General features: G+C 57.8%; 45 protein-coding genes, 2 tRNA genes and 1 pseudogene (1 of these 48 running past the window's edge). 46 read left to right on the forward strand and 2 right to left on the reverse strand.

Annotation, left to right across the window (positions count from 1 at the left end):
• Positions 1 to 126: 126 nt before the first annotated feature.
• The 13 genes and pseudogenes from ACTQXI_RS03470 to ACTQXI_RS03530 form a co-directional block, all read left to right on the forward strand.
• Positions 127 to 1,029 (forward strand): annotated as a pseudogene (locus tag ACTQXI_RS03470) (acyltransferase family protein); the annotation flags it as partial.
• Between the two features lie 100 nt (positions 1,030 to 1,129).
• Positions 1,130 to 2,152, forward strand: coding sequence for a glycosyltransferase family 2 protein (locus ACTQXI_RS03475; protein WP_441048659.1), 1,023 nt, complete (start codon positions 1,130 to 1,132; stop codon positions 2,150 to 2,152).
• A 5-nt stretch (positions 2,153 to 2,157) separates the two neighbouring features.
• Positions 2,158 to 3,105: a glycosyltransferase family 2 protein gene (locus tag ACTQXI_RS03480; protein ID WP_441048660.1), complete on the forward strand. Its 948-nt coding sequence runs from the start codon at positions 2,158 to 2,160 to the stop codon at positions 3,103 to 3,105.
• Positions 3,106 to 3,909: a hypothetical protein gene (locus ACTQXI_RS03485; RefSeq protein WP_441048661.1), complete on the forward strand. Its 804-nt coding sequence runs from the start codon at positions 3,106 to 3,108 to the stop codon at positions 3,907 to 3,909.
• A gap of 99 nt (positions 3,910 to 4,008) precedes the next feature.
• Positions 4,009 to 5,247 carry an O-antigen ligase family protein gene (locus ACTQXI_RS03490; protein WP_441048662.1) on the forward strand — a complete coding sequence of 413 codons (1,239 nt, stop codon included), beginning with the start codon at positions 4,009 to 4,011 and terminating at the stop codon, positions 5,245 to 5,247.
• A 55-nt stretch (positions 5,248 to 5,302) separates the two neighbouring features.
• Positions 5,303 to 6,466 carry a glycosyltransferase family 2 protein gene (locus ACTQXI_RS03495; RefSeq protein ID WP_441048663.1) on the forward strand — a complete coding sequence of 388 codons (1,164 nt, stop codon included), beginning with the start codon at positions 5,303 to 5,305 and terminating at the stop codon, positions 6,464 to 6,466.
• Between the two features lie 3 nt (positions 6,467 to 6,469).
• Positions 6,470 to 7,546, forward strand: a complete 1,077-nt coding sequence (locus ACTQXI_RS03500) for a polysaccharide pyruvyl transferase family protein (protein ID WP_441048664.1) — start codon at positions 6,470 to 6,472, stop codon at positions 7,544 to 7,546.
• Positions 7,546 to 8,949, forward strand: coding sequence for a lipopolysaccharide biosynthesis protein (locus ACTQXI_RS03505; RefSeq protein WP_441048665.1), 1,404 nt, complete (start codon positions 7,546 to 7,548; stop codon positions 8,947 to 8,949). The genes ACTQXI_RS03500 and ACTQXI_RS03505 overlap by 1 nt, the downstream gene beginning before the upstream one ends.
• 12 nt (positions 8,950 to 8,961) lie before the next feature.
• The gene (locus ACTQXI_RS03510) at positions 8,962 to 10,188 is read left to right on the forward strand and encodes a Coenzyme F420 hydrogenase/dehydrogenase, beta subunit C-terminal domain (protein ID WP_441548332.1); all 1,227 of its coding nucleotides are present in this window, start codon (positions 8,962 to 8,964) and stop codon (positions 10,186 to 10,188) included.
• Positions 10,189 to 10,607: 419 nt separating this feature from the next.
• A complete protein-coding gene (locus ACTQXI_RS03515; protein ID WP_441048670.1) occupies positions 10,608 to 11,000 on the forward strand; it encodes a 3'-5' exonuclease in 393 nt (130 codons plus the stop codon).
• A 264-nt stretch (positions 11,001 to 11,264) separates the two neighbouring features.
• Complete coding sequence (locus tag ACTQXI_RS03520; protein WP_441548333.1) at positions 11,265 to 12,884, forward strand: AAA family ATPase; 1,620 nt, start codon at positions 11,265 to 11,267, stop codon at positions 12,882 to 12,884.
• Positions 12,885 to 13,034: 150 nt separating this feature from the next.
• The gene (locus tag ACTQXI_RS03525; protein ID WP_441048668.1) at positions 13,035 to 13,940 is read left to right on the forward strand and encodes an Abi family protein; all 906 of its coding nucleotides are present in this window, start codon (positions 13,035 to 13,037) and stop codon (positions 13,938 to 13,940) included.
• 407 nt (positions 13,941 to 14,347) lie between these two features.
• A complete protein-coding gene (locus ACTQXI_RS03530; RefSeq protein ID WP_441548334.1) occupies positions 14,348 to 15,628 on the forward strand; it encodes an IS256 family transposase in 1,281 nt (426 codons plus the stop codon).
• A gap of 353 nt (positions 15,629 to 15,981) precedes the next feature.
• On the opposite strand, the gene ACTQXI_RS03535 is transcribed toward ACTQXI_RS03530, so the two are convergent.
• On the reverse strand, positions 15,982 to 16,119 hold the full coding sequence (locus ACTQXI_RS03535) for a hypothetical protein (RefSeq protein WP_441048835.1): 138 nt from the start codon (positions 16,117 to 16,119) through the stop codon (positions 15,982 to 15,984).
• Between the two features lie 419 nt (positions 16,120 to 16,538).
• On the opposite strand from ACTQXI_RS03535, the gene ACTQXI_RS03540 reads away from it, so the two are divergent.
• The 13 genes from ACTQXI_RS03540 (at position 16,539) to ACTQXI_RS03600 (ending at position 33,731) form a co-directional block, all read left to right on the forward strand.
• Positions 16,539 to 18,104 carry a DUF6119 family protein gene (locus ACTQXI_RS03540; protein ID WP_441048834.1) on the forward strand — a complete coding sequence of 522 codons (1,566 nt, stop codon included), beginning with the start codon at positions 16,539 to 16,541 and terminating at the stop codon, positions 18,102 to 18,104.
• A gap of 76 nt (positions 18,105 to 18,180) precedes the next feature.
• A complete protein-coding gene (locus ACTQXI_RS03545) occupies positions 18,181 to 19,080 on the forward strand; it encodes a DUF4238 domain-containing protein (protein ID WP_441048833.1) in 900 nt (299 codons plus the stop codon).
• 273 nt (positions 19,081 to 19,353) lie between these two features.
• Positions 19,354 to 20,571 (forward strand): AAA family ATPase, encoded by a 1,218-nt coding sequence (locus ACTQXI_RS03550; protein WP_441048832.1) that lies wholly within the window; start codon positions 19,354 to 19,356, stop codon positions 20,569 to 20,571.
• A 1-nt stretch (position 20,572) separates the two neighbouring features.
• On the forward strand, positions 20,573 to 21,241 hold the full coding sequence (locus tag ACTQXI_RS03555) for an RloB family protein (RefSeq protein WP_441048831.1): 669 nt from the start codon (positions 20,573 to 20,575) through the stop codon (positions 21,239 to 21,241).
• Between the two features lie 344 nt (positions 21,242 to 21,585).
• Positions 21,586 to 23,715: a hypothetical protein gene (locus ACTQXI_RS03560; RefSeq protein WP_441048830.1), complete on the forward strand. Its 2,130-nt coding sequence runs from the start codon at positions 21,586 to 21,588 to the stop codon at positions 23,713 to 23,715.
• The gene (locus ACTQXI_RS03565; protein ID WP_441048829.1) at positions 23,712 to 24,617 is read left to right on the forward strand and encodes a hypothetical protein; all 906 of its coding nucleotides are present in this window, start codon (positions 23,712 to 23,714) and stop codon (positions 24,615 to 24,617) included. The genes ACTQXI_RS03560 and ACTQXI_RS03565 overlap by 4 nt, the downstream gene beginning before the upstream one ends.
• Entirely contained in the window at positions 24,614 to 26,494 is a 1,881-nt protein-coding gene (locus ACTQXI_RS03570) for a DUF2194 domain-containing protein (protein WP_441048828.1), read from the forward strand. Before ACTQXI_RS03565 ends, ACTQXI_RS03570 begins: the two co-directional genes overlap by 4 nt.
• Complete coding sequence (gene pelF, locus ACTQXI_RS03575) at positions 26,491 to 27,918, forward strand: GT4 family glycosyltransferase PelF (protein ID WP_441048827.1); 1,428 nt, start codon at positions 26,491 to 26,493, stop codon at positions 27,916 to 27,918. The genes ACTQXI_RS03570 and pelF overlap by 4 nt, the downstream gene beginning before the upstream one ends.
• Before the next feature lie 3 nt (positions 27,919 to 27,921).
• Positions 27,922 to 29,466: an exopolysaccharide Pel transporter PelG gene (gene pelG, locus ACTQXI_RS03580; protein WP_441048826.1), complete on the forward strand. Its 1,545-nt coding sequence runs from the start codon at positions 27,922 to 27,924 to the stop codon at positions 29,464 to 29,466.
• Positions 29,456 to 31,225, forward strand: coding sequence for a CotH kinase family protein (locus ACTQXI_RS03585; protein WP_427794689.1), 1,770 nt, complete (start codon positions 29,456 to 29,458; stop codon positions 31,223 to 31,225). Before pelG ends, ACTQXI_RS03585 begins: the two co-directional genes overlap by 11 nt.
• Entirely contained in the window at positions 31,212 to 32,003 is a 792-nt protein-coding gene (locus ACTQXI_RS03590; RefSeq protein ID WP_441548335.1) for a polyphosphate polymerase domain-containing protein, read from the forward strand. Before ACTQXI_RS03585 ends, ACTQXI_RS03590 begins: the two co-directional genes overlap by 14 nt.
• 3 nt (positions 32,004 to 32,006) lie before the next feature.
• Entirely contained in the window at positions 32,007 to 32,672 is a 666-nt protein-coding gene (locus ACTQXI_RS03595) for a DUF4956 domain-containing protein (RefSeq protein ID WP_441547450.1), read from the forward strand.
• 66 nt (positions 32,673 to 32,738) lie between these two features.
• Positions 32,739 to 33,731 (forward strand): PLP-dependent transferase, encoded by a 993-nt coding sequence (locus tag ACTQXI_RS03600; RefSeq protein ID WP_441548336.1) that lies wholly within the window; start codon positions 32,739 to 32,741, stop codon positions 33,729 to 33,731.
• 101 nt (positions 33,732 to 33,832) lie between these two features.
• Here ACTQXI_RS03600 and ACTQXI_RS03605 read toward each other — a convergent pair whose 3' ends face one another.
• Positions 33,833 to 34,177: a winged helix-turn-helix domain-containing protein gene (locus ACTQXI_RS03605; RefSeq protein WP_427719637.1), complete on the reverse strand. Its 345-nt coding sequence runs from the start codon at positions 34,175 to 34,177 to the stop codon at positions 33,833 to 33,835.
• 193 nt (positions 34,178 to 34,370) lie between these two features.
• Between ACTQXI_RS03605 and ACTQXI_RS03610 the strand changes: the two genes are divergently transcribed.
• The 20 genes from ACTQXI_RS03610 to ACTQXI_RS03705 all read left to right on the forward strand — a co-directional run.
• Entirely contained in the window at positions 34,371 to 35,882 is a 1,512-nt protein-coding gene (locus tag ACTQXI_RS03610; RefSeq protein WP_154515410.1) for an IMP dehydrogenase, read from the forward strand.
• A gap of 259 nt (positions 35,883 to 36,141) precedes the next feature.
• On the forward strand, positions 36,142 to 38,718 hold the full coding sequence (gene leuS, locus ACTQXI_RS03615; RefSeq protein ID WP_427747319.1) for a leucine--tRNA ligase: 2,577 nt from the start codon (positions 36,142 to 36,144) through the stop codon (positions 38,716 to 38,718).
• Positions 38,719 to 38,974: 256 nt separating this feature from the next.
• Positions 38,975 to 39,469 carry a ribosome maturation factor RimP gene (gene rimP, locus ACTQXI_RS03620; RefSeq protein WP_427794683.1) on the forward strand — a complete coding sequence of 165 codons (495 nt, stop codon included), beginning with the start codon at positions 38,975 to 38,977 and terminating at the stop codon, positions 39,467 to 39,469.
• 1 nt (position 39,470) lies between these two features.
• Positions 39,471 to 40,718, forward strand: coding sequence for a transcription termination factor NusA (gene nusA / locus ACTQXI_RS03625; RefSeq protein WP_441048821.1), 1,248 nt, complete (start codon positions 39,471 to 39,473; stop codon positions 40,716 to 40,718).
• Positions 40,719 to 40,809: 91 nt separating this feature from the next.
• Complete coding sequence (gene infB, locus ACTQXI_RS03630; RefSeq protein ID WP_427794682.1) at positions 40,810 to 43,485, forward strand: translation initiation factor IF-2; 2,676 nt, start codon at positions 40,810 to 40,812, stop codon at positions 43,483 to 43,485.
• A gap of 11 nt (positions 43,486 to 43,496) precedes the next feature.
• Positions 43,497 to 43,907: a 30S ribosome-binding factor RbfA gene (rbfA, locus tag ACTQXI_RS03635; RefSeq protein WP_006234038.1), complete on the forward strand. Its 411-nt coding sequence runs from the start codon at positions 43,497 to 43,499 to the stop codon at positions 43,905 to 43,907.
• On the forward strand, positions 43,900 to 44,943 hold the full coding sequence (locus ACTQXI_RS03640) for a DHH family phosphoesterase (RefSeq protein ID WP_427719632.1): 1,044 nt from the start codon (positions 43,900 to 43,902) through the stop codon (positions 44,941 to 44,943). Before rbfA ends, ACTQXI_RS03640 begins: the two co-directional genes overlap by 8 nt.
• A gap of 15 nt (positions 44,944 to 44,958) precedes the next feature.
• The gene (gene truB, locus ACTQXI_RS03645; protein ID WP_441548337.1) at positions 44,959 to 45,891 is read left to right on the forward strand and encodes a tRNA pseudouridine(55) synthase TruB; all 933 of its coding nucleotides are present in this window, start codon (positions 44,959 to 44,961) and stop codon (positions 45,889 to 45,891) included.
• Complete coding sequence (ribF, locus tag ACTQXI_RS03650) at positions 45,888 to 46,895, forward strand: riboflavin biosynthesis protein RibF (protein WP_441548338.1); 1,008 nt, start codon at positions 45,888 to 45,890, stop codon at positions 46,893 to 46,895. The genes truB and ribF overlap by 4 nt, the downstream gene beginning before the upstream one ends.
• Positions 46,888 to 48,996, forward strand: a complete 2,109-nt coding sequence (gene dnaG, locus ACTQXI_RS03655; protein ID WP_441548339.1) for a DNA primase — start codon at positions 46,888 to 46,890, stop codon at positions 48,994 to 48,996. The genes ribF and dnaG overlap by 8 nt, the downstream gene beginning before the upstream one ends.
• A gap of 110 nt (positions 48,997 to 49,106) precedes the next feature.
• Positions 49,107 to 50,450 (forward strand): RNA polymerase sigma factor RpoD, encoded by a 1,344-nt coding sequence (gene rpoD / locus ACTQXI_RS03660; RefSeq protein ID WP_370450567.1) that lies wholly within the window; start codon positions 49,107 to 49,109, stop codon positions 50,448 to 50,450.
• A gap of 367 nt (positions 50,451 to 50,817) precedes the next feature.
• A tRNA-Asn gene (locus ACTQXI_RS03665) sits at positions 50,818 to 50,892 on the forward strand.
• Positions 50,893 to 50,925: 33 nt separating this feature from the next.
• A tRNA-Asn gene (locus tag ACTQXI_RS03670) sits at positions 50,926 to 51,000 on the forward strand.
• Between the two features lie 161 nt (positions 51,001 to 51,161).
• The gene (locus ACTQXI_RS03675; RefSeq protein WP_187361832.1) at positions 51,162 to 51,551 is read left to right on the forward strand and encodes an Asp23/Gls24 family envelope stress response protein; all 390 of its coding nucleotides are present in this window, start codon (positions 51,162 to 51,164) and stop codon (positions 51,549 to 51,551) included.
• 27 nt (positions 51,552 to 51,578) lie between these two features.
• Positions 51,579 to 53,240, forward strand: coding sequence for a DAK2 domain-containing protein (locus ACTQXI_RS03680; protein WP_441548340.1), 1,662 nt, complete (start codon positions 51,579 to 51,581; stop codon positions 53,238 to 53,240).
• Between the two features lie 10 nt (positions 53,241 to 53,250).
• Positions 53,251 to 55,428, forward strand: a complete 2,178-nt coding sequence (recG, locus tag ACTQXI_RS03685; protein WP_441540868.1) for an ATP-dependent DNA helicase RecG — start codon at positions 53,251 to 53,253, stop codon at positions 55,426 to 55,428.
• Positions 55,425 to 56,069, forward strand: a complete 645-nt coding sequence (gene rsmD / locus ACTQXI_RS03690; protein ID WP_154515437.1) for a 16S rRNA (guanine(966)-N(2))-methyltransferase RsmD — start codon at positions 55,425 to 55,427, stop codon at positions 56,067 to 56,069. The genes recG and rsmD overlap by 4 nt, the downstream gene beginning before the upstream one ends.
• On the forward strand, positions 56,062 to 56,559 hold the full coding sequence (coaD, locus tag ACTQXI_RS03695) for a pantetheine-phosphate adenylyltransferase (RefSeq protein ID WP_154515440.1): 498 nt from the start codon (positions 56,062 to 56,064) through the stop codon (positions 56,557 to 56,559). The genes rsmD and coaD overlap by 8 nt, the downstream gene beginning before the upstream one ends.
• A gap of 68 nt (positions 56,560 to 56,627) precedes the next feature.
• Positions 56,628 to 57,125 carry an ATPase gene (locus ACTQXI_RS03700; protein ID WP_154515443.1) on the forward strand — a complete coding sequence of 166 codons (498 nt, stop codon included), beginning with the start codon at positions 56,628 to 56,630 and terminating at the stop codon, positions 57,123 to 57,125.
• Positions 57,125 to 57,671 carry the 5' portion of a YceD family protein gene (locus ACTQXI_RS03705; protein ID WP_441041153.1) on the forward strand. 8 nt of this gene lie beyond the right edge of the window, so only the first 547 of its 555 coding nucleotides appear in the window; its start codon is at positions 57,125 to 57,127; its stop codon lies off the right edge, out of view. Before ACTQXI_RS03700 ends, ACTQXI_RS03705 begins: the two co-directional genes overlap by 1 nt.

Here is a 57,671-nt window from a genome sequence, read left to right on the forward strand (position 1 = left end):
TGCAACGGTAGGCCTAGCTGGTCGGCATGCCTTTGCCTTTTCTGAAATTTTTCGTTTCCGTAGATGAAAAGAATGGGTGCCGCACTAGCAACAATCAGATTGCCCTAAACATCCAACGCCCTTCGTGGCTTCTGGTGCCTCGTCATCATCCTTGTGCATGTTCCTGTCGCTTATCAGAACCCGATTCAAGACGCGGTGGGCAGCTTCGCCTACATCGGGGTCACCTTCTTCTTCATGACCTCGGCTTATGGGCTTTCGCTCGGCCTTGCGTCGAGAGGGGTCCGGGCGCTGGACGGCTTCTGGATCAGGAGGCTTCCGAAGATTCTCGTCCCGTGTCTGCTCGTCAATGTGCTGAAGCTTGTGGAGAGCTATGCCTTCGGGAGTCCGGATTCGATTCTCACCCTGCTCAGGGTCGATAACTGGGTCGTCTGGCTGCTGCTCTGCTACCTTGCCTTCTGGGCGACCAACAAGTTCCTTCCTGTCGACAAAGCTCGCAAGGACCTCCTTACCGTCGGTTGCGTGGCACTTTTGAGCGTCGTTGGCTATGTCGCTGGGGATTTGAGCCCGATTTACCGTTGGCCGACGGAGATATGGGGGTTTGCGTGGGGCATCTTGCTCTCGCGGAACAAGGATCACCTTTGCGATGCCCTTCGTTGCAGGCCTGTTGCCAGTCTCGCGTTGACAACAGCGGCTTCTGTCCTTATCGGGTTCCTTTATCTCAAGTGCAAGGGCGTGCCTTTCTTCGGCGACTACCTGCTCAAGATTCTGCTCGGCATGGCGCTCGTCATGCTCATGCTGGTCGTTGACTCCCTGCTTTCGCTGGGAAGCAGGTTGAACGCCATCCTTGGGTCGATCTCTTACGAGGTTTACCTCGTGCACGGGACGGTATTCTCCCTCGTTTCCGAAATTGCAGGGGGGGCTTTCGTCGGGGCCATTCATCGCGTTCTCGGTCGCGGGAACCGTTCTGGTCGCATGGGTTCTTCACGCGATTGGGGGCTTTGCTTTGTCCCTTGTTCGCCTTCCATCTGACGGAGCGCGGCACAGGGAGGAGTGAGCTGTTGTTGGCTTCTATTTGTTTGTATAGCGTCCCATGTGGGGACTCGTTCGCGATTGGTGGTGTTCTTTAGCGATGCCGGTGTTTTCCGTTGTGATACCCGTATACAACGTCGAGCCGTGGCTCCCACGCTGCGTGGAGAGCGTTCTTGGCCAGGGCTTTAGCGATTTCGAGGTGGTGCTGGTCGATGACGGGTCCTCCGATGGCAGTCCCGCGTTGTGTGAGAGCTACGCATCGACGGACGCCCGGGTCAAGGTCGTCCACAAGCCGAACGGCGGTCTCTGTAGCGCTCGCAATGCCGGTCTCGCCATTGCAGCGGGAGATTACATCGTCCCGGTAGATTCCGATGACTGGATGGTCGAGGACGCCCTCGAGACGCTTTGGTCACGGGCGATTGAGCCTTACAAACCAGATGCCGTCATCTTCAATGCGACTATGGTCTATCCCGATCGCGAGGAACCTGTGCCCTGCTATGCTGCGAGCGGGTTTTACGATAGTGCGCGCCTGCGCGGAGAGATTCTGCCGTATATGATTTGGGACAAAAGGCTGCCTTTCTGCCGGGGCATCTTCAACCCGATGGCCTGCAACAAGGTCTACAGACGTGAGATTCTGCTTAAGCATCACTGCGAGGACGAGCGCATTAGGATGGGCGAGGACAACGCCTACGTCTTCGAGGCGCTTTATCACTCCACGTCTCTAGTCGTTCTAGAAGACGCTCTCTACTGCTACTTCAAGGGCAACGAGTCCTCGATAAGCACGGCCTACGACCCGACGAGGTTCGAGAACAACAGGCTTCTCATCGACTACCTCGTGTCGAGGCTCGGCAGTAAGGAGGAGTGGCTCGACGACCAGCTGAACGCATTTAAGGCATACTGGCTTTTCATGGCTATATTCCATGAAGCTAGGGCGAATCGCGGTTTCGTCTCATCCTGCAGACACTTGAAGGAGGGCATTGAGAAGACGAACGCCACGGGAGGCATAGATATAGAGAAGTTGCCGAGGTCTGCTCGGGCGTTCCTCACGTTGATCCGCAGCCGGTGCTACCCCGCTATCCTTGCCGCTGCCAAGGTGGGCTCCGCCCTTAAGGACCGGCGGTGAGCTGCATGGAGCTCAGTATCGTTATACCTGCCTACAATGCGGCAGTCTCCCTCCCTAGGGCACTCGACTCGCTCGTGGACGTACGCTTCCTTGGGCGCTACGAGATATTAGTCGTCGACGATGGCTCGACGGACAACACTGCGGAGGTTTGCGACAACTGGTGCCGCCTGCACCCGGGCATTGCATGTTGCATTCGTCAGGGCAACGGGGGCGTGAGCTCTGCCAGGAATCTCGGCATTGCTGCCGCGAACGGCGACTACATCGCTTTCGTTGACGCCGACGACTATGCTGCGCCAGGCTATCTCGGCATGGCGTTCGACGCTAAGCGGGGCGGCGAGGACTACATCACGTTTGATTACGTTCGAGAGAGCGATGGCTCTCAGAGGGTCGTGAAACCGCAGCTCTCTCCCTCGGATATCGGGCGTGCGAGAGCTCTCGCCCTAACGTGCACGGCGAATTCCCCTTGGTCAAGGCTTTACAAGAAAGCCTTGAGCAAGGGAGTTCTGTTTCCCCTTGGTCAAGGTCTCGGGGAGGACCTTTGCTTCAACCTTGCCTTCCTCGAGAAGGCTCGTACGGCTGCATATTCTCCCCAAACCGCCTACGTGTATGTGGCCAACGAGGGCAGCAGGACGGAGCGGCCCCCCAGCGCATCCGATGCCGAGGATTATGGGAAGATGTACGCGGCCCTGATGGGCTTTTGCGATGCGTGCGGTCTCGGCGAGGCTGAGAGGAATGAAGCGCGCCTTTCGATGGCTCGGATTTTGGCGAACTACGCCGGGCGGCTCAAGAGGCGCGGGGTGCTTTCGACCGAGATTTCGGCTGTGCTCGAATCAATCGAAGGCCTCGACAGCATACGGGGGGCTGTGGCGCGAGATTGTAAGGATAGAGCCAGGCTGGCGATGCTTCGCAGGGGCGCATACTCGCTTGCCGCGCTGTTTTTAAGGGGGTGCTAAATGGTCATTGCGGCTAGCGATGAGCAACGCCTCGCAGCGCGGGGAGTCTCTGGATATGGCGGAGTACGGCGGGATCGCGTGCGCGGGGGCTACGTGAGCCTTGCGTCTGCCAGGCTGTCCGTGGTCTGTTTTTCCGTCCTGTGGCCCATAGTGCTCTTGTCTAGGGGGCTTGTTCTCAGCACGTTAATAGAATCATCGGCAGCGACCATTCTGGTCCAGCTTGCCTACATCGGGCTTCTCGGCGCTGTTCTTGCCATCGATTTGATCTTGGGAAGGGTAAGATGCTTAGGAGACGGGTTTGCCTGCTTCGCGCTAATGGCTTTACATACCGTGCTCTTCTGCCTCGTGCTGACCAACCCAATGATGCCTTCCGAGTACTCCTTGACTCAGTCGGCCCTTCTATTCGTCTTGGTGATAGGTCTCACCGCCTATTTCATCAGGACCAGAGAAATATTCGACCTCTTTGTCCGGCTCTCGTTTTACACAATCGGCGGATTGCTGGCGTTTTGCCTCTTGACGCACCTTGGGGATTTGAACCTGTGTGGTGTTATGAACATTATGAGCTCGTCGGACAGGATGCGCTCTGTGTTCGGGTTCGGCCAACCCAACTCGCTGGGCGGAGCCTGCTTTGGTTGCCTCGTCTTGTACTCTCTGCTGCCGAGACGCCGCGCGCAGCTCGCGCGATGGGCTTCTTTCGTAATCGCGGCGATCGCCCTTGCGATGCTGCTCTGTCAGTGCGAGAGGGCAATTCATTCAAAGTGGTTGATTCTTGGATTGAGAAAGCCGGGGTTCAAGAATTATTAACTGATTTCAGGCCGTGCTCAATAAAAGATTTACTTCGCTATTTGATTTTACGTTTTAGATGGTACGCACTTGCAAGGTTGTTTTTAAGGGGGGGGAATAGTGGGTTACGGACGGGCCATTTCATCAAAAAAAATCGATACATTGGTGTTCTATTTATTATTTGCGGCCGTATATACAACTAGAGTGCTTGTTATTGCTCAGGTTATTGATTCATCTGCTTTAACTATTTTGATTCAGGCTGTTTACCTTGCATTTGTCGGAACACTCTGGCTCTTGGAACTAACTAAAGGGATATATAGACCTACTGCTTTTTCTGGCTTTTTTGTATTGCTTGCATCACACATTGTGCTGTTTTGTTATGTCTTTACCAATCCAAGAATGCCTGGGAGTTTAGGTATAGGCCAAGCTATGGTCCTCTTCTTTCTTGTGGTTGTTTTTACTGCCTGGTATGTCAGGGATAGAAATATCCAACGGGGTTTCTGCGCTCTTTGCTTTCATTTATTAGGCATTATTTTGACTGTCCAGCTGTTTACACATTTTGGTGACGTTAATTTAAGTGGACTGTCATCTCTTTTTAGTGCCGACCAACGAGTTCGTACGGTATTTGGGTTTGGCCATCCAAATACACTCGGAGGAATGTGTGTCGCTTTATTCATGATGTTTATATTTATGAATGTGTGTGAGGAACGACGCGGCCAAGGTTGGTTCATCATTTCCATAGATTTTGGATTATTGGCTGTGGCCCTGCTGATGTTGCTCTGCAGCGCTTCCCGTAGTTCATTGATTGGCTTAGCTCTGCTTATTGCGTTCTATTGTTCAGGACGCCTTAAAACCGGTGGCAAGTATTCTAGGCTCGCCTACCGTGTTTCACGGTTGGTGCTTTTGATGGCTATTGCGTACGCTATTTCGAGCGTTCTTGGCTCGATGTCACTTGATAGTGCCATTGTTCAATCGAATCGATTAACTTTGTTGGACCATGCGTTGCCTGAGTTATTTAGAAGTGGTCGTTTAATGGTTGGACTTGGCTATGTCTCCAACAGCTCCTATGGAATGGGTCTTACTCCTTATAACACGTTATGGTTGGATAATAGCTACGTTTATTATCTAGTTGCCACAGGCGTTATTGGGTTCGTATTGATATTGGGATCCGTGTTTTGCCTGTCTTATGGTTGCCTTAAATCAGTCGAGGGGTCGAATCTTCAGGCTTGCGTCCAAGCCTCTCTGATTTCTTACCTATTTATGGCCTTTTTTGAAGTCGTATTACTTGTTGGTAACCCATTGAATTATTTCCTTCTTCCTTTTCTGCTGTCTCTTATTTGCACCAATTCAGATAAATGACTATTTTTCTCTAATTTATTTAGATTAGTTTCTCCCAGTTGTAAGGAGCTATTTCTTGATTGAAGTCAAAGCGTTAATTAAAAAAATAATTAATTGTTTGCTATCCGGACCTCTATATCAAATAATCCGTTCCTTTGCATTGTCAAATGAGGTGCCATACAACGGTGATCGCGCATTGCTGGATTCGGCTTCACCACGGCCTAGGCATATGCTTCAGCCGGTCTTTATGAACGATGAGGTTTCGTTTGATATTTCAGTTATTATTCCTGTCTATAACGTTGAAAAGTATCTAAAGGATTGCTTAGATTCGGTTGTATCCCAAAGCGTCGACGGGACTTATGAGGTCATCATCGTTAATGATGGTTCTACTGATAATTCTGGGGCCATCGCTCATTTATATGACCGAGTTTCGAATGTACGAGTCGTTAATCAAGCTAATGCGGGGCTATCCGCTGCGCGCAACGCCGGTCTCCGGATATCCAAGGGCAAATATATTATGTTCCTCGATTCTGACGATACGATTGCCCCGGGCTATCTATGCGCTATGAAAAGTCGACTAGATCGAACTTCTGCTGATTATGTTACCTCAACATTTAGATACATGTCTGATGGCGGCATGTTGGGTGAACAGGAGAAGGATAGGGCATCTTGGATGGCTCCCTGGGGACGACTTTATCGTCGTTGCATTTGGGATGGTCTTTGTTTTCCGGTTGGAGCTTGGTATGAAGACCTTGTGCAACCAATCTGTATTGAGCCGAAGTATAAGGAGCTAAAATGCTACGACTTGGACGGATATAATTACCGTATTCGGCCTGGCTCCATCATGCAGTCTACTCCCACAAGCGTTAAAGGCCTTGATTCTTTTTGGGTGCTTGATGAGTTGATTGGCTGGCGTTCTGAACTCGATATTGCATATTCTGAAGTTGATTATGATCACCTTCTTCCATTATTCGGCCCTCTTTTGCTGGGTAGGACTGTAGCCCTCGACAATGAGCAGAGGCGTGCTTTGTTCGAATGCTGCTGTTCGACTTTTTGCTCAATTGAAGAGTTTAAATCCATGAAGACACGGCTGCCGGATTGTTGGGGCGATATTGAGCTTGCGCTTCGCACCTCGAACTACCGTTTGTATCTATTGGCTGCTACCGCTCTTGCCTCTGGCGGTAATGTTGGGCTTGCTTTTTCAGATGCCCTTCACTTTTATCTGAACAGGACTAAATAGAGAATGTTAATTGGAACCATCACTTTTCACGGAGCGCTTAATTTTGGCTCTGCGCTGCAGGCTTATGCACTTCAGAGTGTTTTGACTCTCATGGGGCATGAGGTGAGGATCATTGATTATCGAGCTCGAGATTACGAGCAGTATCGTTTGCTGCAGCTGCGTCATCCTAAAACTACATTGAGAGTTCTATGCCGGTTGAGTCGCTTCTCTTCTAGAAAAGCTTCATTTAAACGATTTGCAAATAGTTTTTACAACTTGACTTCTGAATCCGTGTCTTGGAAAAACGAAACTTCTTTATCTGAAATGGTTGATAAGTTTGATTGCTTTATCTGTGGCAGTGATCAGATTTGGAATCTCGATTGTACTGTCGGAGTGGTCGAGCCATATTTTCTATCTTTTGCGGGAAACAAGCGTCGCGTAGCCTATGCGCCCAGTTTGGCCCATACGTCCTTTAAGCCGGAGAACTTTGATAAGGAGCTTGTTGCCAGACTTCTTTCTAAATTCGATTATCTGTCCGTCCGTGAAGAGGAGACGATTCCGCTCTTTCAGCCGCTTGTCGATAAACCCATTGATGTAGTTCTTGACCCTACGCTTCTTCTGAATGCTGCTGATTACGCTGGGATGACGTCGAAGATGCTTCTTCAAGGCGAGTATATCTTCATGTATTTGCTGCGTGAGTGTCCTGAGCTCATCGAGAGCACCGCAGCGACGGCAGAGACGACAGGCATGAAGGTCGCTTATATTTCTGAGAAAGATCTGGACATCCCAAATTCAGTTAACCTATTTGGCATTGGTCCTGAGGAGTTCGTCTCGCTTATTGCGCACGCAAGCCTTATTCTTACCAACTCCTTTCATGCAACCGTATTCTCAGTTCTCTTTCATAGGCCCTTCCGCGTATATGCGACAGATAAGTCTGGTGCGCGTATGCGCGACTTGCTGAGTAATATCGGGCTGTCTGACCGTTGCGTCGATGTTATGTGCGCCGACGATATTGCCCCTTGTGACTGGAGTGACGTGGACTCTCGCCTGGATTCTCTGCGGGAGCATTCCTGGGCTTATCTTAGAAAGGCGCTTTCGTAATGGGGGAGACGCGTCGACTTATTAAGAACACTGGCATTATTGCGGTGGGCGGAATGGCAACCAAGCTTGTTTCGTTTCTTCTGCTGCCGCTCTATACTTCAGTTCTTTCCACTGGCGACTATGGTACCGTCGACTATATCAACACTATCGCCCTGTTTTGCGTTCCCGCCGTTTCTCTGCTTATGGACGAAGCACTCTTCCGGTTCCTCATCGACTGTCGCACCGATGGGGATCGGTCTAAGGCCGTGACCGCGTCTTGCGCTGTTCTTCTTGCTGGCTGCGCGTGCTTTGCGGTCTTGGCGATTCTGGCCTGGTTGCTATTTAGGCCAGAAAATCTTGGCTGGGTCGTGGGGCTTGTTATTGCTGGTGCGCTTCTGCAGATGGCTTCGGCGGTCCTACGTGGTTTCGGTGATACCGTGGGATATTCCGTCATGAACTTCACTGCGAGCGCTCTTACCATCGTGTTAAACGTTCTGTTTATCGCCGTGTTGCGCTGGGGCGTGGTGGGCATGCTTTCTGCCACGGTCATTGCGCAGGGCGGTGTTGCCCTCACGTTCATGGTCATGCGGAAGCTCTGGCGCTATATCGATCCGTCGGCTTTCTCCATTTCCTATGCTCGAGACCTCCTGCGGTATTCCTTTCCGCTCATTCCCAACAAGGTTTCCTGGACTATTAATAACCTGCTGGACAGGCTCATTATCATGAACACGCTCGGGGCTTCCGCTGCCGGCGTGTACGCCGTTTCTTACAAGTTCCCCGGTGTCATGGACCAGGTGTATGGCTTCTTCTACCAGTCCTGGAAGGAGAGCTCGGCGCGCGCCCTCAACTCCGATGAGGACGAGTCGGCTTTCTATAACTCTGTGTATCGTGCGCTCAGGCGTTTCATGATGAGCGTCGTTCTGCTTATGTCTGCGCTTATGCCCCTCGTGTACGGCGTCCTGATTAAGGGTTCATTCGGTGAGGGCCTGCTGTATGTGCCGATATTGCTCCTGGCGACGTACTTCAGCAACATTTCTGGCTTTTACGGTGGCATCTTTACCGCACATAAGGAGACCGGAATTATGGGTACCACCACTGCTGTGTCTGCGGTCCTTTGCGCCGTTCTGTGTGTCGTGCTGATTCCGCACTTCGGCCTTTATGGCGCATCTGTTGCAACGCTCTTGGCGATGATTGTGGTGAATGAGTACCGTAGAATTAAGGTCGCTAAGTTTACGAAGCTTGCCGAAGATCGTACGGAACAAGTTATGACTTTAGTTTCAATTATCGGCGTGTTCGTTTTCTATTATCTGTCCGCCTACGGTGCGGGCATCTTAAGCTCGATTGCTTGCCTGGCAATTGCGCTGGCTTTTTCCGTTTATATGAATGCCGATATTCTGCGTAAGCTTGTTTCAGCTCGCAAATAGGGGGATAACTGCATGTCTACCGTGAAAAGGGGCGAAGTTCCCACACTGTTTGAGTCGCCATCGCATTGCTGCGGATGCGGGGCATGTGCCGCCGGCTGCCCGAAAGGCGCCATCACCATGTCCGAGGGGAAGGATGGGTTTGTTCTTCCTGTAATTGATAGCGATCTCTGTATTGGCTGTGGCGCGTGCACGAGGGCGTGCGGCCTCAACCGGGGGATAGGCTCTAATTCGGCCGGACCGTTCTTTGCCGCTGTTGGTAGGGGCGATGTCTCGGAGTCCGCCTCCGGCGGAGTTTTCGGTGCCGTTGCGCGTGAGCTTATTTCTTCTGGCGGCGTCGCATATGGTGCTTCCTATGAGCGTGAGGGGAATACGCTTCGAGTGTTGCATAGTCGTGCGGCAAGCGTTGATGAGCTGTCTCTGCTTCTTAACTCAAAATATGTGCAGAGCGATGCCGGAGTTTGCTTTGCCGATGTTAAGGCGGATCTTCGTGAGGGCAGGCAGGTCCTGTTCTGCGGAACGCCCTGCCAAGTCGCTGGCCTTAGGGGTTTCCTCGGACGCGATTATCAGAACCTGACAACCGTTGACCTGGTCTGTCACGGCGTCCCTTCCGGCCGCATGTTCGCGGACTGCGCTGAGGACTATGGCAAACAGCTTGGGTCTCCCGTGGTTGATTTCCGGTTTAGGTGCAAGCGCGAGGGGTGGGGTCACTCCCTTCTTCTTCTTCTTGAGGACGGAAGAGAGCTCACCATTCCTGCGGCAAAATCCCCCTACTACGACATGTTCTTGAACCTCAAGATGCTTCGCGACAGCTGCTATAGGTGCCCCTATGCAGGGAGATTTCGTGCTGGCGATCTTACCATCGGCGATTTCTGGGGCGTCGATGTAAACAGGCCCGATGTTCTGAAGGATGCTGAGAGGTTCAATCAGATGAAGGGCGTCTCCTGCTTGCTGGTGAATAACGACCGCGGCAGGGAGTTTATTGAATCCAGCAACGCACTGGACTTGTACCCTGTCGAATTTGACGATATCGCCAAGGGCAACGACCAGCTCCGCCATCCGAGTGTTCTTCCCAAGGATAGGGGGCTATACATTGACGCTTACGCCAATGGTGGCTGGGACGCCGTGGAGCGTCTCTACAAGAAGCGTGAGCGCGGCGTTGTGTTTTATGCCAAGAAGGCAGTAAGGACTGTTTTGCCTGCATCGGCCGTTCGAACACTTAAAAAGGCACTTGGAAAATAAGCACAGCTATCCATTCTTCAAAAACTGGATGACCTGTCGATTATCCCTTGCGCGTTCTTTAAGTTGTAAATACGCGCAAGGGGCAATGCTATGCTGGCTTTAATTCATGCGATAGTTTTCTCTTTTCGCTCTGAGATGTAGCCTGCGGATACATCCCCAGAGTCCGTTGAATTCAATGCGTTTGCTTTATCCAAGATTACCGATGCAGCGTCTGGAGAAAAGGGCGTCAGCCGGTCTGCAGCGGACAAAATATTCGACTCAATCTCTGATGAACTGCTGACTGGCTCCAGGAGATTCATGTATGGGCGGTCCCATGCCATGCTTCTTGGAGCGCTGCGGAAACACCTTAAAAATGACTGCGTCGCGATGGATCCGTCTGAGCGCTTCGACTATATCGTTAGCATTTTTCCGAGGGCTCCCTGCGGCGTTTCTCCGATTACCTTGATGCAGACATCTCGATGATGACCGCTCACTCCGCTAAGGGGCTCGGGTGGGACACCGTTTTCATTCCGGGCGTTACGCGCGTCGATTGGACTGGAAGGATTTGTTCGCGGTGCGAAAGTGCTGGTATGTGCTCGCGTTCTGCATATGGATGCCGGATCGTTGATGCGATGAATATGCCAGACGGGCTTATTGAGGAAATGGGCCTGCTGTACGTCGGTGTCACTCGCGCCCGCAAAGCGGTATATGTCTCCGCTTCCATGCAGCGCAGGACAAATAACGGGAACTATCAGGTTGCCTGTCCCTCTTGCTTAACGTCTCTTCCGGGTATTGAACCTGTGAGCTGGACGGCCATGGACGGGGAGCGGTGATTTGTGGCGCTATGGAGTGTGTCTGCTATTGGCTCGAGGTCTGGTCGCGGCTCTCGCTGTGGTCTCATGGGGTGTGCCCAAGCTGTTCTTTGACTAGAACGGCTTGGGCACTAGCGTCTTGGTAGGATGCGGTGTTTGTTTAATTAGCCACTGTTGAATATTGCGAAGCAGCACCGCGGCATTGCTGACCATTTGACACCATAGGTTTAGTAAACTGCTATAAAAGCAGTTTGAAGTGGGGGTCTCATGATCCGAGTTCGAAAGTTGAAGTTATCTAATCATCCGGTATTAGGTAATCTAGAGTTGGACTTTACCGACTCATCAAATAAAGCCGTTGATACTGTCATCATCGCTGGAAATAATGGCATTGGTAAAAGCAGCTTAGTCGAGCTGCTCTATCAAATCATGGCACATAAGTATCACGATATGCCATGTTATGTTGATTCAATCGAAGTCGACTTTGACTCCGAAATACGAACATACGAGTTTTATGCCAAGGATATTAAGGGACACGACTACCTCTATGTCAAAGATGGCTTAGGCCTCGATAATTGGGTGGGTTCGGATGAATTTGCAGAGATTTTTCCCACTTCCGCTATCTTTTCTGATGTCGATATTAATTTTAAGTCTGATCAAATAACTAGTGTAACAAGTCGAAATATTGATGAATCTGTTGAGAGTATTCGCTCGTCAAGTGATCTGCCCACTGAAATTAATCAACTTATTATTGATATTCAGGCGCTTGATGATGCTGATGTCGCTAGGGTTGCTAGGAACAATATGGAAACTGGGCTCTCGCGGCTTCAAGTCCCTCAAAGGATGCCTAGGTTCACCAAAGCTTTTGATCTGATGTTTGACGACTTGAATTACGACCGTGTTGATAATCGCAACGGCCATAAAGAAATTCTCTTTAAAAAGAATGGCCATGATGTCCGTGTTGATCAGCTGAGTTCTGGTGAAAAGCAGATTGTCTATCGTGGGTGCTTTATGCTGAAGGACTCGCATGCGCTCAGAGGTTCGTTTGTATTTATTGACGAGCCTGAAATTAGCCTTCATCCTTCATGGCAGGAGAAGATTCTTCACTTTTATAAATCGTTGTTTCAGGACGAAGACGGGAACCAAACTTCTCAAATTTTCTGTGTAACCCACTCGCCCTTTATTATTCATGATGAAAATCGATATAACGACAAAGTAATCGTTCTAGCTAAGAATGAGTCCGGTGAGGTAGTCGCTCAGACAAATCCGGAGTTTTACGGTCCTGGTACGGTTCAAGCGGTGAAGGATGCTTTTTCGGTTTCGTGGTTTGCGAACGAAGCCCCCACTGTTTATCTAGAGGGGCCTACCGATGAGCAGTATTTCAATAAAGCACTTTCTTTTGCCCATATTAACAACCACTTGCGATTTAAATGGATAGGAAAGAAGAGCTCTGATGGATCATGCGAATTCACGGGCGCACCATCGCTTAATAAAGCAGCCGCTTATTTGAATGCAAATCCTCCATCGGTCTTCACTGCTTTCCTGTACGATTGCGATCAAAAGATTAATGAGTGTTTAAGCAACAATGTGTTAATTACGAAAATAGAAACTTACAAATCCAGAAAGCACTTTAAGAAGGGAATTGAAAATGCCCTAGTGCTGGATGACGATTTCGATACGTCGGCTTTTTATCAGGAAAAGCAAACCTTTGGAGATTATGGCGATAAAAAGGTGATCTCCGAATTTCAAAAGCAAGCTTTTTGTGACCACATCTGTTCTTTGCCCGAGGATGAACTCAGGCAGATTTTGACGCACCTAATTGAGACCATTGAGCATATTGATAAGCAAATCACGATTGCTAAAGAGCAGAAACAACTACAGACATTACATCGCGCACCGAACGCTTAATGTAATTCCCGTATGCACCGCATTAGCGATGAATTTAGGGTACTATACCAATAGTGATACAGTCGTCGTGGACTCTAAGTGAGGCGATGACAAAGAAGGGTCGTTGTTCGGAGGCTTCCGGCAACGGCCCTTTGATTTTAGGAGCTTGCTTTGGCAAAGGAATTTAAGACTTTCGCTCAACTTATTGAACTCCTAGAGAGCCGTGGGGTGGCGACTGATGCTTCTACGACAGATTGCCTGAGGCGTGAGAGTTATTATGCGGTCATAAACGGCTACAAAGCTCCGTTTCTTGATAAAAACGCTGCGCAGTCCTCGTCAAGTGATGTTTATAGGGAAGGCACTTCATTTAAGAACATTTACGATTTATTCTTGTTTGACAGGGAGCTTAGGCAACTTACTTTTTCATATCTCGCGAGGGCCGAAGCTGTGCTCAAGAACGCGGTCGTGTATTCGTTTTGCGATCAATATCGTGCTGCTGACGCCTATCTGAATCGGGCTAATTATGTCGATCCTAACGATATGCTTGTGCCCAAGGCATTTCGAGGTGATAAAAGGAAACAGCATTCGAAGAGGCTTGCTGACCTGATAATAATTCTGAATGGCAAGGTGACAGATGAACAGCGCATGCGTCCCTTCGTGAAGCATTATTTAAATAAATACGGTGCAGTGCCCTTGTGGGTTCTTCAGAATGATCTGACATTTGGCAATATCTCACATTTCTATCAGCTTCAAAAACGCGGTGTGCAAAATGCTGCCTGCAAGTTGGTCAGCCAAACGTCAAATAGAAAACAAAGGCTCGAGCCGATAGTGATGCTTCGTGTCATTCAAGTTCTTTCTGGCTTTAGGAATATTTGCGCGCATGACGAGCGGCTCTATTGTGCGGTCGTAAGAGGGGCAAGGTTTTCTGATATGTACTCCCTGCTCTGCCGTGTTCTACCTGACGAAGAGACGAAAGCAATGCTTGATGAATTGGGCAAGCTTGTCGGATCTTATCGTGGGTTAATTGCACAAGATGTTTTATACAGCGTGTTTAAAGAGATGAACATCAGAGTGTAGAGAAAGCTTCAATAACGCCGATGGCAATTGGACCGCCGCATTCATGGTGTTTGTTCTGCTAGGAATAGTGATTCTTGGTGCTGTACATCTCTGCGAGATGATGTAGCATACCGAGCTATCATACAAAAGCTTTACGGGAGCTTTAAGGGTGACGCTTTCGACAAGAGAGTGTTGCCCTTTTTTCATGCGTTTAATGTCTGATATGCTGGCTAGGCGCCATTCCGGCAATGGAATGGCCGAGCATGGGCGGTTTGGCACTTTATGCCTGTTGTCATTGGTGTAGCAAGATCGCGTCGAAAATGTTGGTGTAAGGGTGACACCCTAGCGCTCGTTTAACGAAGAACGGCCTTCGTCCTAGAATCTGAAATCACCACAACAACAGGTTCTAGGAAAGGACGAAGACCGCTATGGAAATCTTATCAGACCCGACGCCGGACATGCTCGCTATGCCCCGTTTCGACGACGGCGCCATCGATATGCAGGAGCTGCTTCGCAGACTCGCCGAGCAGGTCGTGAACGCCGTGATGGACGCCGAGGCCGACCAGCTCTGCGGTGGCGGGGCGAACAGCCGAAACGGCTACCGCGAGAGGTCGCTCGCCACCTGCGTCGGCACGCTGACGCTGCGCGTCCCCAAGCTGCGCTCCGGCAGCTTCTTCCCGGAGGACGTGCTCGAGCGCTACCAGCGCGTCGACCGCGCCCTCGTTGCCGCCGTCGCCGAGATGTACGCCACGGGCACGAGCACCCGCAAGGTGCAGAGGGTGGCCGAGAAGATGGGCGTCTCCAGGCTCTCGAAGGACCAGGTGAGCGCAATCGCCTCGAGCCTGGACGCAGACATCGAGGATCTGTGCGGAAGGCCGCTCGACGGCTCGCCGGTGCCCTGCGTCTGGCTCGACGCGACCTACGTCAAGTGCCGCCGCGAGGGGCGCGTCGCCTCCACCGCCGTGGTCACCGCCATCGGCTGCGATGCGGGCGGCTGGAGGCGCGTCCTCGGTGTCGACGTGGTTGACACCGAGTCTTACGACTCGTGGCTCGCCTTCCTGCGGGCTATCCGCTCGCGCGGGGCGGCGGGCGTGCGGCTCGTCGTCTCGGACGCCCACCCGGGGCTCGTCCGGGCGCTCGGCGAGGTCTTCCAGGGCGCCGCGCGGCAGCGCTGCGCGGTCCACCTCATGCGCGACTGCATGCGCGAGGCCGGCTCCTGGCAGCTCAGGCGCCGCGTGGGCAGGATCGTGTCGCAGGTGTTCCGCGGGCGCGACGCCGCCACCGTGACGGCCATGTACCACGCGGCGTGCGACATGCTGGCGGGGTGCTGCCCCAGGGCGGCGGCGGTGCTGGAGGAGGCCGAGCCCGACGCGCCGGCCTACCTCGACTTCCCGCCGACCCACTGGAAGCGCCTGCGCACCAACAACGTGCAGGAGAGGACCGACCGGGAGATAAAGCGCAGGTCGCGCGTCGTGCAGGTGTTCCCCTCCACGGGCTCGCTGGTGCGGCTCGCGGGCGCGGTCATGTGCGAGCAGGACGAGATATGGCAGGAGTCCAGGTACTTCTCGGAGGCGAGGATGAACGAGCTCTACGACGACGGTCGCACCCGGGGGACCGACGGTCCCGTCGATTGGGCGCGGCTCGAGGCGGAGGCAAGGAAGATGCTCGAGTCCGGCCTCGAGCTTGCGGACAGGGTCGAGGCGGCATAGGATATCAACCGTATTCCAGATTCTGGGACGCCGGGCCGACTCGCTTCGGATCGGGCACTACACCAACTTTCTCGACACTACCTCCCGGGCGGGCTCGCCAAAGTAACCGCCCGGGGAAACCATACGGCGAGGGCCGCGCCCCCGGTCCCCGGGGTGCGGCCGTCTTGCTTAAACTGCTCAATTTTTCGTGCTCACGGTGCTCATTTCCCAGTGATCACTCGGACCACTTCTTAGTGAACATCAACAAATCACGACAGTGTTGTCAACAATGTCGCTCTCCCGCACCGTGAACATGCAGTATATCGGCAAGAGCCAATGGGCGTAGATGCCCATGCCGTACGCCAGAGACGCTTCTAGTGGATCGCCCTGCTCTCCGGGCAGACCGTGGTAGTACCCGCTGCGTTTATATAGAGGCGCCCGTCCATCAGCTCGTTGATGTATGCCTCTTTGGACGCGAACTTCAGTAAGTAGACGATGTCGTCGTTCGGCATGGTGCTATCCTCTCATTTAGTGGGCGTGTCCTGAGCCGCCGCACGGGCCCAGGTGCTTTGTTCCAAAATAAGAGAGATTTCTTAAACCATCGCGCCAAGTTGACGTGCGCCTGGCACGGCTCAGAGTAGCGGTGTCTTAGGGTATGGGAGCCCTCGCTCGCGAAGAGTTTGGATGGGCATTGTTGGGCTGCGAGTGTCGGCTTCCTCTCTCAGACAGTAAATCGATCGGGTGAAGGGCACGCTCGCGATAACTGGGGTGCTTTTGTGCCGTGAGAGCAACTTTTGTTCAGTCTTAATTGAACGCGGCGAAGCGTTTAATCAGGGTTTCTCCCTTCTACATTTAGTGGAGACATTGCATTCGATCGGCCTATTCACGGGTATAAGGTGGCAGTCTGGTTCGATCGTGACGGGTGATGTTTATGGCTAAGCAAAAGATGTCGGTTTACCTTATTAAAGAGGGTTTTAATATTGGTGACGTCGTTGACTCCAATGACCCCTATATCCATAGGCACCTTCTAGAAGATGGTTCAGTGGTTTACACAAAGCCATCAGAACCTCATCCGCCAAAATGGATTGATTATTTTGACGGTCAACTGGAGTCCGATACTTTGCTGTCTTCTTCTGCAAGCGCTCTCCATCTGGTTCAAGTTGCCGTGACGGAGGACGATGAGCGTCTATTTGCCATTTCTTTTGGCTATGGTTTTACTTTGCTGGATAAAGAGACAGTCGAGGAGCGCTTTGGGCTTAAAGTGGCACTCAATCAGGCAATAGATGGTGGACTTCGCAAGCTAAAACGAACTGCAGTCTCAGGTAATGCTCGAAAGACCGACGAGCAAATGCCCCTTCCGTCTTCAGTTGATGCTTTTGAAATTGATGTCGAGCGCGATTTGCTGGAAGGAGTGACGGTAAGCGGCGGCGATGGACTGCTTGCAACTGGATCTATTACTGGGTCGGATTCTCTCGCATTGAGTGTTGGTGAGTCGGTAGAATCGATTCGAGACTATCTTAAGTCTGTCTATGCCGTTTATGTGCTTGATTCTTATAAGGCTAAATACGGTTGGGTCGACAGAATCGTTCCGGTGCGCAAGCGGTCACTCGAAGATGCGTTGAATTCTAAAGCCATTAGCCTCATTAATGCTCACGATCAAAATATATGGCTTGCAGTGCCGGAAATCCTTGAATGGGAGGCGGTCGCAGGCTTTCGTGTTGGATCAAAGGAATCTTTGCTTGACGATGTTTGTCTCGACATGGTCTATCCGGAACCGGAAAAGTTGCCTCAGAGCTACGAAGACCTTTGCAAAACCCGTATTTCTGTTATTGGACAGGCAGAGGGCTCGGTGATAAATAAATGGCGCGCATCTGAGTGCCTATATGGCGAGGTCGAATATCAAGGGGCCAGTTACTGTGCAAATAATGGAAAATGGTATCGAATTGATGGTGACTACAAATCATCGATTGAATCTCGCTTCTCTAAGATTCCGCTTTACCCAACGGAATTCCCAGAATATTTTAAGGGCGAATATGAGGGCCCGTATAACCAACGTGTCGTGGAGATGAATTCCTCGACCGAGTTGTTGCTAGACAAGAAGACCATTTACTACGGCGGTCGTGGCAGCCAGGTCGAGCTTTGTGACATCTTGTGTAAAGACGGTACGTTCATTCACGTTAAGCATTATCAAGGTTCTTCGACTTTAAGTCATCTGTTCAATCAGGGCTTGGTCTCGGCTCGTTTGGTAAAGGCAGATCCTAGTTTTAGGAAGTGCGCACAGGTTGTTCTAGACAAGATTGAACCTAATTGTTTTAAATTGGAAAGGGATTCGGTCAAACAGGTCGTTTTTGCGATTATCTCTAAACATGATGCGGTAAGGCCTGAGATTCCATTCTTTAGCAAAGTGGCACTAGATGCCGTGTGCTCTCAACTGGCCGCGATGGACATTGATGTCGCATTGGCGAGAATCAAGGAGGTCCGAGCCGATTGCGGTTGATTCATTGCTGCTAGTTCGGTCGCCGGCTGGGAACTCTTGCTCTTGATTGATTTGTTAATTGGAGAGGGGCGTGCTCATGCCTGGGGTTAAGAATCAGCACTACGTGCCGCGTTTTTATCTCAAATCGTTTACCGATGACTCGGGTTATCTCAGCGTTGTAAGACGCGACGCTGGTGGGTTGAAACCCGTCTTTCGAACGAAGCCCGAAAACGTTTGTGCTGAAAACTACCTCTATGAGGTCAGGCGACGTGGATCCCAAGGCGATGGCGGATTCATCGAGAAGGGCGTCATTGAAGATGGTCTTAGTAAAATCGAGAACTATCTTGCACCTACCTACCGATCGTTGCTCAGTTGTCTTGATTCCGGAAAACTGCCAAAAGGTGAAGAGTGCGTCGCGTTGATTTCTCGACTGGCATTTTTGCTTGCATCGCTCATTGCGAGGAATCCAAAATGGTTGAGCAAGATGAGAGGTGACGCTGGCGTTCACTCCGTCGAATTGTTGTCGAGCGCCTTTTTCTCTGACAAAGACATTTCTCAAATGGATTTGGCGGGCTATAGGAATGAATTTGAAGCCATTGTCGAGCTTGCTTGTCTGGATACAGCGCTGTTCAGGTTCGATAAGGGCGCGCCAGTGTACGATTTACTTGTCTTATTGCTCGACATGGATTGCTTGTTTTATATAGCGCCAGAAGGCTCTGAGTTTATAACCTCGTCACTTCCTGCGCATGCAGAGTGGAAGGAGGAACGCGACAAAGACCCTTGCGGCTTCTACTTCCCATTGACCCCTCGTTATGCTGTCGTATTTGGACAAAGACTGGAAGAGGGTCGCTGTGTTTCCATCTCTCATCTGGCTGATTTTGCAGTCGATTCATTTAATCGCATGCTCATGAACGGTGACGGTTTGTGGGATTTTCTGATCGCAGGAGATCGGTCTAAATTGGAGCGTCTTGTTGAGGAATATCGAGACGGGGTTTAGACCGAGTGATTATTTGCTCGCTTAAGTACTGCTGAATATCGTGGGTCTGCATCGCTGATATTGCGCCTGGGCATCAGGGCCAAATTAGCTTGAGTAATCTGTCCTACGCTATCTGCATTTCTTCTATGTTTTACCGTGTTATGTGGTTCAGTCTGTTCTTTGCACCTTAGGCCTTCAGGTGCCTTAAGCACTTGATTTTGCCTACTTAAATCCTATAATCAAAGAAAAACTCTGAAATACCTTTTCAAAACAATGAAAGGAAAGTTGAGGAGGATGCTTTGTCAGTTTTCCTTCAGGAACTATAGGTCCTATCGCGACGAGGCGGAGCTTTCCATGCAAGCGACGCCGATGAGGGAGTTTGAGCGCTCCCTTATCGAGTGTCCCGATGGGCAGAACTTTCTGCCGGTGGCTGCGGTGTACGGACCCAACGCTGGCGGCAAGTCCAACCTACTCGAAGCTCTTGACTACGTTCGTTCGGCTGTGGCCAGACCGATCAGATTGCTGTCAGCTAGCTCTGATGCGCCAGAGGGCAATCGTCCTTCGATACCCCGTTGTTCGGCGTTCGAGTTCGATGATGTGTCTGCTCTCGAGCCTACCGAGTTCGAGCTCTACTACCGCGCGGGCGAGCATGAGTACCGTTATGCCCTGTCCGTGCATGCCGACGAGATCGTGTCCGAGGGACTGTGGCGGCGCAAATTGGGAGCTTCGCGTACGGCAATGTTGTTCGAGCGCGAGGGTGCTGAGGTCGAGCTCGGTCCCACGCTGCGCAAACTTGTGACGGCTGCGAGATTCAACCCGAGCCTGCCGTACCTGTCGTTTCTCTGCATCAACTTTGATGCGCCGGTGATCAAGGAGGCTGCCAGCTGGTTTCTTGATGGCGTGTTCCTGAACTACAACAGCTCTTACCTGGAGCGGATGCTCGAGCAATTGCTAGACGAGGCGGAGTCGCCCGAGGTCACGCGTTTTCTGCGCGCCGTCGACGTACGCATCGATGGCTTTAGGGTGGAGAAGGCCCCGGAATGGCGCGGCCAGCGCGTCTTTGTGAGGCACGAGGTGGACGGCAAGGGCTATGAGCTGCGCCTTTCTGAGGAGTCAGCCGGAACACAGAAGCTCATGGGGCTAGCTGCATATCTGATGACTGCGCTCGAGCGCGGCGCTACCGTTGTGGTCGACGAACTTGACGCCAAGCTTCACCCGAAGCTCCTGCGCTACGTGATTCTGTTGTTTAAGGATCCCGAGGTCAACAAGAGCGGCGCGCAGCTCATCTTCTCGTCCCAGGACGTATCCACAATGCGAAACGACGTGTTCCGCCGCGACGAGATATGGTTTGCCGCACGCGGTGAGGGGGAGGCGAGCCAACTGTGGTCGCTCGCCGACATCCACGAGGCAAATGGCAACTTGGTTAGCAAGAATGCTGCTTTCGATAAGCAGTACCTGTCTGGTCGTTACGGTGCCGACCCGTATCTCACTCGCATCGAGGAGTGGGATTAACATGGCAGCGAAGAAGTCGAAGGGCTGGCGTAGTGGCAAACGCGAGGTTCGCCCGCGCATGGTGCAGATGACGCGCCACCTCGTGGTGACCGAGGGCAAGGAGACTGAGCCTCGCTACTTCGAGGGCGTGCGTGCTGCTTTGTGCGCGGCAAACGAACGCAAGGTTGCCGTTATCGTTAAGGGAACGGGCAAACACACGCTCGACCTGCTTGACTTCGCTGTCGAACATTGCCGCTATGCTCCTGAGACTTTCGACCATGTGTGGCTCGTGTTTGATAAGGATGACTTCCCTGCATCCGATTTTGATGCGATGGAGAGCAAATGCGCCGAGCTCACCGATGGATTGAGGACGTTCCATGCGCTGTGGTCGAATCCCTGCTTTGAGCTGTGGCCCCTTCTGCACCTTCGATATACGACGGCCCCCATGTCGGCTGCAGAGTGCCAGCGTAGCCTCGCTCAAGCGATGTCTAAAGACCTGGGCATAGAGTACCGCAAGAACTTGGCAGGGCTGTTCGACGTGGTGGACGGCAAACGAGGCGAGGCGTTGCAGCGTGCTGGGCGCCTCGTCACATACCATAGGGGGCTGGGTAACGTTAAGCCATCTTCGCAAAACCCTGCAACCAAGGTGGGCGAAATATTCGATGTAATCGGGCCGTATCTGGTTGGCTAGTCGAGTCTGTGGATTGGCTTTCCGGTTGGGCGATTGGCGGATTGTGATGCGCTATTGCAAATCCGGTGCGTAGGAGAAGTGCGGAGAAAAATCGAAACTCGCCGAGCATAGCCCGATTTTAGGCAACAAAACCGCAGGCCGCTGCTGCCTAAACCCGGGTCTGGTCGGCAGATATCGGATTTTCACCGTACTTCCGGATTGGGCGCTCATTCAGCACCCTCGTCGCCCCCACATCCTCTGAAGATGTTCTTAAAACTGCCTTAAAGGCGTCCCGGCTCGCGTTGACGGCGTACAATACGCATGTTTGACTATGGCAAATGTGGAATTAAGGGGAGGGGTGCGCCATGGAGGTGCTGGTTGTTGGCAACACCGCATATGTTGACGATGACTTTTGTGCCAAGGCGTTCCCCGGGGACCATGTTAAGGTCGTCGCTGCCGCGGAAGCGCGCCGCGACGAGTCATCGCCCCATGCCTCGTGGAATGAGCTCCTCCAGCACTTGGAGCAGGCCTACGAGTTCGACCGCGTGGTCTACCTATCCAATTACCTTACCCCGCATACCGATATCGTGGGCGATATCGAGCTGCTGCGCTCGGTCTTTCGTGCGTGCGCGGGTCGCCGGGTCCAGCTGCTGTATGTGGCGGGGCCCGCGGGTGCCGCCGATGCCACGGGGCGAACGGGCAAGGGCATTATCGCGCGCGCAGCCAACGACCTGTGCCGCTACTACGCTGCTCGCGAGGGCTTTCAAACCAAGATCCTGCGCGTGCCGTTCCTGTATACCGCGTCTGCCGCGCTGGATGATCCGTTTTTGGTGCCGCTGTTCGACGCGTGCTCAACCGGATCGGTCGCTTTGCAGGGCGCGGAGGGCGCGCCGTTTCCGCTGCTGTGTGCCGAGGAGCTCGCGGTGCTGGTGCATCGCATCTTTGACAGCTGGGACGCCTCCTTTGAGACGCTCGATGTTGCCGATGCCTTCCATCACACGTCAGGTGAGGTGGGCGAGGCCCTCAAGGCACTGTGCCCAGGGCTCTCAGTTGCCTATGGCGATTCTGCCGGCTATGCCCTGCCCGTCAGCGACATCGTTCGCGTTCGCTATGGCTGGTTTCAGCGCTACGACCCGTTTCGTGATCTTTCGACCATTCATGCTCGCTGGGATGCTGGCCGCGCAGGGAAGATCAACCCCTTGCGCGCCGCTATCGACCGCATCCAGATGCACACGCTGCCTATTAAATGCCTGGAGACGGGCGTTGCCTGGGTCCTGTTCGAGGTGCTGGAGTATTTGTTCTCGCAATCTGCCCAGCTCAACGTGCTCGATTATCGCCTGCTCTACGTCGTGCTCATCGGCACGCTGTATGGCTTGGACTTTGGTTTGGCTGCGGCACTGCTGGCATCGGTTGGGTTGGCTGTGAGCTACTTTACCCAGTATGGCTATACCTTCCAGGGCCTCTTTTACGAGCCGTCCAACTGGCTGCCGTTTATCGCGTACTTTGTGGTGGGTGCCGTATGCGGCTACGTGCAGCTGCGCAACAACGAGGCCATTAAGGTGGAGCGCGACCAAAACGAACTCGTGCGTAATCGCAATACATTCCTCACGCAGCTCTATCACGATGCTATCGAGGACAAGCGCACCTACAAGCGCCAAATTGTGGGGCGTCACGATAGCTTTGGCAAGATCTTTGCCGTGACGCAAGAGCTCGACGTGCTCAACCCGCGCGACATCTACCGCAAGTGCTGTGAGCTCATGGGTGAGATTCTCGAAAACAATTCGGTGACGATCTACCACGTTTCGGGCGGGGCGTTTGCACGTCTGGTGGCGGCGAGTCCCGTGATTGCCGAAGACGCCACGCGCTCGATCTCGCTTGATCAGCTTGCGCCCCTTTTGAGCGGCGAGGGTTGTTCGAGCCTGTGGGTCAATCGCGAGCTGACGCCGGGACTTCCCATGTTTGGATATACGATCGAGCGCGACGGGGCGCCCGCCGTGTTGATCTTTGTGCGTCGTGCGGCCGAGAACCAAATGACGCTCTATTACCAAAACCTGTTCCGCATCTTGTGCGGACTGGTCGAAAGCGCGCTGGGCCGTGCCTTTGACTATGAGGCGGTGGCGCAGGATAAACGCTGCGTCGATGGCACGTGCGTGCTCAAGCAGGCGGCCTTTGGTCAAGAGCTCGCGGCCGAGCAGGCGCTGTCGGATGGCAAGATGGGCAGCTTTTTGCTCCTGCGCGTGGTGCCGGGCATGGAGCCTGTCGGCGAGCTGGTGGGCGCAATTGGGTCGGCAATCCGCGAGAGCGATGCGGCGGGCCTGGTCGACGGTGACGTGCTTTACCTGCTTATGCGCCAGGCAAAGGCGTGCGACCTCCCCATTATCCGCGAGCGCCTGAGCGCGAAGCGGATTGCGGTGGAGCCCGTCGACGGCGAGGACATCGTGGCGCTTCTGCAGCACATCGCTGACACCGGTGACGGTGAGGGGGATGTCGCTTGATCTCGCTTGTCGTTGCTGCCGTCTTGCTGCTGATTCATGCGCTGGTTTGTCTGGTGTTGTGGACGCTTATGAAGTTGGGCCTGCTGCCGGTGCGCGGGCATATGCTGGCCGTGATGGTACTCGTGCCGTTGTGGGGACCGCTGCTGGTGGTGCTGCTTATCACGCGTAGCGCCGTGTTTGGCGCGGACCTTAAGGACGCCACGCTAGAGTCGCTGCGCATTAACGACGAGCTGCATCGCAGCATCTTGGTGCACGACCGTGAAGCCGATGCGGGCGTGATCCCGCTCGAGGAGGCGCTCATCGTCAACGACCCTGCAGACCGGCGCCGCCTCATGCTCTCCATGCTTACCGAGGAGCCCGATGCGTATCTGGCGCAGCTGCAGGCGGCTAAGCTGAACGACGACGTTGAAGTGGCGCACTATGCCGCGACGGCGGTGGCGCAGATCTCCAAGGAGTCCGACCTTAAACTGCAGCAGCTGGAGCGCGCCTTTAAGACCGACCCGAGCGCGCAAAACCTCAACGAATACTGCGATTTTCTTGGTGAGTATTTAGACTCGGGTTTGGCTGAGGGGCGCGTGGCTCAGATTCAGCGTCAACAGTACGCACGTCTGCTTGCGCGCCGCTGCGAGCGCGAGGACACCTTTGAGCTGCGTATTCGGTATGCGACGGCGCTGGCCGATGTCGGACAGATCGACGAGGCGCAGGCCGTGACCGACCAGCTCGTGCTCGACGCGCCCGAGGAGCAGGAGGTTTGGATGCTTTGCCTGCGCCTGGCCGTGATGCGCCGCGACGGTGACGAGGTCCACCGCGTGATCGATGCGATCGACAAACAGCATGTGTACTTGAGCGCCGCCAACCGCGAGGAGCTGGCTTTTTGGCGCGACGGGGAGGAGGCCCGATGAGCGTGGTTCAGCATATCCGCGACCGTGCGGGCCATTTTCGCTGGATGGGCCTGCTCGTGGTGTGGGCGGTCTTTATTGCCATGGCCGCCGTGCTGCTGGTGGAGCGTGCCGGCGTGCAGTACAGTGCGGGCCAGCATAAGCTGGGGATGCTTGCCGCCAACGATGCGGTGCCGGCCTCCTCGGCAATATTTGGTCAAAAGCCCACGTGCCTGGTCATTACCGATTCCGATCAGACGGGCGTCGAGGACGTAAAGGAGCAGTTCGACCAGATTCTGCTCGACATGAAGATCGCGCACCGCGACGTGGACCTTGCCCTGGACGGCGCGGATGCCATTCCCTCGCTGACGTCCTTCGATCGCGTGATTTTGCTCATGCCGTCGCTCGATGGGCTCGGTACGCACCTCACCGACCTGATGAGCTGGGTGAATGCCGGCGGCTCGCTCATGCTGGGTATGACGCCGGAGAACTCCGGCTATATTCAAGCCGTTGCACCCAAGTTTGGCATCGATACCGTTGGATATGAGTACACCACGGCAGAAAGTATCGTCCCGAGCAAGGACTTTATGATCGGTGGTGGCCAGCGCTACGAGTTATCGGACCCCTTTAAATCGTCACTGCTGGTTTCGCTGCGCGAGACGGCGCACGTGTGGGCCAAAACCGGCGATACGGGTACGCCCCTTGTTTGGTCGAGCGATTGCGGCAGCGGACATACCGTGGTGTGCAACTTTGGCATTTACAGCAAGGTCATGCGCGGGTTTTACGCCGCGGCGATCAGCTTGCTCGGCGATGCCACGGCCTACCCGGTCATCAACAGCGCCGTCTTCTATCTGGATGACTTTCCCAGCCCCGTGCCCTCGGGCGACGGCACCTACATCAAGCGCGACTACGGGCTTTCCATCGCCGACTTTTATGCCAAGGTCTGGTGGCCTGATCTACAAAAGCTCGCGCAAAAATACGGCATTCGCTATACCGGCGTGATGATCGAAAACTACGAGGACGCGGTCAACCAGACCGAGCCCGCGCGCCAGGCCGATACCACGCAGTTTCGCTACTTTGGCGGCATGCTGCTGCAGATGGGCGGAGAGCTGGGCTTTCACGGCTACAACCATCAGCCGCTGGCGCTCTGGGACACCGACTATGGCACGCTGTACGACTACAAGACGTGGAAGAACAAGGAGACGCTTGTTGCATCGCTCAACGAGCTTATCGCCTTTCAGGACGAGGTGCTACCCAACGCGCACGGTTCGGTCTACGTGCCGCCGTCAAACATCCTTTCGGCCCGCGCTCGCAAGATTATTGGCGAGGACGTGCCGCGCATTAAGACCATCGCCAGTACGTATTTTGAGGATGGCACCGACCTGCCGTACGCGCAGGAGTTTAGCGTGGCGAGCGATGGCATCGTGGAGCAGCCGCGTATTGTCTCGGGCGGCATGGTCGACGATTCCTATATGCGCCTGGCTGCCGTGTCCGAGCTCAACATGCACTATGTGAGTACGCACTTTATGCACCCGGACGACTTGCTCGATCCCGATCGCGGCGCCAGGCAAGGCTGGGAGATCTATAAGGGCGGCCTGACCGACTACCTGGACTGGCTTACCAAGTCTGCGCCCGACCTGCGTCGCCAGACCGGCTCGGAATGCTCGGGCGCCATCCAGCGCTTTTCGTCCGTGACGGTGAGCGTGGATACAGATGCGGATGCCTGGACGCTCAACCTGAGCAATTTTCACGACGAGGCGTGGCTCATGTTCCGCGCCAATAACGGCGAGCCGGGTGCAGTCACGGGCGGCGAGATTACGCATCTGACGGGCGACCTGTACCTGGTCAAAGCTACGGACAAGACGTTGACCATTGCGCGCAAGGAGGGTAGCGACAAATGAGAATCTGCTTGGTACTCGAAGGTTGCTATCCCTATGTGCACGGTGGCGTGTCCACCTGGATGCATGGCTATATACAGGCCATGCCCGAGCACGAGTTTGTGCTGTGGGTGATTGGCGCGCATGCGGCCGACCGCGGCAAGTTTGTCTACGAGCTGCCTGGTAACGTGGTCGAGGTACACGAGGTGTTTCTGGACGACGCCTTGCGCCTTTCGGGCGAGCAGGAAGAGGCGGACTTTAACGACCGCGAGCGCGAGGCGCTGCGCCGCCTGGTGTCGCTTTCCAATCCGGATTGGGACGTGCTGTTCGATATCTTCCAGCGTCGTCGCGTGCATCCGCTCTCGTTTTTGCAGAGCCGCACGTTTATGGATATCTTTCGCGACGTGTGCCTGGCCGAGTACCCCTACACGCCTTTTGCCGACGCATTCCATACCATGCGCTCCATGCTGCTGCCCGTGCTCTACCTGCTGGGCAGCGAGGTGCCGGTGGCCGATGTGTACCACGCCATCTCGACCGGCTACGGCGGCCTGCTCGCCTGCTTGGGTTCAAGCGTTCATCATGCGCCGGTGCTGCTCACCGAGCACGGCATCTACACGCGCGAGCGCGAGGAAGAGATTATTCGCGCCGACTGGGTGGTGCCGTCGTTTAAGGACCGCTGGATTCGCTTTTTCTACCTGCTTTCGGAGGAGATCTACCGTCGTGCTTTTCGCGTGACGAGCCTGTTTCACAATGCCCGCAATACGCAGATCGATATGGGCTGCGATGCGGATAAATGCCTGGTCATCCCCAATGGCATTCAGTTCGACCGCTTTAAGGACATTCCCTTAAAGCCCGATGACGGCTGGGTTGACATTGGCGCGGTGGTGCGCCTGGCGCCCATCAAGGACGTCAAGACCATGATCTATGCCTTCTTTGAGCTGCACGAGCGCGTCCCTAAGGTGCGCCTGCATATCATGGGCGGCGTGGACGACGAGGAGTACGGCGCCGAGTGCCATGCGCTGGTCGATACCCTGGGCGTGCGCGACCTGATCTTTACCGGCCGCGTCAACGTGGTCGAGTACATGGAAAAGCTGGACTTTACCATTTTGACGAGCATCTCCGAGGGCCAGCCGCTCAGCGTGCTGGAGTCGCTTGCCGCGCGTCGTCCCTGTGTGACGACCGAGGTGGGCTGCTGCCGTGAGCTGCTCGAAGGCGCCCCGGGCGACGACTTTGGCGTGGCGGGATTTGTGACGCCGCCTATGTATCGCAAGGGCCTGGCCGATGCCATGGAGCGCATGTGCGCAAGCCGTGCCCGTCGCATTGAGATGGGGGAGCGCGGCCAGCGTCGCGTTGCCACGTACTTTTTGCACGAGCAGATGCTCGCCAACTATCGCGCGCTGTACGACGAGACAGCGCGTGCGTATGATTTGCCCAGAGAGGGGGAGTAGCCGGTGGCCGGAATCGGTTTTGAGCTCAAGCGCCTGTTTAGACGCAAGGGTCTGTTTGCCACGATGCGCGCCTACGGCTACGCCGGCATTGTGTGCACGGGCCCCATGCTGCTGGGCGTGCTGCTCCAGGTGGGTATCTTGGTGCTGTGCGGTTTGTGGGGTGTGGGCCGCGCCAACCAGGATTTGCTGGTGTGCATGGTGACCTATACGCTGCTGGCGTCGCTTACGCTCACCAGCTTTTTCTCCATGCCGGTCACGCGCTTTTTGGCGGACATGCTGTTTGCGGAGCGCGAGGATGAGATTCTGCCCTCGTTTTGGGGTTCCAACGCCATCATGCTGGTTACGGGCACGGCGCTCTACGGCGTCTTTTTGCTGTTTTCGGGCGCCACGCTGCTTCAGGGGTTGCTGTGCCTGTGGCTGTTCAACATTATGATCGTCAACTGGAACGGCATGAACTACCTCACCGCTATTAAGGACTACCGTGGCATTCTGTGCAGCTTTGTGGCTGCCATTGGCGTGGCGTGCCTGTGCGCCCTGGCTGCGCTGGCGCTGGGGCTGCCGCCGGTCGAGGGCCTACTGGCATCAATCGCCCTGGGCTACGGCGTCATGCTCGCCTGGGACGTGGTGCTGCTGTACCGGTATTTTCCGCAGAGTGACCGCAGCCCCTGGCTCTTTTTGCGCTGGCTCGATCAGTTTATGCCGCTGGCGCTCACGGGCCTGTTTACCAACCTGGGGCTCTTTGCGCACCTGGTAATTATTTGGGCCGGCCCCATTGGCGTGCAGGTCAAGGGCTTGTTTTATGGCGCGCCCTACCACGATGTTCCGGCGCTCATCGCGTTTTTGACGATCCTGGTCACGACCGTCAACTTTGTGGTCTCGGTCGAGGTCAACTTTTATCCGCGCTACCGCGACTACTACAGCCTGTTCAACGACGGCGGCGTAGTGGGCGACATCGTGGTGGCCGAGGAGGAGATGCTCTCCACGCTCAACAGCGAACTGCGCTTTTGCGCGCTCAAGCAGCTGTTTGTGACGGCGGCGGTCATTTCGCTCGAGACCACGGTGCTCTCGGCCCTGCCGCTGGGCTTTAACAGTCTTATGCACGGGTATTTTCGCACGCTATGCGTGGGCTATGGCCTGTATGCCGTGGGCAATACGGTGATGCTCGTCTTGCTGTACTTTACCGACTACAAGGGGGCCGTGCTGGCCTCGGGCCTGTTTGCCGGTGTGGCGGGGCTGGCGACTGCCGTGTCGCTGCTTTTGCCGCAGCAGTTTTACGGCTTTGGCTTTTTGTTGGGTGCGGCGGTGTTTTTTATCGTGGCGCTGCTGCGGCTCGATACCTATACTGCCAACTTGCCGTATCGTATTCTGAGTCAACAGCCCATGGTGGCGACCGACAAGACGGGTCGCTTTACACAGCTGGGCCGCTTGCTCGACCGTGCCGAGCGGCGCTATGAGGAAGCCCGCCATAAGGGCGAGCCACATGGCGCGTTTGAACGCACGGTGGTCCGTGTGTATCGCAACCATTGGGGAGGTCCTGATGACCGATAGGATGATATCGCGTCGCCGCTTGATTGAGGCGGCTGCCGGCACACTGCTGCTTTCGGGCTGCTCTGCGCAGGACGAATCCTCGACAAAAAAGGCCAAGAAGCAGGGCAAGATTAACAAGGCCGAGACCTCGGGAGAGGCCAAGCACCTGCGCGATAAGGACGAACTGTACGAGGTCTACGACGACTCGGGCATTGTGACCATGTACCTAACGGTCTCGCGAGGCAACAGCTCCGAGAACACCGATCATAGCTGGGCCGAGATTAATACGTACTCGGTTTACGACTATGCCGACATGGGCGTGACACGCTATCAGGTTATGGGCCTGCTGCAGCCAGGCGATGATAAGGGCCCCGTTGCTGGCGAGGTGGGCTATGGCGAGGAGGCTCCCAACGCCACCGTGCAAGTGCGCGGTCAGACGTCGAGTACCTATACGCAAAAGAACTATAAGGTGGAGCTCAAAAAGGGCAAGGGCACGTGGCGTCAGCAGCGCGCGATTGCGCTCAACAAGCATATGGGCGAGGGCATGCGCTTTCGTAACAAGATGGCCTACGATTTGATCCGTGGCATTCCCCAGATGATGGGCCTGCGCACGCAGTTTGTGCACTTATGGGTGTGCGACCAGACCGAAAAATCCAACGACACCTTTGAAGACTACGGTCTGTTTACGCAGGTCGAGCAGCTCAACAAGACGGCGCTCAAGGCCCACGGTCTGGATAAGAGCGGGCATCTGTATAAGGTGAACAGCTTCGATTTCCATCGCTTTGAGGACACCATTAAGCTCACCGATGACCCCGACTATAACCAGGCGGCTTTTGAGGGCATGCTCGAGATTAAGGGCGACTCGGACCACACCAAGCTCATCGAGATGCTCGATGCGCTCAACGACGAATCGCAAAAGATCGATGACGTGCTCGACACCTACTTTGATACCGAGAACCTGGTCTATTGGCTGGCGTTTCAGATTCTGACGGGCAACTGCGACACGCAGAACCGTAACTGCTATCTGTACAGCCCGCTTAACTCCAAGGTTTGGTACATCCTGGATTGGGATAACGACGGCATGCTGCGCAAGCTCGAGTTGAGCCTGACGGGGTTCTCGGATTATGCGAGCTGGGAGCGCGGCGTGAGCAACTACTGGGGCAACGTGCTGTTTAACCGCGCGTTGCGCAGCAAGTCGTTCCGCAGCGAACTCGACCGTGCCGTCAAGGACTTGCGCTCGTATTTGACTGAGGAGCGCCTGAGCAAGATGATCGAGCATTATCGCGAGGTCACGGAGCCGCTCGTCTTTGCTGCGCCCGACCTGGAGCATCTGCCCGTGACCAAGGACGAATACGAGCAGATCGCCGCGGCGATTCCGTCCGAAATCGAGGAGAACTACCAGAGCTTCCGCGAGAGCTATAAGAAGCCCATGCCGTTCTACATTGGCGTGCCGCAGATCGATAACGGCAAGTTGCGTGTGAACTGGGATGCCGCGTACGACTTTGAGGCGCGCGATATTCGCTATACCGTGGAGCTTGCGCGCGACTACGCCATCAATGACGTGCTTTTTAAGGCCGAGGACGTGCTGCTGCCGGAGGTAACGTGCGATGCGCCCGATACCGGCCAGTACTTTGTGCGCGTGCGTGCCACCAACTCCGACGGCTATACGCAAGATGCGTTTGACTACTATGTGACCGACGATGGCAAGCAGTACGGCATGAAGTGCTTTTACGTGCAAGACGGCGGCAAGGTCGTGGAGGACACGTATGAAGAGGGCTAGCGCGTTGCTTGAGTGCCTGGCGGCCCCGCCTGCGCGTGCCACGCAGGAGCGTTATCGCCACGAGCTCAAATATCTCATTAACGAGGGCGAGCACGCCGCGCTTGCCTGCCGCATGGCGCCGGCCTTTAAACTGGACAAGCATGCGCGGGCGGGTGGTTACACCATTCGCAGCCTGTACTTTGACGACTACTGCAACTCGGCCTACGAGGAAAAAGACGCCGGTATTCTTATGCGCAAAAAGTATCGCGTGCGCATCTATAACGGCAGCGACAGGGTGATTAAGCTCGAGCGCAAAAAGAAGTACGGCAGCTGGATCTACAAGGAGGACGCGCCGCTCACGCGCGGCGAGTTTGAGCAGATCCTGGCTGGCGACTACGGCTTTTTGCTGAGGAGCCCGCACCAACTCTGCCGCGAGTTCTACATCGAGTGTATCTGCAACATGATGCGCCCGCGGACCATCGTGGACTACGAGCGCGAGCCGTGGGTGATGGATGAGGGCACCGTGCGCATTACGTTTGACATGAACGTGCGTGCCGCGGTGGGTAGCTTTGATATCTTTGACGCGACCTTGCCCGCGCTGCCCGTGCTGGAGCCCGGCAAGCTGGTGATGGAGGTCAAGTTTACCGAGTTTTGTCCGCAGCTGGTGCGCGATATGGTGCCGCCGGGCGCGGCCGAGCTTACGGCGGTTTCCAAGTACTGCCTGTGTTACGAAAAGACCGCCTACCTGCGCGGTTTTAACTACTGGGAATCGGATTTTGAGAACCGAGGGGATATTTAGACCATGAGCACCAGGGACTTTTTTAAGAACTCCGTCTTGGAGGCGTTTGGTCAGGTCGACCCTGCCAAGATCGGCCTGTCGCTGCTCGTGGCGCTCGCCATGGGCATCCTGATCTATTACGTGTACAAGCGCTTTTTTACCGGCGTGGTGTATTCGCGTAGCTTTGCCGTGACGCTCGTGGGCATGTGCGTGCTCACCTGCATGGTCACGCTCGCGATCTCGACAAACGTGGTCATCTCGCTCGGTATGGTCGGTGCTCTGTCCATCGTCCGCTACCGTACGGCGGTCAAGGACCCGCTCGACCTGCTGTATCTGTTTTGGTCCATTACCACGGGCATTACGGCGGGAGCCGGCATGTATGCACTCGTGGGGCTCACGGCAGCAGTGATCGTGCTGATGATCGCCGGCTTTGCGAGCCGCCAGGACAAGTCGCGCGTGTACATGATGGTCATTCACTACACGGGCCAGACCGCTGGCGACGATATCGTGCGCGCGTTTGGGCGCACCAAGTTCACCGTTAAGTCCAAGACTATGCGCGGCGACAAGGTGGAGATGGCCGTCGAGGTGTTCTCTGACGGTGTGGATATGCCCTATGCCGACGCCATCCGTGCCCTCGATGGCGTGGAGGACCTAACGCTTATCCAATACAACGGCGAATACCACGGCTAGAGCCCTAGCGAGTAGATTGGGGAAACATCCGCATCGTGGGCTTTTGTTTTGAAGGGACGGTGTCACGTGGACGCACAACAGCTAGAAGAGGCCTGGGCTGCAAGGGCTGGCGCGCGCGAGGCGCGACTGGTTGCAGCCTCGCATGTGCCGGCGGCGCTGTCTCTGTTGGGGATTGTGCGTCCCGGCGATCGCCTGGTGGTCTTTGCGGATGACTTTGCCGAAGCGTTTGCTTGCGGCTTTGAGGGCTGCGATGTCGTGTTGGTGGGCTCGCCGTCCGCCGAGGCGTTTGCTGCTGCGTCCGAGGGCTTTGATGCTTCGCTTGATGCCGAGGGGCCGCACCTGTGGTGGTTCGCCAACTCCATTGGCGCGTTCGGTCTGCGTGTGCCCGATTTGCGCGCGTTAGGCCGCGCCGCGCGTGAGGCCCATGCGCTGCTGGTTGTTGACAACACCGTGGCTGACGTCTTTGGCTGCAATCCGCTGAGCTTGGGCGCCGCGCTGTCGCTCGAGGCACTCGACCGCGTGTGTGCCGGTAAGGCCCCGCGTAAGCTCGTTGCCGCTTCGGTGGCGCGATCGCAGCTCAAGCGCCATCGTGTGGATGCCGCGGCTGAGTGCGCGCATGCGTTGTTTGCGGGCTGCGGTGCGTCGGCGCTCGATCTTTCTGCTGAGGAGGCCGACGTGTTGGAGCGCGGGTTTTCCTCGCTTAACGCTCGCATGCAGGCGCATTTCGACCGCGCCCGTGCGCTGGCCGAGTATCTGGCCGCGAACGAGATGGTGTGCAACGTGCACTATCCCGGGCTGAGCTCGCATCCTGACCATGCGGTTGCAACGGGAATCCTCGAGCATGGCTTTGGCCCGGCAGTTGAGTTTGACCTTATCGAGCGTAGCGCGGGAGAGTTGTTCGACGCTTTGCCGGGGGAGTTTCGCACATCGTCTGCCCGCGGTGCGGCGACGCGTCTTTCGGCCCCACGTGGCAAGCAGGGGGACACCATCCGCCTCTTCGCCGGCACCGACGATCCCCTGACGGTAGCCGCCGCCCTCGATAACGCCCTCCGGCAGTAGCTAATTTGGGACGGGGCTTTTTTAGCTACCCAATGTCAATTTTTGGCTATGAGTTAAGAATGCTCTGGATGGGTAGCTAAAAAAGCCCCGTCCCAAATTAGCTACTCTTTGATGGTGTCGATCAGGTCGTTGGCCCTTGCGGCTATGACTTCGTTGATCTCTGCCTGCAGCTCCTCGTAGGCCGCTATGGCTCGCTCGCCGGCGGGGGTGAGCGAGCTCCCGCGGGCGCCGTCGCGCTCGATGAGCTTGCACCCCAGCTGCCCCTCGGCCTCGTTCACGATGCGCCATGCCTTGGAATAGGCCATGCCCATGCTCTTGGCGGCGCGGTTGATCGAGTGTTCGCGGGCGATACCCTGCAGCAGCAAGACGCAGCCGTGGCCGAACACGCCCGGCAGATCTTTGTCGCACGACTGAATGACCAGTTTTGCCGTCGTCTTGTACTCCATGCGCTCCACGTCTCTCCGCTAAAGTGTCTGCTGGGCAAACGCAAAGCCTGCGTTAAACCCTCGTGTGCTCTTCTTAAATCATGCATTGTAGCAGTCAAAGTGCGTTAAGATACTTGCCCAGTATTGGGCGCCCAAGGTTGGGCTGGGTCCTACGAGGCCTGCAGCCGACCGGTCGCATGGAAAAAGGAGAAACATGGCTACGTTCTTTCCCGGTGAGTCCCACACGTTTTCGGAGTATCTGCTGGTCCCTGGTTATTCGTCCTCGCAGTGCATCCCCAACAACGTCTCTCTTAAGACGCCGCTAACCCGCTTTAAGCGCGGCGAGAAGCCGGCAATCACCCTGAACATCCCCATGGTTTCCGCCATCATGCAGTCCGTCTCGGGCGTCGACATGGGTGTCGCGCTCGCTACCGAGGGTGGCCTGTCCTTCATTTACGGTTCCCAGACCCCCGAGTCCGAGGCCGCCATGGTCAAGGCCGTCAAGGATCACAAGGCCGGCTTCGTTCAGTCCGATTCCACGCTGACCCCCGACATGACCATGGAGCAGGTCATCGAGCTCAAGGAGAAGACCGGTCACTCCACCATGCCGGTCACCGATGACGGCACTCCCAAGGGCAAACTCCTGGGTATCGTTACCAGCCGTGATTATCGCCCCAGCCGCGATGACCACCAAAAGAAGGTCTCCGAGTTCATGACCCCGCGTGAGCAGCTCATCGTGGGCGACAAGAACATCAGCCTCAAGGTTGCCAACGACGTCATCTGGGACAACAAGCTCAACGCCCTGCCCATCGTCGACGACAACGATCACCTTATGGGCATTGTCTTCCGCAAGGACTACGACAGCCACAAGACCAACCCCAACGAGCTGCTCGACGGCGATAAGCGCTACATGGTCGGCGCCGGCATCAACACCCGCGACTATGCCGAGCGCGTGCCGCTGCTCATCGAGGCCGGCGCCGATGTCCTGTGCATCGACTCTTCCGAGGGCTTCAGCGAGTGGCAGAAGCGCACCATCGAGTGGATCCGCGCCAACTACGGCGAGGATGTTAAGGTCGGTGCCGGCAACGTCGTTGACGCCGAGGGCTTCCGCTTTTTGGCCGACTGCGGTGCCGACTTCATCAAGGTCGGTATCGGCGGCGGTTCCATCTGCATTACCCGCGAGACCAAGGGTATCGGCCGTGGCCAGGCCACCGCGCTGATCGACGTCTGCCGCGCTCGCGACGAGTACTACGAGGAGACCGGCGTCTACGTGCCCGTGTGCTCCGACGGCGGTATCGTCTACGACTACCACATGACGCTCGCCCTTGCCATGGGTGCCGACTTTATGATGCTGGGCCGCTACTTTGCCCGCTTTGACGAGAGCCCGACCGAGCGCGTCAACGTCAACGGTCAGTACATGAAGGAGTACTGGGGCGAGGGTTCTGCGCGTGCCCGCAACTGGCAGCGCTACGACCTGGGCGGCGCCGCGAAGCTCAGCTTTGTCGAGGGCGTCGACTCCTACGTTCCCTACGCCGGCTCCCTTAAGGACGGCGTGGGCGGCACGCTCTACAAGATCAAGTCCACGATGTGCAACTGCGGTGCCCTCTCGATCCCCGAGCTCCAGAAAAAGGCACGCCTGACCCTGGTGAGCTCGACCTCGATCGTCGAAGGCGGCGCCCACGACGTAGTCGTCAAGGATTCGCAGCAGTCTGTGTCTTATCGATAGGATAAGAGCCGCACATAAAGGTTGAGTTCCAACCACGTTATTAAGATAAAGCGAGATGCCTGCAAGTCGCAGGCATCTCGCTTGTCGTATTTGCTATCATCAGTCAAGTTAACCTTAGGGTCGGTCGGCTTGGCTTTGTTCGCTACAAGTTCCGCACGCAAAGAAGAGCACTTAATGTGCTCTTCGTCTTGCGCAGGACTGTCCGCAGTAGCGAATAAAGCCAAGCCGACCGACCCCAGCTAAGATTAAAGGAGCTGATATGTGCGATTGCACAGATCATAAGGACGAGATCCCTGCCTACGACGCGCAGGCCATTGAGTCCAAGTGGATGAAGGCCTGGGAGGACTCCAACCTCTTTGCCGTCGACACCGACGCCAGCAAGCCCAAGAAGTACGTGCTCGAGATGTTCCCGTATCCTTCGGGCGACCTGCACATGGGCCACGCGCGCAACTATACCATCGGCGATGCCATGGCCCGTCAGGCCCGTATGCGCGGCTTTGACGTGCTGCATCCCATTGGCTTTGATGCCTTTGGCCTGCCCGCCGAGAACGCCGCCATCAAGCACAACACGCAGGCTGCCGCCTGGACGTATAAGAACATGGACCAGGCGCTCGCCACGATGAAGCGCATGGGCTTCTCCTACGATCTGGATCGCATGGTCAAGACCTGCAGCCCCGACTACTACCGCTGGGGCCAGTGGATCTTTGAGAAGATGTGGGAAAAGGGCCTGGTCTACCGCAAGAAGAACCCGGTCAACTGGTGCCCCAACTGCAAGACCGTTCTGGCCAACGAGCAGGTTACCGAGGGTAAGTGCTGGCGCTGCGGCACCGAGCCCGAGAAGCGCGACCTTGAGCAGTGGTACTACAAGATTACCGAGTACTCCCAGGAGCTGCTCGACGATCTGGAGAAGCTCCCCGGCTGGCCCGAGCGCGTTAAGCAGATGCAGGCCAACTGGATCGGCCGCTCCGAGGGCGCCGAGGTCGACTTTACCCTGTGTGATGCCAACGGCGATCCCATCGAGGGCGACGAGGGCAAGATCACCGTCTTCACCACGCGTGCCGACACGCTCTTTGGCGTCTCCTTCTTTGTCCTGGCTCCCGAGTACGCTCGTCTGCACGAGCTCGTCGAGGGCACGGAGTACGAGGAGGCCGTGACCAAGATCGTCGAGGACTCCAAGCATATCTCTGCCGTCGAGCGTGCCCAGGGCACCCTCGAGAAGCACGGTGCCTTTACGGGCCGCTACGTGGTTAACCCCGTCAACGGCGAGAAGGTTCCCGTGTGGGTTGCCGACTATGTCGTTGCCGATTACGGCACCGGCGCCGTCATGGCCGTTCCCTGCGGCGACCAGCGCGACTTTGAGTTTGCCCGCAAGTACGACCTCCCGATCGTCCCGATCATCCTGGACGATGACGACCGCGCTGCCGTCGAGGCCAGTGGCGAGACCATCGATACCTTCCATGCCGAGACCGTAGACTGGGATTGCGCCCACGCTGCCGAGGGCACGCTCGTCCAGTCCGGCAAGTACACCGGCATGCGCGGCGGTAAGCACTCCGAGGGCGAGGCTGCCATCGTGGCCGACCTCGAGGCCATGGGCTGCGGTCGTCGCAAGGTCGAGTTCCGCCTGCGCGACTGGCTCATCAGCCGTCAGCGCTATTGGGGCAACCCCATCCCGGCCATCCATTGCGAGCACTGCGGCATTGTGCCCGTGCCCGAGGACCAGCTGCCGGTGACGCTGCCCGAGAACCTGGACCTGGGCGCCGGCGAGACCCTCGCCGAGTGCAAGGACTTCTACGAGACTACCTGCCCGGTCTGCGGCCGCCCGGCCAAGCGCGAGACCGATACCATGGACACTTTCACCTGCTCCAGCTGGTATTACCTGCGCTATACCGACCCGCACAACACCGAGCTGCCCTTCTCCCGCGAGGCGGCAGACCGTTGGATGCCCGTCGATAACTACATCGGCGGCATCGAGCACGCCATTTTGCACCTGCTCTACAGCCGCTTCTTTACCAAGGCGCTGCGCGACCTGGGTCTGCTCAGCGTGGACGAGCCCTTTACCAACCTGCTGTGCCAGGGCATGGTCAAGGACGAGAACGGCGACACCATGTCCAAGTCCAAGGGCAACGTCGTACCCCCGAGCTCGGTTATCGAGCCCTACGGCGCCGACACCATGCGTCTGGCGATCCTGTTTATCGCCCCGCCCGAGAAGGACTTTGACTGGGATCCCAAGGCCGTCGAGGGTGCCAACCGCTTTATCAAGCGCGCCTGGCGTATCGTGTGGCAGCTTGTCCAGTCGGGTGACGCCAACGTTGCCTTCGACAAGTCCGTGCTCGACGAGACCGCGATGAAGCTCTATCGCGAGCGTCACCGCACCATCGCCAAGTGCACCGAGGACTTCGATCGCGGCCAGTTTAACACCGCGATCTCGGCCGTCATGGAGCTCGTCAACGCGGCGAGCGCCTACCTCAACGCCACCGAGGGCGCATCGCGCGACAAGGCACTGTGCTACGGCGTGGCCAAGGACATCGTGAGCGTCCTTGCCCCCATCTGCCCGTTCTGGGCCGACGAGCTGTGGCACGAGGCACTCGGCTGCGAGGGCAACGCCTACACCGCCGCCTGGCCCGAGTTTGACCTGGCCGAGTCCATCGAGGACACGGTGCAGATCGTGGTCCAGGTGCTCGGTAAGGTCCGCGGCCGCATCGATGTGGCCCGCGATGCCTCCAACGAGGAGATGCAGGCTGCCGCCGAGGCCGCTGTTGCCAAGTGGCTCGAGGGCAAGACGGTCGTCAAGGCCATCTGCGTGCCCGGCAAGCTGGTCAACCTGGTGGTTAAGTAAACCTTGCGCATATAGTTGATGCACAATAGACGAGGGACGATCCGGCTGGGTCGTCCCTCTTTTTGGATATGGATACTTGCGACTACATCCAATTATCCATTTCTTGTGGAGAACCTGTGCTCACGCTGACCTGCGGGTTTGTGCTATGGTTGCACGTTTTCGCAGGTATTGGTATAGTTTGCTTGCAAATGAAGTTGTAATTGAAAGAAGTGGGGTTTCGGCCCCGCTTCTTTTTTGTATGGATGGAGGTGCCGCAATGGTCAAGACCAAGATCGAGCAGGCGATCATCGACGCGCTCGAGGCCGTCGCCCCCCAGCACGATGTCGATATTGTCGACGTTGAGCTCGTGGGTGCCACCAAGGCCCCCTGCGTGCGTGTGCGTATCGAGGGTGCCGAGGGTCAGAGCCTGTCGCTCAACGACGTCACGGCCAACACCAAGTGGGTCGGCGACGTGATTGAGGAGCTCGACCCCATCTCTTCGAGCTATACGCTCGAGGTGTCGAGCGCGGGTATGGCGCGCCCGCTGCGCCGTCCGCGTGACTTTGCCCGCTTTGTGGGCGAGGACTGCGAGCTTTCCTCCACCGCCACCGAGGGCCGTCGCAAGTACTCCGGCAAGATTGCCGCCGCGACCGAGACCAACGTAACCCTCGAGCTCGAGGACGGCGAGTCTGTCACCCTCGATTTTTCCGATGTTAAAAAGTGCAAGTTGAAGCCCGTCTATGACTTCAAGCCCGCGAAGGAAGGAAACTAACATGGCAGCATCCGACATGATGTCCGCCCTGATGGAGCTTTGCCAGGAGAAGCACATCGACCAGCTCTACCTGATCGACCGCCTGGAGCAGTCGCTCGCCAAGAGCTATGCCGAGATCCTGCATCTTGAGTGGGGCGCCAAGGTGACCATCGACCGCACCACCGGCAAGATCTATGTCTACCGCCTGGAGCCGATCGACGATTCCATGGACGAGGAGGGCAACTTCACCGAGTTCGAGGAGATCGACGTCACCCCCAAGAACACCAGCCGCATCGCCGCCCAGCACGCCAAGGCCGAGATCAACGCCATCGTGCGCAACTCCGCCCGCGAGCAGATCTACGAGGAGTTCTCCGGCCGTATCGGCGACCTCATCAGCGGTACCGTACTGCAGTCCACACCCGACTTTACGATCGTCAAGATCCGCGAAGGCGTCGAGGCCGAGCTTCCGCACTTTGATCAGCGCCGCTACGAGAACGAGCGCAACGAGCGCCCCATGGGCGAGCGCTATCTGCACAACCAGCACATCAAGGCCGTGATCATTGACGTTCGCGACCCCAACTCCACGCTTCCGCCGGTTCGCGGCGAGCACAGCCGTCCGCCGATCGTTATCTCGCGTACCCACCCCGAGCTCATGCGTCGTCTGTTTGAGCAGGAGGTGCCCGAGATCTATGAGGGCACCGTCCAGATCAAGTCGATCGCCCGCGAGCCCGGCCAGCGCTCCAAGGTCGCCGTCCACTCGCTCGATGACCGCCTGGATCCCGTGGGCGCCTGCGTCGGCCCCAAGGGCAGCCGTGTGCGTGCCGTCGTGGGTGAGCTGCGCGGTGAGCGCGTCGACGTCATCCTTTGGGATGCCGATCCGGCCGTCTACGTCGCCAACGCCCTGTCGCCCGCCAAGGTCACTCGCGTCCTTATCGACGAGGAGAAGGCCTATGCCGGCGTCATCGTGCCCGACGACCAGCTTTCGCTCGCCATCGGCAAGGAGGGCCAGAACGCCCGCCTGGCCGCACGCCTGACCGGCTGGCACATCGACATTAAGTCCGAGACCCTTGCCGCCGACATCCTCAAGAACGTTCCCGTTCACGAGGAGCCTGCCGCTGACCTGATCGGTGACGAGGAGGATGACGACGCCCGTCGTTGCGAGTACGTGTCCGAGGACGGCATCCAGTGCCGCAACCAGGCCCGTCCCGGTTCCCGTTACTGCGGTGTCCACGACACCGACGCCTTCGATGATGCGGAGGACCTGATCTAGCGCGCGGTTGCGCTGGACAGGTTCCGGCGCACATCCCACGCTCGTTCAGTCTCTAGGCACCCAAGGTGCCAGAAAGGGTAGGTGAAGTCATATGGCAAAAGTCCGTGTGTCCACCCTGGCCAAAGAGTTCGGCATGACCTCCAAGGAACTGATGGGTCACCTCGCCGAAATGAAGATTCCCGCTAAGTCTGCTTCCTCCGCCCTGGAGGACGCTTATGTTGCCATGGTCCGCAAGCAGCTTGCCTCGGTGATCGAGGCCCGCGCCCAGGAAGTCGAGGCCGCCAAGCAGGCCGAGGAGGAGGCTGCCGCCGCCGAGGAGGCAGCGCGTGCCGCCGAGGCCGAGCGCGAGCGCATTGCCGCCGAGAAGGCACGCGAGGAGGAGCGCCGCCAGTTTGCCGCCGCCCAGGCCGCCGAGGAGGCAGCCCGTGCCGAGGCCGAGGCCAAGAAGAAGGCCGAGCAGGAGCGCCTTGCCCGCGAGAAGGAGGAAGCTGCTCGCGAGGCCCAGCGCCGCGCCGTTCCCGCTTCCGACTCCGGTTCGCGCTTCCGTTCGCTGCTCGATCAGATCGCCGCACAGGAGACCGTGCTCAAGGAGAAGAAGGACGCCGAGGACAAGGCCAAGGCCGAGCGCGGCAACCGTCGCGGCGGCAACAGCGATCGTCGTGGCGGCCGTCGCAACGACCGCAACGCCTCCGAGAGCCGCCCGCACAGCCATCGCACCAATGCCAGCAACAATGTCGCTGCCGGCATGGATTTCCCCAACCCCGATAAGCAGGGCAAGGGCAAGAAGCGCAAGGGTGGTCACAACAGCGAAGAGGACCACTACAGCCGCATGGCGCGCGAGGCCGAGGAGTACAGCCGCGAGAAGGTTCTCGAGGAGGCCCGTGCCGCCGTCGAGGAGGCCTCTCGCGAGTCCACCGGTCGCCGCAAGAAGCGCAAGGAGAAGCGCGAGCGCGAGGCCGCTAGGGCTCAGGAGGAGCGCAAGATTGAGGAGGCGCTGGCCCAGGGCGTGAACCCCGAGGAGCTCGACGCCATCAAGGTCTCCCAGGGCGTTACCGTCCAGGAGCTTGCCGAGGCGCTCGACGTTCCGGCCAACGACATCATCAAGCGCCTGTTCCTGCTGGGCACGCCGCTCACCATGACGCAGTCCATGTCCGACGACCTTGTCGAGCTCGTTGCCGACGACTTGGGCCGTCAGATCAGGATCATCACCCCCGAGGAGGAGAACACCTTCTCGTTCTACGACGATCCCGCCGACCTTAAGCCCCGCGCCCCGGTCGTCACCGTCATGGGTCACGTCGACCACGGCAAGACGAGCCTGCTCGACGCCATCCGCCACACCGGCGTCGCTGCCGGCGAGGCTGGCGGCATTACCCAGGCCATCGGCGCTTCGCAGGTCATGATCAACGACCGCAAGATCACCTTCATCGATACCCCGGGCCACGCTACCTTTACGGCCATGCGTGCCCGTGGCGCCAAGGTGACCGACATCGTCATCCTGATCGTCGCCGCCGACGACGGCGTCATGCCCCAGACGGTCGAGTCGATCAACCACGCCAAGGCCGCCGGCGTTCCCATCGTCGTCGCCGTCAACAAGATCGATAAGCCCGGCGCCAACCCCGACCGTGTACGCCAGGAACTCACCGAGTACGGCGTCATCCCCGAGGAGTGGGGCGGACAGAACATGTTCGTCAACATCTCGGCCAAGCAGAAGATCGGTATCGACGACCTTCTGGAGACCGTGCTGCTCCAGGCCGACGTGCTCGAGCTCAAGGCCAACCCCGATACCTTCGCCTCGGGCAACGTCCTCGAGGCCAAGCTCGACAAGGGCCGCGGCTCGGTCGCTACCGTGCTCGTGACCCGCGGTACCCTGCACGTGGGCGATACGCTGGTCGCCGGCCTCACCTATGGCCGCGTTCGCGCCATGCTCGACCCCAAGGGCCGCGCCGTCACCGAGGCCGGTCCCTCCGACGCCGTCGAGATCCTGGGCCTGCAGTCCGTCCCCAACGCCGGCGACGAGTTCCGCGTGTTCGAGGACGAGCGCGAGGCGCGCGCCCTGGCCGATGAGCGCTCGCTCAAGGCCCGTATCGAGGAGCAGAGCCGCGTGAAGCACGTCACGCTCGAGAACCTCTTCGAGACCATCGCCGACGCCGAGGTCAAGGAGCTCAACCTGATCATCAAGGCCGACGTCCAGGGCTCCATCGAGGCCCTTCAGGACTCGCTCGACAAGATGGATCAGTCCGAGGTCCGCATCAACACGATCCACTCCGCGGTCGGTGCCATCAACGAGACCGACGTTGTCCTGGCCGACGCCTCCAACGCCATCATCATTGGCTTTGGCGTGCGTCCCGACGGTAAGGCCCGCTCCGCTGCCGAGCGCGAGGGCGTCGAGATCCGTTGCTACGACGTTATCTACAAGTGCCTCGAGGAGCTCGACGCTGCCCGTATCGGCATGCTCAAGCCCACCGAGGTCGAGGTCTCCACGGGTACTGCGACCGTCCTGGACACCTTTAAGGTGCCCAAAGTCGGTATCGCCGCCGGTGTCCGCGTCGAGGAGGGCGAGATCGCCGCGACCGATTCCGTGCGCCTGGTGCGCGACGGCATCGTTGTCTTTAACGGTAAGATCGCCTCGATGCGCCACTACAAGGACGAGGCCAAGAGCCTCAAGAGCGGTTCCGAGGGCGGCATTGGCCTGGAGAACTTCCAGGACATCAAGCCCGGCGACCAGATCGAGGGTTACCGTATCGACCAGGTTGCCCGTACCGAGTAGGGGGTAGCGCTATGAAGCAAACGCAGGCAACCCGCCGTCTGGGCGAGCAGCTTCGCGAGAAGCTCGGTTATATCCTTCTCTTTGAGGTTTCCGATCCGCGTCTCGACCTGGTCACCCTGACCGCGGTCGAGGTCGCGGTGGACCGTTCGTTCGCGCGCGTGTACGTGTCGTGCGATGCGAGCCGCTACGATGAGGTCATGGAGGCGCTCGCCAGCGCCAAGGGCCGCATTCGCAGCCTGTTGGCTCGCTCGCTCGACTGGCGCGTCACGCCCGAGCTCGATTTTCGCATCGATCGCTCGACCGATGAGGCCGAGCGCATTACGCGTGCGCTGGAGAATGTTCCGGCCACGCTGGCGATCGAAAAGGACGAGGACGGCTATCCCATAGCGGATGCCGCCCAGGAGGCAGCTTTAGATGACTAATTCCGCCGACCTCGTCTCGTGCGAGTCTGCAGATATTAAACGACGCATCCTCGAGCTTATCGAGGGTGCGTCCTCCATTGCGATCTCGGGTCATACCTCTCCCGACGGCGATGCCCTGGGCTCCGTGTTGGGCCTGGGTCTCTCGCTCATGAAGGCGTTCCCCGACAAGGACATCGCGCTGCTGCTCGCAGACGACGATCCCGTTCCGCGTATTTACCGCTTTATGGAAGGCGCCGATCGTCTGGTGCCGGCTTCGAGCTTTACGGGCGATCCCGACCTGTTTATCTCGGTGGATGTGCCGGTTGTCGAGCGTCTGAACAACTCGGCCGACGTGCTCCGCCGCTCCAAACATGTGGTGTGCTTTGACCACCATCCGGCGCGCGAGGAGTTTGCCGAGGTAAGCCTGAGGCGTGTCGATGCTGCGGCGTGCGCCATGATCATCGACCGCTTTTTGGATGATTGCGGCATTGTCGTTCGCGATCGCATCGCCACCTGTCTGCTCTGTGGCCTGGTTACCGATACCGGTCGTTTTCAGTATCAGAATGCCGATGCCGCTGCGTTCCATGCGGCTTCGCGCCTGGTGGCGCACGGTGCCGACCCGGCGCGTGTCGCGCTCGAGGTCTATCAGAGCATGCGCGTCGAGTTCTTGCACCTCAAGTCCATCGTCATGGGCCGCATCAAGACGGTCGCGCACGGGCGCGTGGCGTATAGCTACGCGTACGAAAGCGACCTTAAGGAATGTGGCGTCACCTCGGATGAGTGCGACGGCTTGGTCGATGTGGTGCGCTCGGTGATGGGTGTCGAGGTCTGCCTGTTCCTTAAGGGCATCGAGGGCGATACCAAGGTGCGCGGAAACCTGCGCTCCAAGGGCGACATGGATGTCTCCGAGATTGCGGCCAACTTTGGCGGAGGCGGACATCACGCTGCTGCCGGCTTTACCAATAACGGAACGATTTTCGAGACGCTCACCGCGGCACTTCCCATGCTGGCCGAGCTGGTGGGGGAGGATCCCGCTTCGGTGACCGTCGAGCTTTAACTTTTTGGATGGTACATGGCTCGTCGTACGCCTTCTCAATTGAATATGCTGCTCGCCGTCGATAAACCGGTGGGCTGCACGTCCCACGACGTGGTATCGCGGTGCCGGCGCGCCCTCCATGAGCGGCGCGTCGGTCATGCCGGCACGCTCGACCCCATGGCGTCGGGTGTCATGGTGGTGGGCGTGGGCCAGGCTACGCGTCTGCTGGGCATGCTTACCCTCGATACCAAAAGTTACGTCGCCGATATCTCGTTTGGCGCCGAGACCAATACCGACGATGCGGAAGGCGAGGCCGTCCGCACGGTCGCCATTGCTTCCGAGCTGCGCGATCCGGCCTATGCCCGTGAGCGCTTGAGCGCCATGCTGGGCCCTCAGATGCAGGTTCCGCCGGCGTTTTCGGCTATTTCGGTCAACGGCGTGCGCGCCTATAAGTCTGCACGTGAGGGCAATGCCGTTGAGTTGCCTGCGCGCCCGGTCGAGGTATATTCTGCCGACCTGATCGCCGTGAGTGGCGAGGGCGATTCCTGCATTTGGACCGTTGCCTTCTCGGTGAGCAAGGGCACCTATATCCGTGCGCTCGCTCGCGACCTGGGTCGCGCCTGCGATAGTGCCGCGCATATTTCCGCGCTGCGCCGTACCGCTTCTGGCATTGTCTCCATCGGTGCCTGCCATGCGGTCGAGGAGCTTTCTGCCGAGTCCGCTGCCGGCTTTGCCTTGGACCCCATTGCGGCCCTCGGCGCCACGCGTGTCGACTTGCCGGGCAATCTTGCGGAAGATCTGCTGTGCGGACGTCGTATTCCTATTGATCGCGCGCTCGCCGGCTTCGATGCGTCGAAGGCACCGTTTGCGCTGGTGCTCGATGGCGGGCTCAAGGCTTTGGCTCGTATCGAGGATGGTCGCTTTGTGATGGAGCACGTCTTTCCGCAGGCGATCGGCGGTGTTCGATGATGCTGGACCCTCGCGAGCTCGCGCGCACATTTTTTGTGGGCGCGGCGGCGGAGGCCCGCATCGTTTTGGCTGATGCTTTTGGTGACTGCGAGTCTATGGGTGCCGCCTCGATTGCCATCGGCGTGTTCGATGGCGTGCATAGGGGACATCGTGAGCTGATCGACGCGGTCATTCGCGATGCGCGCGTCCACGGCTGCAAAGCGGTTGTCGTAACGTTTGACCCTGATCCGGATGTTGTGGTGAGCCCTGCGCCCGCTCAAAAATTGATGACGACGGCCGACCGCCTGCATGCCTTGGCTCAGACTGGGGTCGATGCCGTGGTGGCTGTTCCCTTTACGCCTGCGGTAGCGTCGCTCGACCACGTGGGCTTTCTTGAGCTGTTGGCGCATGTTGTCGACATTCGCTCCATTCGCGTTGGCAGCGATTTTAGGCTGGGCCGCGGCGGTGCCTCGGGTGTTGCCAAGATGCAGGCATGGGGTGTCGAGCGCGGTGTTGACGTGTATGGGCACAATTTGCTGTGCGAGGCCGGCGAGGCTATCTGTGCCACCCGCATTCGACGTGAGCTGAGCTTGGGCCATGTTGAGCTGGCAGCCGATCTACTCGGCCGTCCCTATATGGTGCGCGGCGGCGTGATTCGCGGTCGCCACGAGGGCTCCGATATGGGATTTCCTACGGCAAACCTGTTGGTACCAAACGGAATCCAGCTGCCTGCCGATGGCGTCTACGAGGGCCTTGTGCTGGTCGACGATACCGTGTGGCCCGCTGCCGTCAACGTGGGCCTGCCGCCGACGTATGCCGACGATGCCGCTTCGGCGCATCTCGAGGCCAACTTGATCGGGTATGCGGGCGACCTGTATGGACGTTCGGTTTCGTTGGCGTTTACGCGTTGGCTGCGTCCTTCGCGCGTGTTCGATTCGCTGGACGAGCTTATCGCGACCGTCGAGGGTAATATTGACGATATCCGTCATAACTTGGGTGAGCAGGGGGTGAGCATCCGTGATTAGCGATGAGGAGAAAGACCAGGTGCGCGCTGCGTCCGACCTGGTTGCCATCGTGCAGGAAACGGTTGAGCTCAAGCTCCGCGGCCATGAGTTTTGGGGTTGCTGCCCCTTCCATGGCGAAAAGACCCCATCGTTTCACATTATCCCCGCTACGCAGGTGTGGCACTGCTTTGGCTGTGGCGAGGGCGGCGACGTCTTCACCTACATCATGAAGCGCGAGAACCTGAGCTTTCCCGAGTCGATTCGCTACCTGGCCGATCGTGCCGGCATTGAGCTGCACGATACCGGCGCGCAGCGCGATCGCGGCACCAAGCGCGCCCGCATCTATGACCTGTGCGCCGAGACGGCCCAGTTCTATCACACCATGCTCATGCGCGGTAAGGACAGCCGTCCGCGCGAGTACTTTGCCAGCCGCGGTATGGGTGGCGACGTCTGCCGTCGCTACTGCCTGGGCTTTGCGCCGGGTCGCAATATGTTGGTGGCCCATCTGTCGCAGAAGGGCTTTACCCCGCAGGAGATGATCGACGCCAACGTGGCCGTGAGCCGCGGGCGCGGACAGCTTGCCGATCGTTTTTACGACCGCGTGATGTTTCCCATCTTTGACGAACAGGGTCATAACATCGCCTTTGGCGGTCGTATTATGGGCGACGGCCAACCCAAGTACCTCAACACCGCCGAGACGAGCGTGTTTCATAAAAAGAGAAACCTCTACGGCTTTAACTGGGCCAAGGAGTTTATCGTCGCGCAGGATACCGCCATCGTGGTGGAGGGATATACCGATTGCATCGCCTGCTGGGAGGCGGGGATCAAAAACGTCGTCGCCACGCTGGGCACGGCGCTGACGGAACATCACGTAAAGACGCTCACCCGTTTTGCCAAGCGCATTGTGTATATGTTCGATGGTGACGCCGCCGGTCAAAAGGCCGCGCGCCGCGCGATTCAGTTTATCGAGCAGGACTCGATGGACCTGCGCTGCGTGGTGCTTCCCGACGGTAACGACCCTATGGAGTTCATCACGGCGCATGGTGGCGAGGCACTGCAGGCGCGTATCGACGCCGCCGAGCCCCTCATGGACTTTGTGTACCGCTCACTGCAGGAGTCGAGCGACATTACCACGCCGGGCGGTCGCGCCAAGGCGCTCGAGGATGCGCTGACGCTCATCTATCCGCTGCGCGATAGCTACATGATCGATACGTACTTTATCCAGATAGCCGACCTTCTGGGCCTGGATTTGGAGACGGTACGCTCGAGCTCGGGCCGTGTGTTTCGCGATGTCGCCAAACGCGAGGACGCCGAGCGTCGTCGCGAGCAGAACTACGAGCGCCAGCGGGCACAGGCCGAGCGCGCAGGCAGCGCGGGCGGTCGGGTGTCCGGTCCGCAGGGGGCATCTCGCGGCGCCTGGGCGTCGGGGACGACGCCGCCGGTATCCGCACCGGTCGAGGAGGAACCGTACGACTATGTGCCGCTCGAGGCCTACGGGGCCGCGCCGGTCGAGGTCGTCGACGATATGCCGCCGATCGATGTGCCTGCTGGCATGGACGCGGCGCCCGCGGGGTCTGCTTCGACCGCTTCCGTTCCGGCGACGCCGATCGTGCTGACCGATCTGGAGCGGAAGTCTCTGGCGGGGGAGCGCGAGCTGTTGACGATGCTCACCAGCTACCCCGATCTATTCCGCACGTACGCCGATCGCATCTGCTCGATCGAGTGGGTAGACCCCCGTCACGAGTCCATCGCGTGGGCCGTGCTCGCGACGCCTCCGGGCACCGATCCCGCGGCGTGCATGGACGCCGCACGCGCGGTGTGTCCCGAGGCGGCTTCGCTCGTCAGTGCCGGGCGCATCTCGGCGACGAGCAAACATCCCACCGAGACGAACATCGTCTTTATGCTCGATACGCTTGAGCTTTACACCATCAAGCGCCGTATGCGGGCTGCCCAGGCCAAGCTGCGCCAGGACCGGTCGCTCGACGATGACGCGCGCCGTGCATTGACCATGCAGGCCGCGCAGGATTCTTTGCGCCAGCGCGAGCTCCAGAAGTCGATTGGCGGCGTGGCCGATCCGTTCCGGTTGATTGGTTTGGAGGCCGCGGGTCCCGATCAGGCCTAGATGTTGTGGTCAATCGGCATGTTATCTGCTATATCCAGTCTGAATTTTGGGTATAGACATGTAAGTGTGTGCTAAAGTAATGTGTCCTGTGGACTACGAAGGGAGAATCTGTGCCAAATAAGACTGAGAGCACGGGTACTGGGCTGGAATCCTACGTTGCTAAGCTCATGGGCAACGGCTCAAACAGGACTTCGGTAACCGAGGACGAGATCCAGGTCGTCCTGAAGGATATCGATGTTTCTGACGAGCAGCTCAACGCGGTCTATTCCGCGCTGCGCAACAGCGGCATCCAGATTATCTCCGCGAGCGGAAACGACGACGCCCCCATGGACGTCGACGATGACGATAACGATACCGACGATTTCGATGACGACGAGGAGCACGATTCCGGCTCGCTCGACGATCATGAGCTTAAGATGGCCCGTCAGGCCGATGCCGAGATGGGTTCTTGCAAGAGCAAAAAGAAGCGCACCGTCCGCACGTCCCGTTCGCGTTCTCGCGTGCGTGGCATCGATGCCTCCACGGTGATGCTGACCGGTGACCCGGTTCGTATGTACCTTAAGGAGATCGGCAAGGTCGACCTGCTGACTGCCTCCGAAGAGGTCGATCTGGCCATGAAGATCGAGGCCGGTCTCGAGGCCACCGAGAAGCTCGAGGCCGCCGAGGCGGGCGAGATCGAGCTCACTCGCGCCGAGATGCGTCGTCTGACTCGTATCGAGAACGTGGGCCTCGAGGCCAAGCAGGCGCTCATCAGCGCCAACCTCCGTCTGGTCGTCTCCATCGCCAAGCGCTACGTCGGTCGCGGCATGCTGTTCCTGGATCTGATCCAGGAGGGCAACCTCGGTCTGATCCGCGCCGTCGAGAAGTTCGACTACCAGAAGGGCTTCAAGTTCTCCACGTACGCCACGTGGTGGATCCGTCAGGCCATCACGCGCGCTATCGCCGACCAGGCCCGTACCATCCGTATTCCCGTGCACATGGTCGAGACCATCAACAAGCTTGTCCGCGTGCAGCGCCAGCTCCTCCAGGATTTGGGTCGCGACCCGACCCCCGAGGAGATCGGTGCCGAGATGGACATGAGTGCCGACCGCGTCCGCGAGATTCAGAAGATCTCGCAGGAGCCCGTGTCGCTCGAGACTCCTATCGGCGAGGAAGAGGATTCCCAGCTGGGCGACTTTATCGAGGACTCCCAGGCCATCGTTCCGCCCGATGCCGCCAGCTTCTCCATGCTGCAGGAGCAGCTCACCCAGGTGCTCGACTCGCTTGCCGATCGTGAGCGCAAGGTTATTGAGCTGCGCTTTGGACTTGTCGACGGACATCCCCGCACGCTCGAGGAAGTCGGCCGCGAGTTTGGTGTCACGCGCGAGCGCATCCGCCAGATCGAGTCCAAGACCCTGGCCAAGCTCCGCCACCCCAGCCGCTCCAGCAAGCTCAAAGACTATATCGAAAGCTAGTTATGCAAGAAGCGCCCTCAAGCACATCCGCTTGAGGGCGCTTTCATGTAACAAGGGCCGGCAGTTGGGGCACGGGTAGTCTTTTTGGGACGGGGCTTTTTTAGTCTTTTTGGGACGGGGCTTTTTTAGCTGCCCTATCTCAATGCGCGGCTCAAGCTTTAAAGGCCCCAGATTGGGTAGCTAAAAAAGCCCCGTCCCAAAAAGACTACCCTGGGCGTCTGGTTGATTAGTCGTTGGGGACGTTCTTGAATGACTAGTCGTTTAAGAACGTCCCCAATGACTGGGTCGGAAAATTTCTTAAAAAAGTTCTTGCCCTGAGCTGATTCGTCCGTATAATAAACTTCGTTGCTTGAGAGCATGCACCTATTCCTCGGTAGCTCAATGGTAGAGCACGCGGCTGTTAACCGCGCTGTTGTAGGTTCGAGTCCTACCCGGGGAGCCAGAATTTCTCAGCCCAATCTGCTGGGCTTTAAATTCCTCGGTAGCTCAATGGTAGAGCACGCGGCTGTTAACCGCGCTGTTGTAGGTTCGAGTCCTACCCGGGGAGCCAGATTGTAAAACCCGTCGCTTTTGCGGCGGGTTTTTTCATGCCGCGATTGCTTAACGCAAACGTTGCCATATCAACATTTCGTGTCGAGGATGTAATCCCGCGACCCACCACCTCAACATGGCGCGGTCGTTGTAGAATATTGCAATGATTGCTCCCACGACATGGTGCCGCGAGCACCAGATAAGGAGATTCTTGTGTCTGAGACCATTAACGGCAGCCTGAGCGTCTCGAACGACGTTATTGCCGATATTGCCGGTTATGCCGCGATGACGTGCTATGGCGTCGTCGGTATGGCCGAGCAGCTCCAGGGCGCCGAGAGCGTGCGCCTGCTTGCCGGTCAGCGCCTCCGCAAGGGCGTGCTTGTCTCCGCCGACGAGAACGGCCTTACGGTCGACCTTCACGTCGTGCTCGAGAACGGCGTCAACATGAAGTCCGTCTGCCACAATCTTTCGAGCTCCGTTGCCTTCACCCTGCAGGAGATCGCCCAGATCGATCCCGCCAGCCTTAAGATCGGCATTCATATCGACGCGCTCAAGAGCCGTCTGAACTAGCATCCGAAAACGGAGATTCAAATACTCATGATTGTAAAGACCATTCGCACCTGTTTTCCGATCGCTGCGGCTGCCGTTTCCGACAAGGCCGAGGAGATCAATAAACTCAACGTCTTTCCCGTGCCCGACGGTGACACCGGCACCAACATGTCGCTCACGCTCGCCTCGGTGACCAAGGAGCTTTCCGCCCTTCCCGCCGATGCCGATATGGAGGCCATCGCTGGCGCCATCACCCACGGCTCCCTCATGGGCGCCCGCGGCAACTCCGGCGTTATCACCTCGCAGATCCTGCGCGGCGTGGCCGAGGGGCTCGTCTCTGTCGATGAGCCCATCACGTCTGCCGACATCGCGCATGCTTTCCGTCGCGCCGTCAAGGTCGCCTTCCAGGCCGTCCGCAAGCCCATCGAGGGCACGATTCTTACGGTCCTGCGCGACGTCTCGACCAAGGCCGACGAGTGCGAGAAGAAGAAGTTCTCGGCCGAGGACGCGCTCGACGCCATCGTCGTCGAGGCCTACCAGTCTGTGGCTCGCACGCCCGACCTGCTGCCCGTTCTGAAGGAGAACGGCGTGGTCGACTCCGGCGCCTTTGGCTTCGCCATCTTCCTGGAAAACTTCGTTGCCGCTGCTCTGGGCCGCAGCGCCGTTGTCGAGGATTTCTCCACCACGTTTGATTCCGCTGGCTCTGCCCGCGATGCGGCCCTCGGTCGCGTCGAGATCGAGGCCAACGACGACTGGGAGGGCTCGGAGTTCCGCTACTGCAACGAGTTCCTCTTTAAGGCCGACGCCCCGTTTGACGAGGACGAGTGCCTTAAGTTCCTGGGTTCCATGGGCGACTGCGAGCTGCTCGTGGGCGCCTACCCCGACTACAAGATCCACGTGCACTCCAACACCCCCAACCTGGTGCTCGAGCACATGCTGCAGCTTGGCCAGATCTACGAGGTCTTTATCCACAACATGGAGATGGAGGCCCACGACCGTACCGCTAAGATCCACGAGGACCAGGAAAAGGCCGCCGAGCCCGCCAAGGCCTTGGGTTTTGTCGCCGTTGCCGCCGGTTCCGGTGAGGCCGACATCCTCAAGTCCCTCGGCGTCGACGTAGTCGTTTCGGGTGGCCAGACCATGAACCCCTCGACCGCCGACCTGCTGGGCGCGGTGGACCAGGTCAACGCGACTTCGGTCATCATCCTGCCCAATAACGGCAATATCCGTATGGCTGCCGAGGCTGCCGCTTCTGCCTGCACCGACAAAAAGGTCGCCGTGGTTCCCACCAAGACCGTTCCGCAGGCGTTCTCCGCTCTGTTCGCGGTGCTGCCCGATTCCGAGCTCGAGGACGCCGTCGCCGCCATGGTCGATGCCCTCAGCGAGGTTCGCGATGGCGAGGTCACCCGTGCCGTGCGCGATTCCAGCGCCTCTGACGGCTCGCCGATTCACTCCGGTGACGTCATGGGTATCATTGCCGGCTCCATCGACGTGGTCGGCTCCGATGTGAAGCAGGTCACGCTCGACTGCATCAACCGCATGCAGGAGGAAGAGGAGGGCGACGCGCTGACGATTCTGGCCGGCGAGGAGCTGTCCGATGAGGCCTTCCAGGAGATCGTCGACGCCATCGAGGAGGCTCAGCCCGACCTGGAGATTGACGCCCATCGTGGTGAGCAGCCGCTCTATCCCGTGATCTTCTCGATCGAGTAGGCATCTGCCCATGTCCGAGCTGTGCTCCGTGCCGCGCGTCTCGGAGCGCTTTGCCCAGAGCAATGCGCTCGACGAGGATATCGCGCGACTCAAATATGTTTCGGGTAAACGTGAGGAGGCCCTTCGCCGTCTGGGAATTAGGACGGTGGGGGACCTCCTTCTCCATATCCCTCATCGATATCTGGACTTTACACGCTCCTGGTCCATCGAGATGGCGCCTATCGGTACGGTGTGCACGATCGTCGCCACGGTCGATCGTATCGTTCAAAAGCAGCCCCGCCCGCGTATGCAGGTTACCGAGGTCTCGCTTGTGGACGAGACGGGCGTGCTGCAAGTCGCTTTTTTCCGCCAGCCCTGGATTGCCCAGCAGCTCAAGCAGGGCGACCGCCTGGCCGTGATGGGTAAGGTCGAATTTGCCTATGGCTTTAAGCAGATGGCCTCGCCGCATTTCGAAAAGCTCGAGGACGGGCGTGCCGCGGGCACCATCCTTCCGGTTCACTATGTGAGCGACGGTGTGAGCCAGGCTTGGATGCGCCGTATCGTGAGCGGCGCGCTCGAGATTGTCGGCAATCCCTTCGACCCGATTCCCGCGCCCCTGCGCGCCAAGCGCCGCCTTATGAGCAGCGCCCGTGCGCTGCGTTCGATTCACTTTCCCTCGAGTATGGCCGAGCGCGATATCGCGCGCGCACGGCTTGCCTATGAGGAATGCCTCTATCTTCAGCTGGCGCTTCGTCTGCGCAACGACGGCGGTATGGTCGAGGTGGTTCCCTACACCCATACCGCGGGTGGTCATTTGACGGCGCTTAGGCGGGCCCTGCCGTTTTCGCTGAGCGACGAGCAGGAGGCCGCGTTCCAAGACATCCTGCATGACATGTGCGATGGCGACCACGTGATGAACCGCTTGCTGCTGGGCGATGTCGGTACCGGCAAGACCGCCGTCGCCGCCTGCGCGCTGGCAGTCGCGGCCGATTCGGGTACCCAGTCCTGCGTCATGGCACCCACGGGCGTGCTGGCGCGTCAATATGCCGATAAGACCGGTCCTTTGCTCTCGCAGGCCGGTATGTCCTGGGCGCTCCTGACGGGTGCTACCCCGGCCGCCGAGCGCGAGCGCATCCATGCACAGCTGCAGTCTGGTGAGCTCGATGTGCTCTTTGGTACCCATGCGGTCCTTTCGGATAACGTAACGTTTAAACATCTTTCACTCGTCGTTATCGACGAGCAGCACCGGTTTGGCGTGGGGCAGCGCAATGCCCTGCGTGCCAAAGGCCCAGGTGCGGACTTACTCGTTATGACGGCTACGCCTATTCCGCGCACACTGGCGCTCTCGGTCTATGGCGACCTGGACACGTCCATCATTCGTCATCGCCCCGTTCCCGGGGCCGGCGTCTCGACGCGCGTGCTCACCGAGTCGAGCCGCGACCTGGCCTACGGTGCCATTCGCGAGGCGCATGCCCAAGGACAGCAGGCTTACGTTATCTGCCCGCTTGTGGAGCCGAGTGACTCCGCGGACGATTTGGAAGACGTTCCCGGCATTGCTCGCGACGATGAAGGTCGCGTGACGGTGCCCGTGCCGTTACACGACACCGCGACCGAGCTCGACCGCCTGCGTCTGGCATTGCCGGGGCTTTCCGTCGAGCGTCTTCACGGCCGCATGCCGGCGGGGGAGAAGGACCGCGTGATCGACGCCTTTAAGCGCGGCGAGATCGACGTGCTCGTCTCGACTACGGTGGTCGAGGTGGGCGTCGACGTGCCCAACGCCACCGTCATGGTTATCGAGAACGGCGAGCGCTTTGGCTTGGCGGCCCTGCATCAGCTTAGAGGCCGCGTGGGCCGCGGCAGCGTGTCGGGCACGTGCCTGGTCATGACGCATTCCAAGGGCAATGGCGGTGTGTCTGCTGCGCAAGACCGCCTGCGGGCGCTCGAAAAGACCTCTGACGGTTTTGCGCTTGCGCAGATGGACCTGCGTTTGCGCCACGAGGGCGAAATCTTGGGTTATCGCCAACATGGCGGTGTGACCCTGCGTTTTGTGGACCTGGACGCCGACGAGGATCTTATCGAATGGGCCCATTTGGACGCGGTCGAGCTCTTGCGGTATGCTTGCAACCTTGACTCCGTGGCGACGCGTCCCTTGCGCGATGCGGTCGCCACGCGTTATCGACATATCTTCAAGGAGGTCAGCGGAGGATGAGAATCATCGGCGGTGAATGGCGCGGCCGCAAGATCGAAGAGCCGCGTGGGCGCGATGTCACCCGTCCCACGACCGACCGCGTGCGCGAGGCATGTGCGTCTATGGTCATGTCGGCATTCGATTTCGATCTGGACGAGGTCCGCGTGCTGGATGCCTTTGGCGGCTCCGGTGCCCTGGGAATCGAGATGCTCTCGCGCGGCGCTCGCTCGCTCATCACGTTCGAGATCGATCGCAATGCCGCCCGACTGATCACTAAGAATATCGAGTCGCTGTGTCGCGACCGCTCGCGTTGGCGCGTCGTTACCGGCGATGTGTTGGCGAGCGCCTCGCGCGGCCGTGTTCCGGGCGGCCCCTTTGATTTGGTCCTGCTCGATCCACCCTATGCCTTTGGTGCCGAGCCGGTCGAGGAGCTGCTGCGCAATCTTGCCCAGCAGGGCTTGCTGGCACCAGGGGCCTTTGCCCTGTTTGAGCATGCCGCAAGCGACGCGGGCGCTCATCCGGCTGGTTTTGAGACCGTGCGAGAGAAACGCTACGGCATTACCTCGGTTGACTTGCTGCGCTGGGTGGCCGCGGACGAGTGCGACCATGCTAATGACAGCGATATTGACGAGGACGTGCCTTTGGAGGATACCCATGAATGACACTATCAACCGCGTGATCGTTCCGGGTACGTTTGACCCCATCACGTTTGGTCACATCGATGTAATCCGCCGCGCCCGCCGCATTTTTCCCAGCGTGATTGTCGCCGTGGCGGAGTCGCAGGGCAAAAACGGCGTGGGCACCACCTTTATGCTCGATGAGCGCGTGGCGTTGGCCCGCGAGGCCCTGGGCGATATTGACGGTGTCGAGGTACTGCCCTTTACCGGCCTGTTGGTCGATTTTGCCCGTGAGCAGGGTGCGGGTGCTGTGGTCAAGGGCCTGCGCGCCATGACCGACTTTGAGTACGAGCTGCAGCAGGCGGACCTCAACTATCGCCTGGACAACGAGCTTGAGTCCATTTTTGTCATGAGTGCGCCGCAGTACGGCTATATCTCGAGCTCGGTGGTTCGTCAGATCGCATCGCTCGGAAGCGATGTGTCGACGTTTGTGCCGCCCAATGTGGTCGAAGCGCTTAAACATCGCTTTTCGTGACGTTTCATATTGCCTGATGGCATGTGGTAAACTAACACGATGTCATGTTACCTATGAAAGGAGACCGGATGCCGGGCGAGAATTTTCCTGGCGACAGGATCGTGAGCCTTGTCGAGGAGCTCGAGGGGCTCATCGAAGAGGCTAAGACGCCGTTCGGCAAGAATGCCCAGATGAAGGTTATCGATGCCGACGTCTTCTTTAACATCCTTGACGAGATCCGTATGAGCTATCCCGAGGAGTGGCAGAAGTCCCGTCGCATCCTCAAGGAGCGCGACGAGCTTATGGCTTCCGCCGCCGCTCAGGCCGATTCCATCATTGCCGATGCTCAGCAGCAGGCACTCACCATTGCCGGTGAGCAGGAGATCGTCCGCTTGGCGCAGCAGCAGGCCGACGATATCCGTGATCGTGCCCAGCAGTACGAGCGCGAGACGCGCTATGCGGCCGAGGATTATGCCGAGCAGGTCTTTACGCACCTCGAGGAGAACCTCAAGAGCCTGACCGGCACCGTTACCCGTTGCCGTCAGCAGCTCAACGAGGGTGCCGCCCAGCAGAACGGTCAGTGGTAATGGCTGAGTTCCCGAGCGTTACCGTCGATCTTTCCGAGCAGCTCGAGTTTCCCGGAGACTCGTATCCGCTGACCGGCAAGGTCGATGTCGCCACCTACACGGTGGGCGAGAAGGAGTACCAGCTGCAGGACGGCATTGCTTACGACGTGGTTTTTACCAATGCGGGCACCGGTGTTCTGCTCTCCGGCATGGTTCGAGCGCACGTCACCGGCGAATGCGACCGCTGCCTTGAGCTCGCCTCGTTTGATATCGCCGGCGAGATCGAGGAGTTCTATCTCTTTGAGGAGCCCGAGGATCCCGAGGCCTACGAGGACGGTTACGAGCTTTTGGGCGAGGACCGCATTGTCGATCTGGGGGAGCCCATTAACGACGCCGTTGTCATGGACACGCCGTTTGTGGTGCTCTGCAAGCCCGATTGCCGCGGCCTGTGCCCCACCTGCGGGATCAATCTCAACGTCGAGCAATGCGATTGCGCCGCCCAGGCCGAGGCCGAATGGGCCGCTGCCACGGAAAATCCATTTGCAGCATTGAAGAATCTCAATCTTG

It is taken from the genome of Collinsella sp. LCP19S3_C9 (assembly GCF_052121575.1).
GTDB lineage: Bacteria > Actinomycetota > Coriobacteriia > Coriobacteriales > Coriobacteriaceae > Collinsella.

Excerpts from the sequence above, each read along its gene's own strand:
- ACTQXI_RS03610 (WP_154515410.1), top strand. The coding sequence starts at position 34,371 with ATGGCTACGTTCTTTCCCGGTGAGTCCCACACGTTTTCGGAGTATCTG.
- ACTQXI_RS03530 (WP_441548334.1), top strand. The coding sequence starts at position 14,348 with ATGGAAATCTTATCAGACCCGACGCCGGACATGCTCGCTATGCCCCGT.
- ACTQXI_RS03540 (WP_441048834.1), top strand. The coding sequence starts at position 16,539 with ATGGCTAAGCAAAAGATGTCGGTTTACCTTATTAAAGAGGGTTTTAAT.
- ACTQXI_RS03480 (WP_441048660.1), top strand. The coding sequence starts at position 2,158 with ATGGAGCTCAGTATCGTTATACCTGCCTACAATGCGGCAGTCTCCCTC.
- ACTQXI_RS03510 (WP_441548332.1), top strand. The coding sequence starts at position 8,962 with ATGTCTACCGTGAAAAGGGGCGAAGTTCCCACACTGTTTGAGTCGCCA.
- ACTQXI_RS03605 (WP_427719637.1), bottom strand. The coding sequence starts at position 34,177 with ATGGAGTACAAGACGACGGCAAAACTGGTCATTCAGTCGTGCGACAAA.
- rsmD (WP_154515437.1), top strand. The coding sequence starts at position 55,425 with ATGAGAATCATCGGCGGTGAATGGCGCGGCCGCAAGATCGAAGAGCCG.
- ACTQXI_RS03485 (WP_441048661.1), top strand. The coding sequence starts at position 3,106 with ATGGTCATTGCGGCTAGCGATGAGCAACGCCTCGCAGCGCGGGGAGTC.
- rbfA (WP_006234038.1), top strand. The coding sequence starts at position 43,497 with ATGAAGCAAACGCAGGCAACCCGCCGTCTGGGCGAGCAGCTTCGCGAG.
- coaD (WP_154515440.1), top strand. The coding sequence starts at position 56,062 with ATGAATGACACTATCAACCGCGTGATCGTTCCGGGTACGTTTGACCCC.
- ACTQXI_RS03570 (WP_441048828.1), top strand. The coding sequence starts at position 24,614 with ATGAGCGTGGTTCAGCATATCCGCGACCGTGCGGGCCATTTTCGCTGG.
- ACTQXI_RS03555 (WP_441048831.1), top strand. The coding sequence starts at position 20,573 with ATGGCAGCGAAGAAGTCGAAGGGCTGGCGTAGTGGCAAACGCGAGGTT.
- leuS (WP_427747319.1), top strand. The coding sequence starts at position 36,142 with ATGTGCGATTGCACAGATCATAAGGACGAGATCCCTGCCTACGACGCG.
- ACTQXI_RS03640 (WP_427719632.1), top strand. The coding sequence starts at position 43,900 with ATGACTAATTCCGCCGACCTCGTCTCGTGCGAGTCTGCAGATATTAAA.
- ACTQXI_RS03585 (WP_427794689.1), top strand. The coding sequence starts at position 29,456 with ATGACCGATAGGATGATATCGCGTCGCCGCTTGATTGAGGCGGCTGCC.
- ACTQXI_RS03675 (WP_187361832.1), top strand. The coding sequence starts at position 51,162 with ATGGTGCCGCGAGCACCAGATAAGGAGATTCTTGTGTCTGAGACCATT.
- recG (WP_441540868.1), top strand. The coding sequence starts at position 53,251 with ATGTCCGAGCTGTGCTCCGTGCCGCGCGTCTCGGAGCGCTTTGCCCAG.
- ACTQXI_RS03680 (WP_441548340.1), top strand. The coding sequence starts at position 51,579 with ATGATTGTAAAGACCATTCGCACCTGTTTTCCGATCGCTGCGGCTGCC.
- ACTQXI_RS03475 (WP_441048659.1), top strand. The coding sequence starts at position 1,130 with ATGCCGGTGTTTTCCGTTGTGATACCCGTATACAACGTCGAGCCGTGG.
- ACTQXI_RS03560 (WP_441048830.1), top strand. The coding sequence starts at position 21,586 with ATGGAGGTGCTGGTTGTTGGCAACACCGCATATGTTGACGATGACTTT.
- infB (WP_427794682.1), top strand. The coding sequence starts at position 40,810 with ATGGCAAAAGTCCGTGTGTCCACCCTGGCCAAAGAGTTCGGCATGACC.
- ACTQXI_RS03500 (WP_441048664.1), top strand. The coding sequence starts at position 6,470 with ATGTTAATTGGAACCATCACTTTTCACGGAGCGCTTAATTTTGGCTCT.
- truB (WP_441548337.1), top strand. The coding sequence starts at position 44,959 with ATGGCTCGTCGTACGCCTTCTCAATTGAATATGCTGCTCGCCGTCGAT.
- ACTQXI_RS03595 (WP_441547450.1), top strand. The coding sequence starts at position 32,007 with ATGAGCACCAGGGACTTTTTTAAGAACTCCGTCTTGGAGGCGTTTGGT.
- ACTQXI_RS03535 (WP_441048835.1), bottom strand. The coding sequence starts at position 16,119 with ATGCCGAACGACGACATCGTCTACTTACTGAAGTTCGCGTCCAAAGAG.
- ACTQXI_RS03505 (WP_441048665.1), top strand. The coding sequence starts at position 7,546 with ATGGGGGAGACGCGTCGACTTATTAAGAACACTGGCATTATTGCGGTG.
- ribF (WP_441548338.1), top strand. The coding sequence starts at position 45,888 with ATGATGCTGGACCCTCGCGAGCTCGCGCGCACATTTTTTGTGGGCGCG.
- pelF (WP_441048827.1), top strand. The coding sequence starts at position 26,491 with ATGAGAATCTGCTTGGTACTCGAAGGTTGCTATCCCTATGTGCACGGT.
- ACTQXI_RS03590 (WP_441548335.1), top strand. The coding sequence starts at position 31,212 with ATGAAGAGGGCTAGCGCGTTGCTTGAGTGCCTGGCGGCCCCGCCTGCG.
- rimP (WP_427794683.1), top strand. The coding sequence starts at position 38,975 with ATGGTCAAGACCAAGATCGAGCAGGCGATCATCGACGCGCTCGAGGCC.
- ACTQXI_RS03550 (WP_441048832.1), top strand. The coding sequence starts at position 19,354 with ATGCTTTGTCAGTTTTCCTTCAGGAACTATAGGTCCTATCGCGACGAG.
- nusA (WP_441048821.1), top strand. The coding sequence starts at position 39,471 with ATGGCAGCATCCGACATGATGTCCGCCCTGATGGAGCTTTGCCAGGAG.
- ACTQXI_RS03700 (WP_154515443.1), top strand. The coding sequence starts at position 56,628 with ATGCCGGGCGAGAATTTTCCTGGCGACAGGATCGTGAGCCTTGTCGAG.
- ACTQXI_RS03545 (WP_441048833.1), top strand. The coding sequence starts at position 18,181 with ATGCCTGGGGTTAAGAATCAGCACTACGTGCCGCGTTTTTATCTCAAA.